The organism is Acinetobacter sp. 1000160 (assembly GCF_000588715.1).
Classification (GTDB): domain Bacteria; phylum Pseudomonadota; class Gammaproteobacteria; order Pseudomonadales; family Moraxellaceae; genus Acinetobacter; species Acinetobacter courvalinii.
In genome coordinates, this window is the sequence record NZ_JFWP02000006.1 from 115,344 (window position 1) to 172,652 (window position 57,309).

Below are 57,309 nucleotides of genomic sequence, written 5' to 3' on the forward strand. Positions count from 1 at the left end.
ACCCCAAATGCAGGACGAATGGTCATTACACCGGTAGAATGGGATTTAAAACTCGGTTCACTGTGGTTATCCTATTAACCGTCCATCATGTATGTCGAATCTGTTAGGTACTTATGAAAATAGCGATTGCTGGAACTGGGTATGTCGGGTTGTCAAATGCAATGCTATTTGCACAACACCATGAAACCGTTGCCCTTGATATCCTACAAAGTAAAGTAGATTTACTGAACAACAAGGTGTCACCGATTCAAGATCATGATATTTCCCTGTTCTTAAAAGAAAAACAACTGAATTTTACAGCGACTACAGATCAGCAGCAGGCTTTTCAAGCTGCTGATTTTATTATTATTGCCACGCCCACCGATTACGACCCACAGACCAATTACTTTAATACCCAAAGTGTTGAGAGTGTAATTCAGGATGTACTGACCATTAACCCAAACGCGACCATGATCGTCAAGTCAACGGTTCCTGTGGGTTTCACCGAGCAAATCAAACAAAAATACCAGACCGAAAATATTATTTTCTCACCTGAATTTTTGCGTGAAGGCAAAGCCTTACACGATAATCTCTATCCATCCCGCATCATTGTGGGAGAGCAGTCTGAACGTGCCCAGCACTTTGCAGATTTGCTGGTAGAGGGTGCACTCAAGCAGGATATTCCAGTATTGCTGACCCATTCAACTGAAGCTGAAGCGATTAAGCTGTTTGCCAATACCTATCTGGCGATGCGGGTGGCCTTCTTCAATGAACTGGATACTTATGCACAAAGCTTCGGACTGGACAGCAAGCAAGTGATTGAAGGCGTCTGTCTTGATCCGCGTATTGGCAGTCATTATAACAATCCCTCGTTTGGCTACGGCGGTTATTGCCTGCCAAAAGATACCAAACAGTTATTGGCCAACTATAACAATGTACCAAGCAACCTGATCAAGGCGATTGTTGATGCCAACCGTACCCGTAAAGACTTTATTGCCGATTCGATTATCGCAAGAAACCCGAGTACGGTCGGTATTTATCGTCTGGTGATGAAAAGCGGTTCGGACAATTACCGTGCCTCGGCGATTCAAGGGGTGATGAAACGCCTGAAAGCCAAAGGCATTGAAATCATCATTTATGAACCCACCTTTCATGAAGATAGCTTCTTTAAATCGAAAGTTACCCAGGATCTAAACGAATTCAAGCAATCATGTGATGTGATTATTGCCAATCGCCTGTCGAATGACTTACTAGATGTACAAGATAAAGTTTATACCCGAGATATTTTTGGAGGCGATGAATGAAAGTTCTAGTCACAGGCGCTGCTGGATTCATCGGCTTTAGTGTTGCACAAAAACTGCTTGAACGCGGTGATGATGTGGTCGGTTTTGATAATTTTAATGATTATTATGATCCATCCCTGAAAGAGGCACGTGCCCAGCAATTACAGTTACTGGCTGAACGCAACGATACAGGCAGTTTTACCCTGATCAGGGAAAACCTTGCCAATAAAGCAGCGGTAGATCAGTGTTTTACAGAACATGCTTTTGACCGTGTGATTCATTTGGCGGCACAGGCCGGTGTGCGTTATTCGCTGGAAAATCCGCATAGCTATGTGGAAAGCAACCTGATTGCCTTTACCAATATCTTGGAAGCATGCCGCTACGCAGCAACGCCTCACCTGACCTATGCCAGTACCAGCAGTGTCTATGGCGCCAACACCACCATGCCCTTTAGCGAACAGCACGGCGTTGACCATCCGCTACAATTTTATGCAGCAACCAAGCGTGCCAATGAGCTGATGGCACATAGCTACAGCCATTTATTTAAACTCCCGACCACAGGCCTACGTTTCTTTACCGTCTATGGACCGTGGACACGCCCAGATATGGCTTTATTCAAGTTCACCAAGCATATTTTTGAAGGCAAACCGATTCCAGTGTTTAATCATGGCAACCATACCCGTGATTTCACCTATATCGATGATATTGTGGAAGGCATTATCCGCACCAGCGACAAGATCGCGACACCTGATGAAAACTGGGACAGCAACCATCCGAACCCTGCGACCAGCAATGCCCCGTTTAGAATCTTTAATATTGGCAACAATCGTACCGTGAAGCTGATTGAATATATTCAGGCCATTGAACAAGCTGCGGGTAAAGAGGCGATTTTAGAGCTGCTTCCGCTACAGCCTGGTGATGTGCCGGATACCTTTGCCGATAGTTCGGCACTGGAAAACTATGTTAACTACAAGTCAGCCACCTCGGTTGTGGATGGCGTGAAAAACTTTGTGGACTGGTATCGCCAGTATCACAATATCTAAGTCCCTAAATATAAAAAAATCAGGCAGAACGCCTGATTTTTTTATGCTTGTCATCCCTGCTTTAGAAATGACCCGTACTAGACTTATTGCCAAGACTCTTTGATCCAGTCGGATGGCAACACATAGCGATACCATTTACCGCCACCACCGCTGATCGCGTCAGGTGGGTTGATCTCACCATGGAAAATAATAATTTTTGCACCTTTCGGCTTAACTGGCGGCTGGAAGTAAGCAAAAGGAACTTTTCTTAAACAATGGTATTTATAACTCTTGCACCAGTCTTTATCCCAATAGCTGAGCTTGCCTTCTTTATGCATAAACCAAGACAGATATTCCTGCTCGTTACGGAACTTCTCGCGGATTTCATCAAAGTGCTCGCGGAAATATGGCAGGACGTCAGGGAAAGCACCCAGTTTAAAACGATAAACCGAGCTGTTGCCGGTAATCCGCCACGGACGTTTCCAGTCATGAATCACCAGAAACTCACCTTCGGCTTGAAAGAAGCAATCAATATTATCGACAATGACCACATCCAGATCGATAAACAACGCATTACCTTTTAAACCATACAAATCAGGTTCAAAGGTCGAAAGCTTGTTCCAGCCGCGTTCAGGGCTGCCTGCCGGCAGATCCAGCGACGGAATCGGGAAACATTGAATAGCAGGGTCAATGCCTTCGGTACGGTCCGTCAGGCAGACCATTTTAAATGGCAACGTCAGATGACGTTTGACCATGTTATAGAGACGGTTAACGTACTCGGCACCATATTTGGTTCCCCATTTCATACACAAAATGACATTGTCTTCAGGAGTTGCCGAATCTTGTTGAATATCTACCATCTGATAACCTTAATTGCTTGAGATATGCTGTTCCGCTTTATGATAAAACTTAAAAACGTTCAGACATATGCACTGAATATAGTGCCATCTTAGCATACAGCCTAGGCATTTTTTTACTATTAATTCGTCAATAAAAAAGCGAAGCCGAAGCTCCGCCTTTGTACTGCTTTGAACTTATTTGATATAAGTTAACCAGTGGGCATATTTGTCATTACGGCCTTGAACCGCATCAAAGAACGTCTTCTGGATTTCAGTGGTGATCGGACCACGTGAACCACAACCGATTTCACGGTCATCATACTCACGGATTGGCGTCACTTCAGCCGCAGTACCGGTAAAGAATGCTTCATCTGCAATGTAGAATTCATCACGGGTGATACGGCGCTCAACCACTTCATAGCCTAGATCTTTAGCAATGGTAATCACGGTTTGACGGGTAATCCCTTCCAGTGCACCACCCGCTAGGTCAGGGGTATGTAACACACCATCCTTGATCAGGAAGACGTTCTCGCCTGCACCTTGGCAAACAAAGCCTTGTGGATCAAGCAACATGGCTTCATCATAACCCGAGCGTGCCACTTCCTGATGCGCCAGAATCGATACCGTATAGTTACCACATGCTTTTGCCTTACACATGGTCACGTTCGGATGATGGTGCGTGAATGAAGAGGTTTTTACACGAATACCGCGTGCCATGGCTTCTTCACCGAGGTATGCACCCCAGCCCCATGCTGCGACTGCGGCATGAATGGTATTTTCTGTCGCTGCAATGCCAAGCTTTTCAGAACCAATCCAGATCAATGGACGTAAATAGCAAGATGCCAGTTTATTTTCACGCACAACATCGATTTGTGCCTGTTCTAATGTCGCTTGATCAAATGGAACATTCATTTGATAAATTTTTGCTGAATTTAATAAGCGCTTAGTGTGATCTTGCAAACGGAAGATTGCGGTACCATTCGGTGTTTCATAAGCTCTGACGCCTTCGAAGACACCCATGCTGTAGTGTAGTGTATGAGTCAGGACGTGAATTTTTGCATCACGCCAATCAACCAATTTTCCATCTTGCCAAATAAAACCATCACGATCAGCCAAACTCATCGCACATACTCCATTTTCTTTTTTACACAATTATTCACTTTCCAATGCTTGCGCAGTTGGATCAATTAATCTTTGCCATAACTTGCAAACGATCTCCCGGGTATCGCGCCAATCCGCAGCATTGACTTGCATAGATTGATTTGCAAGCGCTAGACGGTGGCTCTCAGTTCGTTCACGGAGATAAGCGTGTATTAATGCTGTGGCATCTTCACTGGATAAGCAGCCTGCTTTAGCAGCATCTTCTAGAATTCTTACATTATCGGAAAAATGGGCGAGATCTGTATTCGTCCCACTCCATGCAAGCACAACATACTGTGCCATAAATTCGATATCAACGATACCACCTGAGTCCTGTTTTAAATGAAAAATACCATGTTTTTTTTGCTCAGTAGATGATCCCAAATGATCTTTCATCTTTTGACGCATTTTTAACACTTCTTCACGTACTTCATTTTCATCACGAACTTGCGTCAGGATTTGGCAGCGAATCTGCTCAAATTGCTGGCATAAACTTTGATCCCCCGCAATCGAACGGGCACGGACTAAAGCCTGATGTTCCCATAACCATGCGTTTTTCTGCTGATACTGTTCATAGGCTTTTAAACTGGTCACCAGCATGCCTGCTTCACCCGAAGGTCGAAGACGCGTATCAATTTCATAAACACGTCCATCCAGGGTTTGCGTGGTCATCAGTGACATAAACTTCTGTGCCACCCGAATCGCAAACTCGGCCCCACTAATGCCCTTACGGCCATCGGTTTCACCTTGCTCTTCAAGCGCATGGATAAACACCAGATCTAGATCTGAGCCATAACCCAGCTCGATGCCGCCTAATTTTCCATACGCGATCACAGCGAAGCCTTTACGATCCAGACTACAACGTTGCCCATCATTCCCCAAAGGATAACCATGCCGTGCTGCGACCGCTTCATAGGCCAAACGTAAGGTTGCCTGTACACTCACTTCGGCAATATCGGTCAGTGCATCCGATACTTTCATCAACGGACTTTCTGCCAGCACATCACTGGCAGCGACGGTCAGGACATTGCTCTTTTTAAATAAGCGCAATACCCGCATCTGGTCTTCAACTTGGTCAATCTCGATGCGCAACAATTGCTGACGTAAAGAGTCTTCGAGGTCTTTGCGTTGTGGCAGACCAAAATCCATCGACAGGAATTCATCGAGTAAGACTGGATACTGCGCCAGTTCTTCACAAATCCATGGGCTGACGGTCGACATTTTTACCAGTCGCTGCAAGGCACCGCGGCTTTCCATTAACATCACCAGATATACGGTACGGCGCAGTACCGACTCGACCAATGGCATCAAGCGCAACAAAGCCACTTGCGGCTGATCCGACTGTAAAATCGCTTCAATCAAATGCGGCCAGAATTTCTTTAACCGTTCCAAAGCACTAGCAGGAATTTTACGTAAGGCTTGCCCATGCCAGAAGTTCTGAATCAGGTTTCTGGCATTGTCATCCAGTACCGCATTGAGTTTTTGTTCAAGCTGGACAAAATCATCCACCGGCTCAGCAAACTCTTTTTCCTGAATTAATTGCTTAAACTGGACTTTGACCTTGTCGCGCTTCTGGTTTAACACTTCAAGGAATGCTGCCCAATCGCTAAAGCCCAAGGTATCCAGCATCCGCTGTCTCAGTTCGGGTTCGGTAGGCAAGGATTGAGTCTGCTGATCATTCAAGGCCTGAATCGCATGTTCCACCCGTCTTAAAAACAGATAGGCATCTTCCAGATCAATCACCGCTTGTTGATCCAGCAACTCCGCTTCACCTAAATGATGTAAATTGATCAAACATTGACGATCTTGCAGTTCACGCTTCGATCCGCCGTAGATGAGCTGGAACACCTGCACAATAAATTCAATTTCACGAATTCCGCCTGCGCCGAGCTTAATATCTTCTTCAATATTACGGCGCATGACTTCACGCTCAATCATCGCCTTCATTTCACGCATGGCAGCGAAAGCGGAATAATCAACATAACGGCGGAATACGAACGGACGCGACATGTCCAATAACTCTGAACCTGCTTTGCCACCCGTAATTACGCGTGCCTTAATCCAGGCATAGCGTTCCCATTCACGCCCATGCTGGCTCAGATATTTTTCCAGCCCGCTATGGCTAATGGCCAAAGCCGAACCATCGCCCCACGGACGCAAGCGCATATCGACGCGGAACACAAAACCGTCAGCAGTGATGTGATCGAGTAGATAAATCAGTTTCTGTCCCCACAAAATACAGAACTGCTGCACATCAATACATTTACGCCCATTGCTTTCGCCCTGTTCATCGAAAGCAAAAATCAGATCAATATCACTGGACAGATTCAGTTCTTGTGCACCCAGCTTGCCCATTCCGATGACAATCAGATCCTGCAACTGGCCTGAATAGCCGATCGGTTCACCATGTTTGGCCAATAAAGACGGTAAGGCAAAAGCTTTGGCAGCACAAATAGAGGCATCGGCAAAATCAGACAGTTCACGGGTTAGCGTGACCACATTGGTCAATTGATTGGCATCCTGCCAGATCCAGCGGAACATCAACTTGGCACGCAGCACACGTAAGGCTTTCATCCAGGCCTGTTCATTGCTGATCTCAGCCACAGCCTGTTGAACTTTTTGATAGATGGTTTCAGTCGATAATGACTCAAGGAATTGATCTTGGTGATAGTCTTGTTCTAATTCTGCTTGGTATAAATTTAAAACCTGTTCAGCATATTGGCTTGCAACCAAGGTTTTTTGTAGCTGTTGCGCATTCATATCAAAAGGCTCGACTGATGTCATCTCATCTTGGTTAGTTATATCAGTTACAAGCTTATCTTTAAAATCACTTTAGACTAATTTTGCTTTGGTTTTCGCTTGAGTTGTACACAAATCAACCTGCTCACGCTCTATCGGGAGCAGTACCGTAAATACCGTGCCTTCCCCTTCATTGGAAGTCACATTGATTTCCCCCAGATTCATTTCCACAAAGCGTTTGCACAGGCTTAAACCCAGTCCGGCACCTTTCTCTCCTGCGGTGCCTTTATAGCTCATGGTAATGCGCGGCTGGAATAAATTCTTGATTTGTTCCGGGGTCATACCCAACCCCGTATCTTTGACATACACCTCAACATAGGTACCTTTATGTTGTGCCTGAATATAGACTTTGCCTGAGCCATCCACATCGGTAAATTTCAGGGCATTGGACACCAGATTCTGAATCACCGAGGTGATCATGTTCATATCGGCATAGACTTTCAGGTTTTCATCGACTTCATTAATCAGTTCAATATTCTTCTTGATCGCCAGTGTTTTCAGAATATCGGTCACAATATTGGTAATCTGGCGCAACTTGAAGTTAATCGGATGATAGACAAAGCGCCCACCCTCTGCCATTGCCCAATTCAGTAAGCTTTCCAATAGGTTATAGGTCGACTGCGAAGTATCATAAAGATAATCGGCAATATTCTGGATGCTCGACTCGTCTAGGGTATCACGTTCTTTGGCCAATATTTCCGCAAAACCGAGCAAACCATGAAATGGTGCACGCAGGTCATGGGAAATAATGGAAAAGAATTTGGTTTTACTAAAATTCAGTGCAGCTTCTTGTTCGTATAATTCTTTGAGTTCATCGTGGTTAAATTTCAGTTCCAGCTGTTGCATGAAGTTAATGCAATGCTCTTGTAGCAATTGTTTTTGTAACTCACTAAAGCCTTGTGCCGCTTCATCAAACAGAATGATATAACCGAGTGAGGTTTGATCCGGATGCCTGAGATGTAAGGCAATCGCTGACTGGACTTTCTTTTTAATCGGATGTAAAAATGCCAATAAGGTCTGATATTGTGGATGATCACAGTCGACCAGATCGCCATTGACGAAAAGTGTATTTAGGCTTTTGCTAATTTTGGAGGTATCTATTGCTTGTAATTTTTCAGGGCAACGATGCCACAGATAAGGTTCCTGATGAAAAGCCAGCAAGGCCGTACTGGCTTGCATGAGTTTTCGATTGAACTGTAAAAATTGCTCAAGCAAGTTCTGCTCTGAGTTTAGCCCCAAAGAAAGAGATATTTTACAAGCGCTTAGCTTCTCGGCTTGCTGTAGTTCTAATAATTGAATCGCCATTCCCGCCTCTCGAATATTTTCGTTATACGGTTCTTTACGTTTTATAGAAAAAATGTGAAAACTATCACTTAGTATTAACAAACTTTAACAGAAAAGGCAATTGTTGATTTAATCAATTCGCAACAAAACGTGAAATTTCATTGAATTTTAACTTAGGCCTAGTCTAACATTAACAATAGATAAACTACCTCTATTACTTATTTTATTATGTCGCTGCAACTTTATTAGTTATTCAAGAGCAAATTCGTCTTATTCAGATATTTATGAATAAAGAGTAAATTCAGATATTTATGAATAAAGAGTAAAAAAAGCTCTCTTAAGAGGACTTATTTCTATTGGTCAGCAAAATAATTGTTTTTGGCTTATCCATTGCTTCATATTTCATATTTGCCTCATTAATTTTTTTAATAAAATTATCTGCTTGCTTGAGTTTATCCTCAAGTATTAAGAATAAAAATCCAAAAAATATAAGAGCTGAAGATATAACCACCATAATTAAGGCAGTTATAAACTGTACATCTTTTAAATTTATTAAAAGCAGGAAAAGCATTGCACCAGAAGTTGTGAAGATAAAATATCCAATTACAAATAGAAATCGTCTCCAAGTTGGTGTTAGAAACAAAAATGGGGTAAAACATAAATCTGACTCTAAGTTAAGTGTGTGACTCTTTTTATAAGTTATAAATTGATAGCCATCATCAAACAAAGTAACCATATGATCAAAATTGACTAAATAATTCTGATGCAACTCTATAAGTTTATTGACCAAGTTATGGTCTACATTTGGGCTTTTAGCAAGATCCTGAGCAGCTCGATCTAATACGAGTTGATTGGTCTGCCCTTTATCAAAATACTTTTCAAAATATTGAATACTCGAAGTTAGTCTGTCAGAGATTTTTTTATGCTTTAGGCTCGTTATCTCATGCCTTTTAAGAAACAATGTAATTATAGCTGCTAGAGCACCTGCTATAGGTGCAACGAGTTTCCAATCAATTTCCATCTGACATTACTCCTTCACAAACAGACTCGGAATAACGGGCATCCCACACCACTGAGCTATGCTGTTATAACTTCTTCCTAAACTTTTAAGCAGATCCAAAGCTTTGCCACCTTTTTCAGCTAAATCATTTGCCTCAGTTCCCACTTCATTTGCTTCTTTTAAAAACTTAGCTAATTTCTTCATACCATTAGAGTCTTTAACATCTTCAGGATTATCTGAGTTTCTATTGTTTTCTAAAGCGTTTTGAATAATTGCAAGTTTATTCTTCAAAGCATCACTATCAGCAAGATCGATCAGCTCCTCTAGATCATCATTAGATTTTAATATCTCCGCTTTATGATTGATCACTGTGGATTGCGAGTTATGTAATTGGTTAATTATCGTAACTGGCGGATGGGAAATAGGAGAGAGTGTTTTATCTACAATGGCTTCCAAACTCAATATACGTCCTTGTTGTAATGCAATAATCTCTTTTTGGGACTCAACTTGGAACTTCACTAAATTCAGTTGATTCTTGAGTTCTAGAGCTTTTAAAGGTGAAATAGCAAATTCATCTGGGCTTGTTTCCCCTTTTAGCACTAACTCGTAGTCGTGTAGAGCTTTTTCAATCGTTTCGATATTTCCATTTTCAGATTGAATGACCATCCGTACATTCAAATCATGCTGTTCAATTCTAACGGTTGCATTTTGTTCAGGATATTTATCTCTTAAGACTGTTCCAAAATAGCTCAGAATACTTAATCCAGCTTGGTAATATTCTGGTTCAAAAGTAATACATCTATCAATTTTAATATTTTTTTCATCTCTACTCGATGCATCGTGAGGAATTTCTTGTATCTTAATATCTAATTGGTCATTACCAATTCCTAAAATCAAAAAAGGATATTGAAACTTAAGTGGAGATACTCTTTCTAATCTTCTCGCAGCTCCTTTTACTCCTCTATATCTATTAATAAGTGTATTAAAATTAGAATATTTGTTTGCAGAGAAATTTAAAGTTAATAAAATGGGTATTGATACATCTGAGTTTTTATGCCCCAATTCAATATCATTATATATCCATGACATTAAATTTGATGACATTGCTATATTCGACGATACTATCCTTACAAAGCAGTTATCTTTAGCTAGACCTAAATTTCTAAGCAAAATTGATTCATTTGATGGATGATTTATAGAGCGTTCATCAATCCACCCTAATTCTGACAATGCTTTTCCAAAAATATCTCTCTCAGATGGAAAATCACGACCTATTTCATGGGATTCAGAAAGATATTTATTTATATTAGACTCAAGAATATTACAAGCTTGAATTATCTCATCTAACAAATTTTTATGATTTTCATTAAAATTTTCCCATGCGCCCAGATAACTTAAAACTTCATTAATATACATTTATTAACTCTTATAAATTTAACATTGTTAATTTGATGTATTTATAACATTTTTATTATTCTAAAAAAATATTGAACGAATGAACTTATGTTTATTCTTTCAAAAGAACACTTAATCTGTTTTTTTGCCCCAAAACTCTCAGCAAAATTTCTTTACCTAAGTCAGCAAAATCGCATGTTGTGCAGGATCCGCTGATCCTAAAGTTTTAATAACAAAAACCCAAAAATATCGTAAAAAAACAAAACGTTAGATATTAAAAAACCCCAAGCCTTTAATACCAGCTTGGGGTCTTTGAATCTTGGTCCCGAGGGTCGGGATCACAGTAATGTAAATGATTCAAAGAGTTATATGCATAAGTGTGGAAATAGTGTGCAAATCTCAGATAAATGAGCGAAATATCAGGAACATAGAAACAATGGTTTAAGGAGGGTTTTAGCCACCTGTTCTTAAACTTTAGGTCATGAAAAATAGAGGTTACAAAAGTTACAGATATTTATTTATATAGTTAAATATATGATTATTATTAATAAAATATATAAAATATAAAAGTTACATATAGGTTACTTTGAAGTTACATGTAACCTCTTTTCGAGGTTACAAGCTGTAACCCCTTATATATATGATTTATATAGATATTCTATCTTTTTAAAAAAATCCGTAACCTCATGTAACCTCTATGAAGTTACAAAATATATTATTAATAATCATATACTTACATCTTGTAACTTCTATCATTTTTAAGTTGTAACCTCTAAACACCTATAGTTTTCAGGTTTAATAAATCTCTTAATTTCCCTATTTTTTATTTAGTGCATTGGATTGCATCAAAGCGCATCTAATATGAAATTAAAAAAGGGCTCTAAACCTTATGAAACATAACGCTTGAACATAATTTCTCTGTGCATCAAAAATGAGACATTTAGCAACTGCGCAGGCGGGAGAGGAGACTGCGTTTGCCCCTCCTGCTCCTGTCTTAGCTTGCTTTGGTCCTAAGGAGATTCCCCCCTTTCACTTCCATGTCCTTCACGAGTTAAATACAAGCGAAAAAAAGCCACGCAATGAATTACGTGGCCTGATAAAACTAAAATAAATATATAATTTGTATACGTTTTTTGCTATAATTCAGGTATCTATAACTTTGATTCAGAAGAAATTAAGTCATATTCTTTAAAACGAATCACCTCTATCCCGAGTTGATCGTTTATTTGTTTTAATAGATTCTGATAATAAACAATTTCATTGTAGTAAAAGACTCGGGCTGCCTTCTCAATATCACCAAATCCACCCGAGTTCTGCGGTACCACCCCCATGAGTTGAGGTGGGATTCGATGCCCTGCCAGCTGGTCATCTCGACTGGCAATCTTGATATTATAAAACTCATCTTTAGCAGCTACTTCAGCCAATGGAATTACATTGAGCCCTTTCTCTTTTCCACCAGGTGTATAAACCAATAAGTTTTTAAAATTGCCGGCACCTTTGGAATTTGCCAGTGAATCTTCAAGGTCATCTACATCCTTTTGATTTTTTAAGGCATCAGTAATATGTAGAATAAAACCAGCATGTGCACCATTCTTGTAATAACGTCGACGGAACAGAGTTGCAGCTTCATTCAACAGAATTGCATTAATACTGCTCAAATAATTCGGCACTCCATAGATTTCTTGAGTGATATCTACATCCGAAACATGAATAATTTCATGCGGCTCAAATTGATGTTGTTTAGCTTGAAATCCATCTAATTGATAAAACGACTTTAGATCTAAACCCTTCCTCATATTGATTGCTGGCCGTGAAGTAATTTTTAATACTCCACGGAAACGGTTGTATTGAATATGAGCATAAGAGTTTGCATAGGTGATGAGATTCAAAGCCAATAAATTGAAATCATGGCGACTTAACAACGGATGAGGAATAAAATCATTAAAAAGAATATTTCTTTTGATGACGATAGCACTAGTATGGTGACTTGTTCCACGGTACAGCTTGGACGTGGCCACAATGTCATAAGGTAGTTCATACCATTCCTGCCATTCTGGACAATAACCATATTCGAATAATGTATGCCCATCCAGTACCGGCTCTGGATCTCCAAAACTTCTTGTTAGTATTTTGGGTGCTGGGGCTGGTGTGGCAATAGTTGTAGATGGATTGTTTACTGGAGCATGGTCCACAGACATTTGCTCCAGACTTGGAAATAGGCTTGAGACAACTTTGTCCAATATTTTCATGAATTAAATACTCTGATACGGCTTTGACGTGCGCCTTGATGTTCTGGATCTGGAATATGAATAATTGGTGCTTTCTCCAATCCATTCATTACTGCCCAGGCTATGTCACCGTGTCCCGTTTCAGCACTTCGACTTGTGACAAGTGTTTTATTACCCCCGCCACCAGTTAATGCCTTTTTGATCGACAAAAATGACTTAGCCACAATTTGCAAACCGGCATCAAAATGCAGTCTGCGTTTTTGGAATAATTCTTTAACCCGGAGGCCCATACGAATTTTTAATTCTGGTGTGTAGTTCAATCGGGTAAGCTGCGGAAAAAATATCTCAACGTGTTCTGCCACGGCCAAGCCATTCCCTGTATTATCAATCCCAATAAAAGTGACGTTGTAACGCCCGCAAACCTTTTTGATATACAAGGCCTGTTCGCTGGCCTTCATACCTTGAAATTGTTTAATTTCTAATATGCGATATGGCTCAAGTGGAGTAGTTGGCGGGGCAATTACTGCGAGGGCTGCATTATCCCCTGTGAATGATGGATCGTAACCGAGCCAAACTTCCCCGGCGTAACGTGGATTTTGATTTGGAAAAAAGTCCTTCCACACCTCCCAGCTGTCGACCATGTTAGGGACGATATCTTTAAGTGGGAAATAAGATCCTGAATCATCAATAAACTCACAATCGAATAGATTGGCAAACTCTTCATCGCCATATTCGGCAAGCAGATCCTCACGATCAAATAGATCACAGCCTTTTTCTTCGGCATCTGTCAGCGTGACAATCTGCCTTGTTTTTCGGTCAGCACATTTGACTGGGGCTTTCAAAGCCGACTTACTGACATCGATCTCAATAGGCAATTTTCGCTTGCTGTCTTTACCAGTCCAGAAAGCATAAGCTTCATGCAAAATACTGGAGGGAGTCGACATATAAATTTGCTTATACATCTTTTGGGATGCCATCGCTGAAGCGACTTTTTTGAACTGTAAAAATTTACGAATCCAAAAGAATTCATCCATGATGACATCACCATGGCGGCCTTGGGCAGTAAGGGCATTGGTCCCTAGGTAATAAACTGTAGCTTGGCCATTCGGGCCATTAATCACAATCGGATCACCAGTCAGATCCAATCCGATCACATCGAGAACAAAAGCCTTGATATACTCAACGAACTGATATGCCTGCGCCTTTGATGCAGACATAAAGATTTTATTCTTGCCAGTTTTGAGTAAATCGATTAGAGCCCAAAGCGCAAAAATATATGTGGCACCAATCTGACGGGACTTTAATAAAATAAAAATACGAGACCAGGAAACGGCATCCATCCATTCCTGTTGATAAACGTATAAAAATTCCTTGAATGCTTCTTCAAGTTTTTCCAGATCCTCGAGCGTAATTTCATTTTTAAGTTTTCGCTTTTTAGGTCCAGCGTTCCTATTCTCAAGATTCGGATTGAGATCCGTTTGTTTACCAGACTCTAAATATCTATTGATCCTCGCCCATCGTTCAAACTCTTTGGAGATCCGTTCCATTTCTTTGTAATTGGCATTACTTTTATTTTCCATAAAAGTTAAGGACATATAACGGATTTTTAGTGCAATTGTGATGTCATCAAATACATCCGATTTTGCCCATTGGTCGCGCTGTTTCCAGCTTTCAACAGTCGAACGATTTTCCCCAGTGTGATTGGCGATTTCTGAGACAGACATACCCATCGAGAAAAGTATTCTTCCCTGCTGTCTTGGGTTCATTAGTTCTAGGAACGTCGGCGCATTTGTATTCATGTGCCTAATGTTGCGTTAAGCAATGAAATTCTTAGAGTGATGCATTCCTGATTAAGCGTTAATCAGGATAGGTCAGATTGCATGCATACCTACGCTCAAAGCAGACTGCAAGCATCTTAAAAATGAATTGCGGAATATTAAATGGAGCTACCAGGAGAAGGACGAGTAATCAAACGTTTTCGTGTTGCTCGTGAAGGGCAAACTGTCGATGGTCGTGAATTAGTACGTCAAGAAATCCAAGAAATGGCCGATACATATAACCCAGAGCATTATGCGGGTCGTATCAATATCGAACATTTTGGCGGTTGGTCCCCTGAGCCCCCTTTTAATGCTTATGGCGATATTTTGAAAGCTGAAGCGGAGGAAATTGATGGAAAACTTCATCTTTATGTAACGATTTCAGCTTTGCCAAATTTTGTGGAAATGAACAAAAAAGGGCAAAAAATTTACCCTTCTATTGAGTTCTACCGCAATTTTGCCGGGACAGGGAAAGCCTATCTTGTTGGTTTAGGTATGACCGACACCCCTGCTTCATTGGGTACACAAGCCATCAAGTTTTCTGCAAACCCTCACTCGCTCAGAACCCAACCTGATTCGGAGATTTATATCACCATGTCTGAAAAAACAAATGAAGGGAAAAGCTTGCTTGATCAGCTCAAAGAAGCATTTACCCCAACGCCAAAGCCTCAAGATTCATCCGCTATTAGTGATGAATTGGCAGGTGCTTTAACTCAAGGCGTAGTCCAGTGTTTGAACGGTATTAAAACTTTAGCTCAAGAAGTGAGTGGACTTAAACAATCGTTAAGTAATCCGCCTGCAGTAGCTCCAGAATCTCAAACACCAGCTGCACCTGCTGTTCAAACTCCAGCTGCAGCTACCCCTGAATTGCAATCAAATCAGCAAACAAGTCCAGCTGCTGTAAGTCCTGAACTGACACCAATTTTGCAGCAACTCTCCCAGGGCCTGAACGATTTAAAAAATCAGTTCAACACACTCAGCACAACCCCGATGAACCCACCTCCAGCACACACTGGTGGCGCAGCAAACACTGTCGATTACTAATAGGAATTAAATTAATATGTCTGTAGTTTTACAACCACAAGCACGTCAGCTATTTGAATCCTATAAAGCTGACATCGCACGCGCCAACGGTGTGGAGAGTGTTCTCCATACATTTGCAGTCAATCCGGTACCACAGCAAAAAATCATCAAGGCTTATCAGGAACAAGCCGACTTTTTAAAATTGATCAACTATTACCAAGTTGATAATGCCCGTGGTGAAAAAATTGGATTAAGTATCGGGACAAGTATTGCTGGTAACACCAACACCAATGTCCAGGAACGTCAACCAACTCCAGTTGGGAATCTGGAACACTTGGATGAATATGACTGTACTCAAACAGATTACGATGTTTCGATGAAATGGGCTTTGCTGAATGCTTGGCGCCATCATCCAAACTTCAAGCAAATGCTGCAGGAACTGATTATTCGTGCCGTTGCATTAGATAAGCTCTGTATCGGCTGGGATGGTTTATACCGTGCTCCGACTTCAGACCGTATTGCCAATCCTCTTTTACAAGATGTGAAGCGTGGCTGGCTGCAAAAAATTCGTGAAATTGCCCCAGAACAACACTATGCCGGTGAAGATGTAAATGTCGGCGGTACTGTCGTCAAAAAAACCCTTATCGGCGCTGGTAATGAATACAAAACTATTGATGGTTTAGTGGAATATGCAGTCGAAGAATTTATTGCTGACCAGCATAAAGATAGTGGACTAATTGCCATTTGTGGCCGTGGAATTTTAAGCGATAAATATTTACCGCTTTTAAACACAATCCAAGACCCTACCCAACAATTGGCTGCCCGAACTATTTATGCGAACAAGCAGCTGGGTACTCTACCTGCGATGCACGTTCCAAAATTTCCGGCTAAAACCATGCTGATCACAACTCCTGACAACCTGTCGATCTACATGCAGAACGGTACCTTTAACCGCTCTATTGCTGATCAACCATCATGGAACCGTGCGGTAGATTATCAATCTGTGAATGAAGACTTTGTAATTGAAGATTATACAAAGGCTGTACTCATCGAAAACATTGAGGTTCAATAATCATGCCAGTGAATTCTATGCGCCAGTATCGTGAGAAGATGCTGGCAGAACGGGCAATTAAAGCCCAACAAAGCCCCGATCCACGAGTCAAACGCACTATTGCGGTTGACTTGGCCTCGGGCCCTGATCAAACCGTCCAGATACCTGCTGAACTGTTAAATCAGGGCAATCAGCCAAATATTGAATTACGAATGTTCAATCATTTGAATACTCTGGCGGGTGTGAAATCAATTCAGGAAAAAATTGCAAAAAAAGCAGAATGGCTTCCTGAATATGCTGGTTTTATTGATGGATGTCTGGCAGTTTCACCTGCCCCACAAAATACAACCTTAGTTCATTTGATGATCTGGGCGTGCGATGTCAACGATTTTGAACTTGCTGTCAAAATTGCTGAATATGTTGTTTTGAATGACATGGTGATGCCTGAAGGTTATTCGCGCTCAACGGCTGAATTTGTCACAGAACAATGCGCTGAAGTCTTTATCGATGATGAAGATCTGGCAATCGCAAATGCGTCCATCATTCAACGCATCATTAGCCTTGGTGATGGTGAACCTATGGTTGATGAAGTACGCGCCAAAATTTATCGTGCCCTCGGTGATGCATTGAACCAGGCACAACCAAATGAAGCTGTAACGGCTTACAAGAATGCACTTCGATACAATCCAAAAGCAGGCTGTAAAAAAACATTAGAGCAGCTTGAAAAACGATTGCGTCAACATGCAACCGGGTCGTCTCCCGACGCCACTGTCGGCTCGCAGGCAGATTCAACAGCAGATACAAATGCTGCTGGATCTGATCCTGCGTCCACCGACTCCAAGCCTCAGGAGTAATCCATGTTACTAAACGCACCTGTCCAGAATGCTGAAGTCGAAAATCCAATACCTGAATATCCGAATATCAGTATTACGGATCTACTTGGGCAAGTGCGTTTGGATCAGTCCAAGGGTGAGCAGCTGCTGTCTGAAAAAATCCTTTTGGCCATGGATATCATTAATGGCGATTTAAAAGGAAACGTAATCGAAACAGAGGAACAGATCCGCAAATATAAACGTGCTGTGAGTTATGAAGCCGCAGCCCTCATTTGTGAAGATAACCTCGATTTTGATACTACGACCACAGGCCAGGTGCGTGGTGAAAACCAACGCGATAAAGCTGACTCACTCCGCCGGATTGTTCAACACACAATAGCCGATTTAACCAATCGTCCACGTAACCGGGTACGACTTGTATGAGAGAAGTCAAAGCGATCCAGGGAGATACCTTGGAGTCAATTGCCTATCGGTATTACGGTACCAAAGCGGTTGAAATGCTACCGGCTTTACTTGAGGCAAATGCGTCAATAAATCAAATCTTTTTGAACGAACTTCAAAAAATACAATTACCAGAATTATCCAAAGCCACAGCTCCACAAATGCTGAAACTTTGGGATTAAGGGGATGGTCATGAATGACCCTATTAGCATCAAAGGCCTACCATGGTTTATAAAAATCGTTGCCGCAATCATTGGGGCTATCTTGGCCCTGACTCTTAGCGGTGATATTGACATCGAGGGGCGATTAACACTATCCAAAGGCTTACTTCTTAAATTCACATTCAGTTTAGCGATAAGCGTCTTTGGAGGTTCGGCCTTTATCGAATACTTTGGCTTAACACATTATTCGCACCCTGCCCAAGGCATCGTAATGTTAACGTTCGCAGTCTTTGGCTTGTTATTCGTGGGAATTTTATATCAATCCTTTAAGTTAATGGATGGTAAAAAACCTAGCGAACTCATCAAAGAAATTAAAGACACTTTCACTGCGATTTTTAAATGAAAGGTGGACTGAATGAGTTTGAAAATTTCCTTGGACCAAATTGAGCAACAGGCGAAAAACCTCCAAATTGAAACTGCGGCATTACGTGCAGTTATTGAGGTGGAATGTAAAAGCTCAGGTTTTAACAAAGATGGTTCCCCCGTTATTTTGTTTGAACGCCACATCATGCGTCGTCGATTAATTGAAAATAAAAAGTCAAAGATCGCTGACGAAATGATGCGAAAACGGCCCGACCTTTGCTCGAAAACTTCGGGGGGTTATGGGTTAGAGTCAGTACAGCACTTAAAGCTTCAGGATGCAGTCAAATTTGACCGTGTAAGTGCATTGGAATCTTGTAGTTGGGGACTTGGCCAGGTCATGGGATATCACTGGTACACGCTTGGTTATGAATCAATACAAGATTTTATAAATGCGATGTACAAGAATGAGGCCCATCAATTGGATGCAATGTGCCGGTATATCAAAGTAAATAATTTAATTAATGCTTTGAAAAACAAAGATTGGAAGGCCTTTGCAAAAGGCTATAACGGGCCAAACTTTAAAGCTAATAGCTATGACATCAAGCTGGCCAATGCATACAAACGTTTTGCAGGTTAATCATGAAAGCCCTCGCCCCCCTAAAAACATTTTTGGCTCAGAAACTTTCTTTACTGACACCAGACAAGTGTCATCTTTTGATCGTTAATGGCAGCCAGAAAGAGGGCTATTTTGATTATACCGCCCGGGTTATGTTGCTTGATTATCGCGGAGATCCGATCGAAGTGATTATGCAGATCAAGAACTGGCTTAAATCTAAAAATTTACATTTAGATGCTGCAGGTAAAGATATCCAGATTTCATTTAGTTCCGAGGTAGTTGATTCTGAAACTTTCGACTTAGAAATTGATTTCCCTCAACGCGATAAAATCGTTTTTGATCAGTCTGGTTATCATATTTGTCCACCTACCGTATGGTGCGACACGCGTGGCGGTTTTTTCCCTGTAGGTGAGCAATGGACGCAACAAACGGATTAAATCATTGGCTGGATCAACTTGCTGTTTTACTTGAACCATCACAGCGCAGAGAACTTACACGCAAACTTTCACAAGGTTTAAGAATTCGTTTTCGTGAACGTATCATGGGGCAACGAAATCCCAATGGGAATAAATTTATTCCACGTAAACGCGACCAAATTGGAAAAATTAAACGCAATGCTGCAATGTTTCAGAAGATTGGCAGGCAATTAAAAACTGAATATTCAGAAAATCATGCAGCTGTTGGTTTCGGTGGCCGTACTGGTTTTGTTGCCTCAGTACACCAGGAGGGAAAAACTATTATGCCGAGCAAGAATGCAAAGCCAACGCGCTACCCGCTCCGTGAATTAGCGGGGTTTAGCAAAGATGATGAACAATGGATTAAGTCAGAAATTTACAATTTTTTTAAAACTAATAGCTTAAAAAAAAATAACTTGTTAAGATCCTCGAGAGAATAATTTTTATTAATTCAATGTATATGAACAACATAGACTCTACACCTGATAAACAATTAACAAGAGTTGAGCAGCAAATTAATTGGTCCATATTCATAGCTGTCGCATTAATAGTTATAGTTCTAATTGCTTACTTTGTAAGTTTTCACAAAGGCTTCTCCACTTCAAATGGAGACTGGGGTACTTTTGGTGACTTTGTAGGGGGCACACTAAATCCCCTATTAGCAGCCCTGGCCTTTTATTGGCTAACTTCTTCTATTCGTCTACAACTACAAGAACTGAGAGATACCAGAAGTGTTTTAAAAGATACTTCAGACCATCAAGCGAAAATTGCACAACTCGAGGAGGAAAATTTAGAGACTCAAAAAGATATCTTAAAACGACAGACTGATAGTCTGTTAAAACAAAAAGAGATAGCTGAACAACAAGAAAAACAAATTGCTATTCAAAACTTTGAAAGTTTATTTTTTCAATTATTAAATACTAAAAATTATGCTTTAAATGACATATATTCACAAGACGAATCACTTAATTCAAATGAACAAAAAGAGATTAAAGGTAAAGATGCAATTAAACGTGATATACAAAGGTTTAAAGCCTTTGAATATGATAAAAACTGGGAAATATATTATAAGAATAATTTATTATTTTTTTGGGGTAGCTATTTCAGAATATGCTATCAAATCGTAAAACTAATAGATGAAAATAATTACTTAAAAAATAATAATTCAAATAATTTAACAAATTTCAATAGCATATCTGAAATTCAAAAAAAATATTTCGACATATTTAGATCTACTTTAACCCAATATGAATTAGAAGCATTCTTTTTCAATTGTTTATGTAGCTATGGAGCTCCGAAATTTAAAAACCTTCTAACTAAATATGGCTTATTTGAACCGCTTTTAATTGATTATGATCGTACTGGAGAATCTTTTCATCGATTGACTAGATATGCTTTTAAATATGATTTTCAAGCTTTTGAAGAGAACTCCACTTGGGAAGATTACTTTAAAGATTTAGAAAAAATTCCTTTGGACTTATGTCCTCAAGTCATCATAGATATACTTAATAATTTATTTAATTTTCGATTTATCAATCGAAGAGCGATTTCTTTTTCATTTAGTGATTCCACCTATGTAAAATCACCTATATCCTATCAACTAACAGATGATTTAAATACTATTCCGTGGAGCGAATTATTACTAAACTCAAATATCAAGAAATTAAAAAGACATAAAGATTCTGTCTTCACAAAAGACCTAAATGTAATAAAGAATTTACGATCAGATATTGATTATTCGAAAAAAACCATTGAAACTATAAACAATTTAAATGAGCCAGAATTCAGCAAAGAAAAACGATACAAAGTAGATAAATTTTCCAACTATTCTACAAGCGTCAGCATCCAAGAGGAGAGTATTGCGAAGAATTTAATTAAATTAGATAACTATAAAAAGCTAATATTTGAAAATAAAACAAAGCTGGATATATTAGTTAAAAATCCTCTAACACCAATTATTTTATTATTGATTAAATATAGTATTCATTATGAAGAATACCAAAAATACATGCTTGCGAAAAAGTCTTTTCCTGAATAGGTTTTAATCAGGATCGACCAAATAGCGAGCCTAAAACAAAAAGCCCATGATTCAACCATCATGGGCTTTTTAGTTTCAATATGAGCAATTTAACAAGACAATTTCAAAACTTGGCAGGTATCGGCACCGTCATCGCCCTCGATCCGCCTGCAGGGAAAATGCGCTTAAAAATTGACGAGAACGAAACCGACTGGATACCCATTCCAACTATGGCCGCGGGAGTAGTCAAAATGTGGCGCTGCCCTTCTATAGGCGAACAATTTTCCGTTACAGCTCAAGGCGGTGAGCTGACCAGTGCCGTCCCTCAAGTCAGTTTATTTTCTGAAGAAACCCCGCCACCAACAGATAACCCGGACGAAGTTTATTTCGAGATTGGTGACTATAGCTTTGTGGTCAATATCACCACTGGAGTGGCCACTTTCACTTTATCCAAATGCGTATTTGATTGTCCTGACACAATTTTTAAAGGAAAGGTTCACGCCGAAGAAAAAATTACTTCTAATGTGGATGTGATTGCAGCAAAAGTGAGCCTCGTACAGCACCCTCATGGCGGTGTCCGTGGCGGAACTGATCAGTCTGGACCAGCACTGGTCACTGGAGAATAACCATGAAAGGCATGTCCAGAATAACCGGAAAAGCCATTACAGATGATGAGGATCAGGAATACGCGCACCTGATGCAGTCCATCCATGACATTTTGAGCACGCTTATTGGCACACGTTTATGTCGCCGAAATTATGGCTCTTTAGTCCCCCATTACATCGATCAGCCCTGTAATGAAATAACGCAGGTTTTACTGATGTCGACCGCGGCCACCTCACTTATCAAGTTTGAACCCCGTATCAAAGTAAGCCAGATCCGTGTGCATCAATCTGCACAAACACCAGGTAAATGGGATTTCTTTATTTTGGGCAAACGCATTATGGCCACAGCTGAAAAACCTTTTAGCGAAAATTTTCTTATTGGAGCAGCTGCATGAGTTCTACCCGTATCGATTTATCAGCCTTACCTTTTCCCAATGTTTTAGAAACGCTGGATTTTGAAGCTGAATTGCAAGCATGCAAAGCTGAGGTTATCGCCCGAGATCCAGAACTAGAAGAAGCTTTAAATTTTGAAAGTGAACCCATGGTGAAGTTGCTACAAGCGTTTGCCTATCGAACACTTTTAAAAACTGGCCAGATCAATGAGAAAGCCAAGGCGCTGATGCTTGCCTATGCTAAAGGTTCTGACCTCGATCATTTAGCGGCAAACCGGGATGTTTACCGTAAAACCATCATTGAGGCCAATCCGAACGCTAATCCTCCGACTGAAGCAGTCATGGAAGAAGATGAGGACTTGCGTCGACGAGTCCAGCTTCAACCTGAATCCATGTCGGCAGGATCTGAAGGTTGCTATCAGTTTTGGGGATTATCGGCTCATGGCCATGTTAAAGATATTTCAGTCACCAGCCCGACGGAGGGCGTTGTGGAAATATGGGTACAAAGTCATGTTGATGAAGTTGCCCCTCAATCTTTACTCGATATCGTGGACCAAACAATTACACCAGGTAAACGCCGACCATTCACAGACAAAGTATATGTAAAAGCCTCAACCCCTTGGGAATGGACATTAAATGCAGACTTGATTCTATTCCCGGGTCCTGATTCTGAAGTCGTGCTTAAAGCAGCTGAAGAAGCTGTCTTGAAATATAGCAAGCTTGTAAATTCGCAAGGTTATGACGTAACACGCAGCGCCCTATTTAAAGCTTTACACCAGGGCGGTGTACAGAACGTGATTCTAAATAGCCCCGCTGCTGACATCGTTATTCCAAAGAGCCGATATGCAAAAAATATAGGTATGAATATTTCAATTACGGAGTTCCGCGATGTATAACCTACTCCCACCGAACGCCACCAAATTAGAAAGAAATCTGGAGCAGCTTGGCAATCGTCTCAGTAATTTACCCGTGCCTTTTATCGAATTGCACCGGGTAGAACTTTGTCCTGAAAAGCACCTCGCCTGGCTTGCATGGGATCACCGTGTTGAATACTGGAGATCAGACTGGAGTGCTGCAGAAAAACGTCAGGCAATTTCAGAAAGTAAAGAATTCAATGCTCAACGTGGGACCCGCTCATCGATTGAAAGTTTGCTCAGTAAGTTTGTGAATAATTTTAAACTGAAGGCTTGGCATGAGTACTCACCTCCGCAGCCTCCTTTCACCTTTGTCGTGATCATTAACGAAATGATCATTTCTATTGAACAACTTTTGCAGATCCAGACAGCTGTCGAAGCCACCAAGTCAGCTCGAGATAACTTTTCAATTGCAGCCAAAGTTTTAAGCAGTGGCCAGATCAAAACAACCGGTGCAAGTCACTCAGGTGAAACCGTTTATTTAAGTACGCTTTAGGATATTTTAATGACCGCAAAATACTATGTAACGCTAACGGATTACGGAGCTACCCGGGTTGCCCAGGCGCACGAATCCACATCAATTTTATTATCGCAATTGGTGATTGGTGACGCGAATAATATTCCTTATGATCCCATCGATAAAAAGAGCCAGACAGCTTTAGTAAATCAACGTGCCACAGTTCCCGTTCAATCTGTTCAAATCAATGGCGCAGTTACCACAGTTACAGCAACCATTGCTGCAAACATTGGCGGCTTCAATATCCATGAAATTGGCTTAAAAGATGATACTGGCAAGCTTGTTTATATCGGTAATTATCATGGGGGATATAAACCGATTATTGCAGAGGGAGCAGGCGGTGAACTTACTATCGTAATTGATATCACTGCAGAATCAGGAAAAGATGCTCTAATCGAAATAGATCCTAATGTTGTGACGGCAAATAAAAAATGGGTAATCGATAATTTTGTCCGCATTTCAACATTTGAAGAAACTTTAAACAATGAAAAAGATGCCCGCATTTACAGTGATAACCTACTAAATGAAAAAATTGATCTAGCAAATTTAGCTCGATTAAATGGAGATAAAGATTTATCCGACCGTATTTATCTCCTTGAAAATGCACCTATAAGCCCATCTCTTGGGGTAAATCAAAATTGGCAGGATGTAACCCATCTTCGAGCTTTAGATACTAATTATTTCAATAACTCCGGTGGACCTAGAGCAATTTCAGTTGTTACACAGGGTCGAGATGCCGAAGTAAACATTACTGTGAATGGGTTACAAGTCTGGAACAGTCAAAATACCTATGATAATTGGGACATTATTATGGGAGGGATGACAATTATTCCTAATGGCCAAAGTTATAAAGTAGAGGCGAACAGAAGCAGAGGCGGGACTTTGATTAAGTGGATGGAGATGGGAATATGAAATATTTTAAACATATCAATGGCGAAGTTTATGCATTCGAACTAGATGGATCACAGGACCATTTCATCACTAACGAAATGCAAAAAATGACAAAATCCGATATAGACCGCCATTTATACCCTGAAAACTATTTGACTGAAGATGAAAAAAAAGCCGCCTATCTCAACAGCTTACGACCTTTAACCCGTCGTCAATTCATGCTCACACTGGTTGAATTTGAACTAGATGATCAGATCAAAACCGCCATAAGTGAAATCGCGGACATCAAACAACGTAAAAAGATCGAAATTGAGTTCAATGATGGCCAAAGTTTTGAACGTATGAGCGAATCCATTTTGTTCATGGCCAATTTACTCCAGTTAGATGAAAACCGGGTAAATGAATTGTGGGAGCATGGTTTAAGCCTATGAAAGAAAATGAATACCTGATCAAAACTGGCAACCCATTTAATCTGCTTTTCATACTCAGAAATGGCAAAACCCGAGAGCCAGTAGAAATCACCGACGAAATGCAATTTACGTCCACCGTTATTAATAATCTGGGGCATGTAATCGCGGAATGTGATGTGGTCATTTGTGATCAGGTGACCAAGAAAGGTGGTGTAATTTTTAAAGTCGACCAAACCGTTACTAAAACTTGGAAAGCTGGAACAGCAGTCGCTGACATCAAACTGTCCATCAATGGCCAAGAACGTAATTCAGGAAATTATTCATTCACGATTCAAAAGAGCATTACCTGATGATTGATCTCGTTTTAGAAATGCACTGGTCCAATAACCCTATTCCAATCGATCAGCTTTTTGCACAACCGGATTATATTTTCGATGTGCCCTTAGGCTTATTTATCTCACTTGAACCCCAAGTTACGGAGGTAAATGGGAAAAAGGGATCAGTGGAATTAAATGCGCAGGATGTGGATGCAGATCCAGCTGGATCTGCGCTCCAGGTTAAAGAACAACTCGAAAATTTGATTGTCCAAGTAGGTGATTCAAAACTTGATAAAGCTGATTATGTACAACATTTTCGCGGCTTATTTAGTAGCTATGCGGCTCTAACTGCTGCCTTACCTGTTGCCATCATTGGCGACTATGCCCATGTCGACGGTGGCGTCAATTTCGGACGTATGGCTGCAATCTGGGATAGCGATGACCATAAATGGATCATTCAGGAGGTCCATGTAGCTTTAAACACGGATGAAATGCCCGAAGGCCAGGAGAATCTTTATTTTAAAGTCAGTCGCGCACAGCAAGCAGCTCTAAATTCTCAATTAGTAGGATTGGATACCAGCTCGGCCGCTGAAATTACAGCTCAAGATATCATCTTGTCATCATTGGGGAAGTTGCAGGCTCAGATCAAAAAGCTCAATGCTGTCTGGATCGATATCACCACAGTTGCTAACGTACACCCCAGTATTACGGGTGTAAATGTACAATTAGCCCGCATCAATGGCCTTCTTTATATTAAAGGATATTTCAATATTTCGGCTGTCTCCTCCTCACCTATTCATGCTTTTACAATTACAAATCCGCTTTATAAATCACATATCATCATTGGATCGTCAGGATTCAATGTACGAAGAATCAATTATATTAAGGCAATGTTTAGTGATGGCCTTTCAATTGATATGTCATTTAATGCAACGGGCAATAGTAGAAATGAAGCGGAAGCACAGACTTCAGTACAAACAATTGTTTTAGGCGCAAATGCAAGCAACAGATTTAACCCTGTTTCGATTCTACCTACTATAATGGGCGAGCTCGTTATCAAATAAACACAATCCCGATTAGCTTTTAATCAGGATTCGAACATTCGCACTCTTTAATTTCACCCTTCAATATCTCCAAAAGCCACTCAACCTTTTGGAGTTTTTTTTATGGCCACACAACACCACGGCATTACCGGTCGTGAAGTTCAGTCCGGAATCATTCCGATGAAGGATGCACAAACCAATATCATCGGATTGATTGCCTTTGCTGATGATGCAGATCCTCTCGTCTTTCCGGAAAATACCCCGGTTCGTGTTTCTTCCATTAATCGAGCTCTCCCTGCAGCTGGCCTAACGGGTAATCTACGCAAAAGCCTCGAAACCATTGCAATGATCACCAACCCAACGCTGATTGTTGTTCGTATTCCAAACCCGTTTGGTGGAGAAATTTTCCAAACAAATGCCGTAGCAGGATATGTATCTGAAACAGGTCAACGCACCGGTATTTTGGCGTTTCTCACGGCTAAATCAATTCTCGGCATTGCTCCAAAAATTCTAATCGCGCCTGATGTTGAAACCCCTGCAGTAGTCGAGTCCCTCGCTTCAGTATGTAAAAAGCTTCGTGCTTATGCGTACGTTACACCACGCGATGCTGTGAGCGCGCAGATGTTAGAAACAGCTGAAGAAGTAGCTTTATATCGGGATCAACTGGCCCACCGGGAAATTGAAATAATCTGGCCAGAATGGACAAGTGGGAATGTATTCCTGGGGGAGATCCTGCCCCCTCCAGTGGCATAAGCTGCGAGGGGGCGACAAATTCATTTAAGTTTGTACTTGCGATCCGTGATGGTACCGAGCCTCCGCCTGATGCTATGTATGTCGTAGTTGATGGCGTCGAAGTCCCGGAGAACTCTGCACCATTACCGTGGTATCAGCATTCTGTTCTTAATGAAAATTATCCTTTTCCGGTGCCTGCAGGCTTCTCGGTAGGTCAAGGCGTGGCTCAAGCCAGAAATTTAGACTCTGTTAGCCACCGACTGGAATTCAAATCCAGAAGTGATGATCTGTTGATCTTCATGTATGACAACCCGACAGTCATTGAGCTCGATAATGCACACAAACATGTGGGTACATGTTTATCTGCAGCCAGTCAAAATGGTCGGGATGATGCCACTTCAACTATTCGTTTATATGATCAGCAGTTCTTGCGTGGCAATGTGCAAGTCGAAATCGGCTCAGTATCGGCCCTTTATGAATGGTCGGGGAATGATGTCGGCTTTCTTGAATGGTTCAATATGCATTTCTTCGATTATGCACAGATCACGGATGCCATTTCTGATGATGCAAATTATGCATTTACCTTTGAATCAAAAGCTCCGACTGACATCTTAGTAAAAATGACAACGATGACTAATGGCACTCTGATTAACCAGGATGTCGAAGTTGAAAATGGAAATAAAAGCTTCAGCCAAATTGGTAAAGTGGCGACCTTCTGGTTGACCCCAAAAGAACAACAGATTTCAATGTTTAACGTTGTTTACGACAATGCCAATGGCGATGTCGTTATTTCTGGAAAGACGCTTTTACCTAACCAGTCTGTTTTTATTAATGTTGTCCTGGTTGATTTTGTCGACGATAAAATCACGATTAGCTCTGATGCCAGCGGAAACTTTAATTTAAGAGTCCAAACCTTTAAGAGCGGCGGGATCTACCATGTATATGCGAATGTTTTAGATAGTAATGAAAATTACTCGGCTCAAGTCGATGTTAAATCGGCGGCAGATTATCTGGTTCCTCCAACATTGTCTGTGACTGGAGTAAAAACCTTCAATGCAAACCCTAATGGCGAAAACTATGTCAAACAGGATATTTATTATGCCAATGGCATGACGTTCAACACCCTCAATATCTTCGATATTGCACAGTTTTGGACGGCATTAGATGGATTCTCGAATGGGGATTTTACTCTCCCGGGTAATTCTGGCGATAAGATCTGCATTGCTGCGCTTAAGGTATTCCCTCAATATAGCGACCCTATCTTAATAGACATTATCGAATATATTGTTCCATAAAATGTCCTGACAAAAAAAACCACCTTCGGGTGGTTTTTTTAAATCCTCAAATCCTGAATAGCTTTTAATCAGGATTACGCAAATAGCGCAGCCTGAACGATCACAGCATGATTGACCCATCACTTATGAAATGGGAAATTTCATGCCACAACCTAACCTTGCAGAACTGTATGGACCAGGCATTTTCACTGCCGTGGTCGCTGCAGCGGCTCTCCGGGCCGAAACCGATGAAAAAGTCGGCTGGCACAAATCACTCTCGAATATCCCGGTGACTGGTCCAACCGGTATCAGCATGCCTTTGACTTGGGACCTTGAGGACCCAGACACAGACGTCGGCTTCTTAAACAGCAAAGACATTACAACCATGATCCAGCATCAAGGTTTCCGATTCTGGGGCAACCGCAATTGTTCTGACGATCCTCGCTTCTCATTTGAGGTCGCAACACGTACAGCGCAATTTATCCTGGATACGATCATCAATGGCTGTTTTCCGTTCGTGGACCAACCGCTGACCCCTTATCTGGCCAAAGACATCATCGATTCGATCAATGCAGAGCTCCAAGAGCACGTAACAGCTCGTCACCTGTTGGGGGCTTCAGTCTGGTATGACCCTGCAGAGAACTCGATTCAAAACTTACAGCAAGGACAATTGTGGATCGACTACGACTACACCCCTGTCCCAACCCTCGAAAACCTTGGCTTAAACCAACGTATTACTGACCGCTATTTAGTGGATTTCAGCAAGTTACTTGGTGGCGGTACTGCAACGCAATAAGGAGTCCCAAATGCTTCCACGTACACTCAAAAACTTTAATGTTTTTGTCGATACTCACTCATGGGCAGGCGTAGCCGAATCAATCACGATTCCTAAGATCACAAAGAAAACAGAAGACTATCGCGGTGCCGGCATGATTGGTGATGTCGCTTTGGCCATGGGTTATGAAAAGCTTGAAGGCTCCGTTAAATATGCTGGTTTTGACGTTAAGCAATATCGCCAGTTAGGTGTCTGCGGTACTTCAGATCTACCCGTCCGCTATGTCGGTGTTTATGAACGCCAGGACAATTGCTCCACTCAAGCAGTAGAAATTTACATGCGTGGCCAAGCAATCGAACTCGATCCTGGTGAATCTAAAAACGGGGAACGTACCGAAAGCGAAACGACCTACAACTATTCATATTATCGAATGGAAGTCGATGGTGTCGTGCAAGTAGAACTTGATTTTATTAATGGCATTGAACGTTTTGGCGATAGCGACGTCGCCCAGGCAATTCGTGAATTACTCGGTTTATAAGCCGGGTAATCCCCCCTCCCCCCCTAAAAAAATCCAAACAGGAAAAAATCATGACTTCAGCAAAGCAAGATCAAACCCAGACTTCTACTCCAGATCAACCAGTACAAACTCCGGTCGATCCAAACGTTCGCATTGTTGAGCTAGAAAATCCAATTATTCGCGGATCTGATTCAATTACCCAGATCACATTGCGTAAACCTAACGTGGGAACGCTACGCAATTTAAGCCTGCAGGATGTTTTGAAATGGAATGTTGAGGCGACCAACACGGTTCTGACTCGTATTTCATACCCAACATTAAGCATTGCTGACCTGAACGGCATGGACATCGCAGATTACACATCCTTGGCCGTGGAATTAACCAATTTTTTGGTGAGTGCAAAGGCGAAATCCCAAGTTGTGTAGATGAAGTTATTGCCAATCTAGCGGTGATATTCGGATGGACACCAAAGGAATGCGAGGATTTCGAAATTGATGAGCTGATGCGCTGGAATGAACGTGCAAAGGCTCGAAGTGAAGTACAAAAGTAAAAAATAGGTAATGGCGAATGAGCAATTTAACTTTAAGTGCAGTTTTGATGATTATTGATGAGGCAACCAAGCCGCTGAAGATGATTCAGAATTACAGTGAATCAAGCTCGGACTCCATTACCGAATTAGATCAGAGCATAAAACAGCTTAACAGCACACTAAATAGAAACGATGGCCAGCGATATAACCAGGCGTTAAAACAAACTGAAAAAAATACCAACGCTGCCCGAACAGCCTCTCGTTTACTTGTCACTGAATATGGCCATATTGATCATGCCCTATCATCATTGCTTCACAAAGCAGATCAATGGAATGCCAAACTGGCTCAAAGCCGCCAGAATATGCGCCAGGAATTTAAAAATATTGCAATTGGTGGAGTTATAGCTGGTGCCGGCTTATACCAATTTTTCCAGCCAGCCATCGACTTTGAAAAGCAGGTCAGTGGCGTTCAGGCCGTTTTAAATCTTGAAAAAACCAGTGAAGCAATGAAACAACTTGAAGCTGACGCCCGTAAATGGGGAGCAGCTTCATCCTTCAGTCCAACAGAAGCAGCACAAGCACAATTTGCCTTAGGTTCTGGCGGCTTCAACGTCGATCAGATCCGCCAGGCTTTAGGCGGTACCCTTCAATTGGCAGAAGCTGGAAAGGTTGAACTGGAGCAAGCTGCACAGATTGCTGTCGGTACCTTGAATGGCTTTGGTTTAGTTGCAAGTGAAATCACTCGGGTGAATGACGTATTTGTTCAAGCCACCAATGCCACGGCCACAAGTGTAGGCGGCCTTGGCGAAACCATGAAATATGTGGCTCCAGTAGCAAAACAATACGGTGCATCCATCGAACAAGTCACGGCCATGACCGGCTTACTTGGAAATAACAATATTCTCGATACCCAAGCCGGCACAGCCTTACGCGGTATCATGCTTCGCCTTGCTGCACCACCCAAAGCGGCACAGGATGCTTTAGATCGCCTGGGCGTTAAAACAGCCGACACAAAAGGCAACTTGCGTGACCTATCCGATGTTATGAATGATCTCCGGGTAAAAACCAGCAAAATGGGATCTGAAGAACGTCTGGCATTGCTGTCTGATATATCGGGAACAGAAGCCGCTTCAGCCATGGCCGTGCTCGTCGACCAAACGGGTATGGTTGATGAAAAAACAAGGAAAGTCGTCAATAAAATTAAACAGCTCACTGAAGAACTAGAAAACTCTCAAGGCGCAGCAGCTGAAGCCGCAAAAATTTTAAAAGACAACCTTGCCGGCGATATCGAAAATATGGGCGGTGAATGGCAGGACCTGAGTATTGCTATTCAAAAAGTGCTTGGGAATGACATGCGAAAATTCATTCAGCAAGTTGCTGAAATTATTGGCCGTATTAAAGATTGGGTCGAAGCAAATCCGGAACTGGTGAAAACACTGGCCAATGTGGCCATTAAGCTGCTCATGCTCAAAGTCGGCCTACTAGGAGCCAAGTACACTGCAAATCTTTTCCTCGGTGGCATTGTCAGTATCATTGCCGGTATCACTAAATTCGCCATTGTGATGTGGGTGGCCCACAAGATCGCCAATAAATTCGGTATCGGTTTACCGTCCCGGTTGACTGTCATTTCTAAATCCATCCAGTTACTCAGCCGGGCATTTACTTTCCTGGCACGTCAGGCGATCCCGCTTGTTATTGCTGGCCTGCGTGCTCTGGCCATAGCAGCATTGACCAACCCCTTAACATTGATCATCGCGGCCATTATTGCTGTTGCCTTCGTAATCTATCGTTATTGGGGACCTATCAAGGCATTTTTTCAAGGTTTCTGGTCAGGGCTTATGATTGGCCTAGCTCCGTTTAAAGATTCAATCAGCAGCTTGTTTACCACCTTAAAAGCGACCCTCGCGCCACTGAAACCGGTATGGGATGCTTTGGTTGCAGTATGGACCATCTTTAAAGGGGTACTTGCTGAAGCCCTCGGGCCATTCCAGGCCACAAACCAGGAACTAGCCAATGCCACATCATACGGCTCAACCCTTGGCCAAGTATTCGGTTCTGTTCTCGGTGTAATTGGTGAACTGATTTTGATCTTCGTAAAATTATCCATGGCTATCCTGGTGAATGTCGGTACAGCGATCGGAGAGTTCTTCGGATGGTTATCCCTTATTCCGGAACGTGCAAGCGCTGCATTCAATGCTTTAAAAACCTATGTGAAAGAAGCCGGCGCCACATTCATTAATTTTCTACTGACACCATTACGCCTGGTGATCGATGCCGTGAATATTTTGATCAGTGGAATGAATAAAATCCCGAGTATCAATATTCCCAAGATCCCGCAGGTCCCGACTTTTGCACCTCCAGCGGCAACCATTCCAACCAAGAAAGTGACCCCTACCGCCCCGATCTCTGTTCCAAATAGAGCGGTTCAAACAACAAATCATTTTATGGGTGCACAGATCACCATCTCTGGAGTCAATGATCCAAAACAAGTGGCGTTACTCGTGGATCAGAAACTTAAACAGCATCAAAGTGCGCTCACAGCTCAACAGCAACGTACTTACAACGATAGGGACTGATTACATGTTGATGTGCTTAGGACAATTTCCCTTTACGACTGATACGCTGACCTTTACCGAGATCCAGCGTCAACGCTCATGGCAATATGCGGACAATGCAGTGGCCAAGGGTCGCAAGAAACGCCAGTTTATTGGTCCTGGCGATGACATTATCACGCTCCCGGGAGTGATTTATCAGGAGTATGGCTTCGGTAATAGATTTTCTATTGATGAGCTGGCATCGATGGCAGATTCTGGCCAAGGCTTTGTTCTGGTCGATGGCAGCGGATATCTATATGGGGTTTATACGATCGACAACATTGACGAAACCAAACAGGTTTTACTATTCAATGGCGTTCCTCGAAAGGTCGATTTCACCATTAAACTCACCCGGGTTGACGATGAACGCATTGAGCAACAAACAGCAGCGGAGTCCTAAATATGCCTAAGATTCCAGTCTGTATTTTAACTGCAGACAACAAACCACTAAACGACCAGATCACCACACGCATTACCAGCGTCACAGTGACCGATAACCGCGCCAATGAAGCTGACCAGCTTGATATCGTTTTAAATGACACTGATGGCGTTCTGGAGCTGCCACGACGCGGGGTAAAAATTAATTGTCAGTTAGGTTTCGAGCAGGAAGGATTACACGATAAAGGCGATTTTATTGTGGATGAAACGGAATGGTCCGGCACGCCGGACACAATCACAATTAAAGCCTCCAGCGCTAACTTTAAGAGCAATATCAAAGAGGCAAAATCTAAATCCTACCACCGCAAAAAATTTGGAGAAATTGCTTCAGAGATCGCCCAGAATCATAAACTGACGCTGGTGATGACAGATGATCTAAAAAATATCGATCTTCGCCATGTAGATCAAACCAATGAATCAGATCTCAATTTATTGAATCGGATCTCAAAACAAAACGGTGCAGAAATGGCAATAAAAAAAGATCGCTTACTCATTTTCAGAGCCGGCACCGCTCAAACTGCCTCAGGTAAAAAACTTTCTACAATCAAAATTACCAGGGCGGATGGAGATCAATTCAGATACTCGGAACAGGACCGGGATTCGGACTATACAGGCGTATCAGCAAGCTATCATGACCAAGGCAAGGCAACCCGTAAACGGGTGACCTCTGGCAAACCTGAAACACGTGGAGGTGGCAACGATCCAGCCACAAAAACCAAGGTACTTAAAGGGACCTTTGCTTCAGCTGAAGAAGCTCAACGCGCAGCGGATGCAAAAATGGCCGAAATCAAACGCCAGAAAGCCAAGTTCAGCATAACCATGGCCAATGGCATTCCGGATATTTCAACCGAGTCATCTGTCCAACTGGAGGGATTTAAACCTCAAGTGGACAAACTAAATTGGATTGTAGAAAAGGCCGTTCATATCTATGCAGATAATGGCCTGATTACCCAGGTGAATCTGGAAGCCACACTATGAAAACAATCTACTTATTAATCTTTATGGTTACGCTATCCGGATGCACTGCACACAATATTCACAATAATATCCAAGTGAGTATTTGCCTGCAGTGTGTACAGTATTAATTATTAATTTTGATCATGCCTTCAGCTGTAAAGTAATTCGGGGTGAGATTGGATCTTTGCATTGTCCAGTCGCCACCCAAGCTCCCTGCCCCTACCGATATCCCCTTGCTGCCATATTTATCCCGGATCTGCGCTTTCATTTGACGTGCATCTTCAGTGTTTTTAATTATTTTCTGATAATGCGTCAGCTCTAAAAAGCATTCATCAATCGAGTAAATTTCCTGGTCTTGTTTATGCACGTACATGCCAAGTATTGTCATGAACCTTTTAGACATTTCGGCATAAACAGCGTAGTTACTGGAGAGAACTACGACATTATTTTGCTCGATGAGATTCTTAATTTTGAATCGCGGTACACCCATCTTGATTCCGAGCATTTTAGCTTCGCTACTTCGCGCCACAGCGCAGCCGTCGTTGTTTGAAAGCACAATGACAGGCTTATTATTTAGATGTGGCTGAAACAGACGTTCACACCTCACATAACAATTGTTGACGTCGACCAAAGCAAACACACGCTTTTTCATCTAAATTTCTTCAAGCAGCGGGTTACTACACCCCAGATGATAAGTTCTTGGCCATCCTTCAAATGAATATCAGGATATTCTGGATTTTCAGCCTTTAACCAGCGTTTATCCCCTTCGATAATTAAACGTTTAAGGATGAAATCATTATCGATAAGAGCCAGCACAATATCTCTATGCTTCGCCTCAAGCGAACGATCGACAATCACTTCGTCATCGATGTCGATGCCAATGTCACGCAATGACAATGAGTTCACTTTAGCGATAAAGGTGGCCGTAGGATTCATAATCAAGTGGTGATTCATCTCAATAGATTTATCGACATAGTCTTGGGCAGGTGAAGGGAAACCTGCTGATAATCGTTCGACAGCAAAATGTATTGCCAAGATTGTTTTAGGATCGATTAAAACCAAAGAACCAGAACAAATATCACCTGAGTATAGGCGCTCAACGGCCTGCCTAAATATAAAATATATAAACTTGAAAACGTTACATTATTCAAGTTAGGATAAAATTACTTGTAATGAATTTAAAATTGATAAAACTCATATAGAGCTAATGCTCAGATTTTTAATAATTTTAAGTCTATGCCTTCTGATAGAAGATCGTTTTTATTAAAAAAAAAATCCACTGCATGGGTACTGTGGAAAACATAAGTAGATTTTGAAAACGCAACTCATACTCATTCAAGAAATTCAGATTTAAGAACACAACTGGATCTAGATTTCAAAATATGAGAAAATATATTAGTCATTGATTTTTATTAAAAAATTAGAGTTACATCAAATTTAAGTAAGGACGAAATATGGATTTCAACTATACACATGAAGAAATAATAAATTTATTTAAAAATTATCTTTATGATATGGAGGTTGAAAATAAGGAAACTTATTATGAACTTCGTTTTAGATTTTCTCGCATAGTTAAAGATGAATTAATAACTAAAACTTTAACAAAGGAAAAAATTGACTCTTTAATTATGAAATTAAAATCATTGAAAAATGAATATGATGCAATTTTATATAATGAAAAATATTTTGAAAGCTTAATTGTCGAGGAGCGTAATTTTTTAAAGCCTCCCATTCTATCATATCGGAATAATACCATTGAAATATATGATCATGAAAACAAAATAAATTACTGTTTATCCTCTATAAAAAATGAGTATTTAATTTGGATTTTAATAAACACTAAAGAAACTCATATTATGAGACGAATCCCAATAGATCTCATTAGAAGAAAAGTAGAAAACCTACCTGAAGGATCTGATGTTTTAGACGTTTTATCAATTTTAATCAACTTATATTCTCTAAAAATAAGTTCAGAAAATTCTCTCCCACTAGCTAAATTTATAAATTACTCAAATTCCTTTATTTTTAATTTAGCGTTTAATTTTGATTCAACATTCATTGTATTAAGAAATTTAGAAGAGATAACAAATAAAACGAGGATGAAAAATATACGTAATACAAACATAACCGAACTAGATCCTCCTCGAAGGGTTTACAATGAAGATTTAACTAGACATTATTTACTAGCAATCTCTAATGAAAGCCTAAATATTCAATTTCTATCTTACTATCATATAATGGAACATTATTTTGAAGATGTATTCAACAATGAACTAATCGATCAAATTAAAACAAAAATATCTGGACCAAATTTCTCATACAAAAGAAAGCAAGATATACAAGATTTAGTTAAACAAATCAAAACGAAATTACAAATAAGGAATAGCACTACTACAATTAATGAAGGTGAAGCTCTAAAGCTAGTTATTAAAAATTTTGTTGACTTTGAAAACTTAAAGTATGAAATCAATACATATGATGAAAATCTTATTGATTACTATAAAAATAATAAAGTTGAATTTTCAAATGGCTCTACTTTTGACTTATCCAGTGAGAGTGATTCAGATAGATTAGTGAAAGATTTAGCTAATAGGATTTATTCAACAAGATGTGCTTTGGTTCATAGTAAAGATGGTAATAAAGAAAAATATATTCCTTTTAAAGATGAAAAAAAATTAATGAAAGAAATACCTCTTCTTAGATTCATTGCAGAAATGGTTATCTTACACAATTCGAAAGAGTTATAATTATTTTTTATAAAAAGCTCGGTATAAAAACTGGGCTTATTATTACCTTACTTTTTTCTCCATCAGAGTTCTTAATAGCTGGATTAGTACTTTTAATAAATTTAGCTATTACCTTCACAAGATTGGTACTTCAGCTTATTAGTTCTTGAAATAGATTACCAATTTTTTCATTGTAGTTATTATCTAATTCTTTTCTAAAATACTGTATAGCTAGTTCCTTTCTTAACACTTAGGTAGTTCCCTTATTTACCAATGAAGTATAATCTGGAAAAGCTTTTGAGCAATTGTTTAAAAAATCTATACATTTAATTATTTTGTCATTGATAACAATTATATACTGATCTTAACTCATACATTCATCTTTTCCCGCCCCCATACATCACCCAAATTAGACCTAATGTATAAGGTGAAAACAATGAACAGAATTGTATTAAAATTCACCAACCTTACTTCTTCTAACCTATAAAAATAATAAAAACCACTCAATCGAGTGGTTTTTTTTAAAATAACTTCTTCTCAGTTGGTGGCATTTGAGACTCAGTTGTATGTTCTGTTGCTCGTGCTTTAGGTTCTGTTATTGCTGTACTTGGTTTTAGCAAATCCGTACTTGGTTTAACCACTTTAACCATCTCTACACTCGCTCGTATCAGCTCTGTACCTACTTTGATTTGATCGTTAATAAGATCACCTGCCTTGTCATTTTGAGTTTGATCTACAGCTTTTCCAAAATACTTAGTTGTAAGATCCTTAATGACAATATGCTGTTCTGATTCTGGTAATCCTCGAATAAATAAAGGAAGTGCCATCAATTCAAGGGATGTTTGATGGGATTGATCATATTGCTTTTTTGCATGACTTGCCTTTCTCAAAAAATAAGTACACAGAGTTATACCTACTGAAATAAACAAAACTTTCCTGACAATAAAATCTACAATAGTTTTTTCAGTAAACGGAAAAGCAAACGTGGAAAAAATTGCAATTGTTATAATTGTGAAAAAAGATATATAAAAATACCTTTCGTATTTTTCTGATTCTAATTTAAAAATACTACTGGCAGAGGAATATACTTCCTCTGTTTTTTGCCCTTCTAGCGCAAGCTTCGCGGCTTCAACCTGTTTGACACTTTCTCTTGCTTTAAATAATTCCTCTTGTAACTCCTTTAAATATTGATCCTTAGTGCGTTCATCAAGGGCAATATTTTGCAATCGATTATAAAAATTCCGAAGTGAATTCAATTTCTCTATTATTTTTCTTACTTCTCCCGTTGATGTAAAAGTAAAATTTTCAGGCATATAACTACTGATACTATTAATCAGATCAATAATATTTTGACCATTAATGGTCATACGAATGTATTTCGGATTTTCATCAAAAAATTCTAAAAAATCGCTACCCAAAAAGTCTAAAAAATCTTTAAACTCACTACGTAATTCTGTTGAATTAAACGGAAGTGATTCCAAAAATTTAGAATTGTGATTAAGTAACCTTACCACTCTTCTTTGCAATTCCCCGATAGTTTCTTGGAAGTCAGCAAATATCAATTCATATTCAAATTTATCGATATCTTCTTTTAACATACCTCACCCCATATCAAAAATTGACCCCATGCATTAGCTCACTATGCCCCAATCCATTGGCTCAATGTGAACCATCGCATTGTATCAAAATGGAATCTTCTTTCCTTATATAAATAAAATAAGCACTAAAATTAAAAAAAATGGATTAAACACATACCATTTTTCAGTGTTCTGAATAGTCCCAAATCGAAAAATTATCCCTTAAAAGTTAAAAGAGATATTGCTTTAAAAAAAAGATATCGTTATATTTCAAAAATCACAGCAAAATCTGTGAGCAGGCGTGGAAACCTGTCTTATCATCCAAGAGCGCAGAACTAAGTCGCTATATGCGGCCTTTTTTTTGCCCACTGCATAGTCATGCTTTCGTTATGGCAGTCTATTCAGGGCAGTCGCAAGACTGGCCGCACTCTTGGGCGGTATTTCCACCCCTGCTTAGGCTGCCACCATTCCGTGGAAAGAATGGTGGTGAGTTGTAAAACTTACCAAGAGAAAACGGCTATGAACACACGTTCTTATAGTGCATACGCACGCCCGCCTGCCACACCTATCGAACACACCCCTATCCATGATTTGCCTGCATATCTGGCAACAAAAAAGAAAGCTGCAAGGCTCAAAAAATTCCACGACTCACTCGCATATTTAGCCATCCTGATCATTGCCTACATCCTGTTAAAAATCGTAGGTGCATAATGGCCAGAATCTTGATTAATACCGAACTGGGCACCGAACGGTTATGCTCTAGTTGTGGCGAGTACTACCCATTCGATGGTGAGTTCTTCAATAAAAATGGGTTTAGACAAGGGGTCCAGCAATGGACCTCAAAATGCAAAGCTTGCTATGCCGAACTATATCGGGGGGCCGTTGCATGAAACTACTCCTACAACAAAACGAATATCCCCTCATTGCCTCGCCAGAAATGGCGAAGGTACTGGGGATTACCGCTGCCACCTTCCTCCAGAAATTGTATTTCTTTCTGAATGAAACAAGAAAACGCAAAACCAAAAAAAATTTAACAACGTATAAAGGCCGTAAATGGTGGTTTCATACTTTTGAAGAATGGAAAGAAACCCTAGGCATGTTCAGCGTTTCAACGATAAAAAGGGCCGTAGCGAAGCTACGTGCCCTTGGCTTGATTCAGGTAGCAAAGCTATCGGATGTAAAGTCAGATCGGGTGAACTACTACACCATCGACTATAAGAAATTAAAGTCGCTTTTCTGCATCGATATTCCTGTAAACGATACGCCTGCACCGAAGCCAGCAGCTGCTCCGCACCAGGATAAAATTGTTGGTACTCAAGAGCCACAAAACCCACCTGCAATGGTTGAACAATTAAAAGCCATGCCAGACAAGCAAAGGCGACTCTATAACCAGTTACGCACCTTAAAGCTGGACATTTCCCCTACCGAGCCATTACTAGAAATATGGGTCCACCATGCCCCTATGATCACGGCCTATGTTGCTTCAGCTTCTTCACGCCTTGAAATAACAAAATGGCATTGGCACACCCCTGCACAAATTCTCCCACGCCATTTAATAGATTGAGGAATAACGATGAAAATAGAAAAAATTATTGTCCGAGTTCAAAATCCGAAAACAAAAAAACGCCAGCTTTTTATTAGTGCAAAAAAGCTGCATAGGCTATTAGACAGTGACGTTTCATATAAAACATTTCTGGAAACAAATGTATTATGGTCACGACTTAGAGAAAATATCGACTACCACTTCAATAAACAAGTTGATACATATAATTTAAGTATTTGTACCGTTCAAGCCATTTTAATTATGGAAAATACAGAACAAAGTTGGAAGCTTTTCAATGAACTTTCAGACCTGATAAATAACGGATTTAACCTTTCATATGGGGTATGACATGGATATACAAACAAGGTTAACATTATTAGATCAGCATTTAAGTTTACTTGTTGAAGCAACAGAATGCTGCGAATCATTAACTGGCGAGTCTGTCGCTGCGACATTATTTATTATTCAAGAGCAAGTTCGACTTGTTCAAAAATCTATGAATCAAGAGTAAAAAAAAGCCCTCTCATGAGGGCTAATCATCATATAAATCATCTGTATTTGAATCAAAACTCTCAATTAAAGGCTTGTATTTTTCAGCATCACCATCTCGAGGTAAATGCAAAAAAGTAATGGGAATATGTCTAACTTTATAGTTATATTCCGTTCCTGAATGTGGCTGAAGGCTGTAGGTGCAACTCGATTTCATTTTACATGGTGTAAGTGAAACTAATTTAGCACCAAGTTTTTTGGACAAATATTCTTGCCAATTTTTCATAACTTTTGGTTCAGTATGATTTGCATTGTTTGGCTTTATAAATATCAGCATTGCTCCTGCTGTAGCTCCAATCTGGCCTTTACTATATCTTTCAGTTAATTGCGTATAGCCGCCATATAAATATGTATTTCCATATTTATTAGGACCACCCCAAATTTTAGCTTCAGCAATCCATGTAAAACTACCTAATGTAATTGAAATATCGGCATTTCCATTATTATCACTATCTTTCTGTGCAGTAGGCCAGAATCTTTTTAATCCTAACCAAATGTTGTGGGAAATCTGAACCTCAGTCATTCCCCAATAATATTCAACAGCAGTTAACATATCATTAGTAATTTCATCTATTTCATTGTAGATAAGTTCAACAAAATCCTCATAAGTACCATCCGTAGCAACAAGGTCTTGGTACATTCTTTTTTGCATTTGTTGGGAGGCCTGTGCCATTAAAGCAAAATTCACAATATTGACTCCCAAATTTTGATAAAATTCAGAGTCGGTACAAAATAAGGAAATACAACCTGATGATATTGTTCAAAGCTTAATCTGCATCCTTCTTGAGGGTGATAATATTCATTATTCTTCATTGCTAAAAAGACTTCACCTCTAGGGACCTCTTCCCAATAGCCAGTTACAACATCTCGATAGTGAAAATATTGGATCAATACCTTTACTTCTTGGCTACTCAGTAAATACACAGCATCAATAAATTGCGAATGCTCAGCATCTTTTGCTTTTGATACATTAAATAAATAGCTAAAGTGCATATCAGTTTCAGAATTTAAATCATCACATTGAGCTATTTCAATAATCAAATTTTTACAAAGAGCAAATACAAGCTCATGATCTGATCGACCATCAACTAATTTTTCAATAGTTGGCTCAAAATACTCAAAAACCTTATAAGCTCTTTGTAAATAATTATTCATTTATTTATTCACTTTATGTAAGTGTGTCATAATTTTATCAATACAATATTGTAGACCTTTATATGAATCTAGATGGTCTAAAATTGCATAATTTACCGGATTATGAGTTGAATCTCTAAACTCTGCTTCAGTAAGCCCTAAACTAATAATAGGTTTTTCCTCATCTGATACATTATATTCACGATCAATACCAAAAAAGTCCAGAATCTGACTTTTTGATCCCTCTTGGAAAAACTTATCGTCACGCATGTCATTCAACTTTTTCCCACTACGACCAAGATAAGTATAACCTCCTTTACCTGTAGAAAAGTCATGATTCACGACACGACCTGTCGCTGAACTTTCAACTTCCATTTCTGGAATGATTTTTCTTAGGTTAAGGCTATTTAATTGATCTAGCATGCCGTATCTCTTAATTATTGTTTTGTAGTCTTCTATTTTTATATTAGATAAAGCCCTATCAAAAACATTAATTAAATCAATACCTATGACAATTATTTCATGTTTATGATCAATCTTAATAAAATCAAATGCATTAAGATCAAAACGTAGTTTTTTGGAAATACCAACCACTACTGCATCAGGAAATTCTAAGGAAAACTCATCAACACTACGGACCGTTTCTGGAACAGTTCTATAGTAATGACGTTCACTTTTGAAATAGTAAATTGTTCCGCTGTCTAATTCTTCTGCTTTAGCTAACACAGCATCATTAGTAGTTGCAGGGCTGTGATTAAACTCACTTTCAAAAAGATTAAATTTCAAAGCTTCATTTTTTAATTTATCTTCAATATCTTCTATAATTTTTGAGTCTACCTTATATAGTAAAATCTTTTTATTGAAGAAAGCTACATGCTTATCTAGAATTTTTTTAAGTTCACAATTTACTTCATTTAAGTCTTTTAAAACATCTCCTTTATCTAACCCCCTTACTGCGTTTATTAAACCGTGGCGACCTCTTCCTGTAATATGAAATGGACGAAAAACATCTGCTATTTTGTTTGCCGGGAACTTTCTTTTATTTAGCTGATCTAACTTATTAATAACTTCAATTTTTAGATTTTCAATTTTTGGATCTTTTGCCACAAAACTAAACCTTATAGTAACTTAACAATAATATATTTATATCATTGTTTAATTTATAGCACCATTATATTTGATCATATTTTGACAAACAGATTAGAGTAAATGATTAATGTCATTTACTCTCTTAATTATTTATTTGAAAAACTCTCAGCAAAATTTCTTACCAATGTAAGCAAGGTCACATGCTGTGCGGGGTCAACTTGATCCCAAAGTTTTAATAGCTCTTTTGCATCGTCTGAAAGTAGATTAGGACGTGCACGCTCTCCAGTAAGAAGAAACCAAACATCGACCCCTTCATGATGTAAAGCTTCCAAATCCTCTTGGTTCATGACCCTTTCGCCCTTTTCATAGCGCAAAACAGCCATCGTTTTCTTATTAAACAAAGCAGAAAAGTCTTTTTGAGAAAGCCCTAATCTTGATCGCTCAATCCGAATGCGTTTACCTCTTTGATTGATATTTTCATCACCCATTTGGGATATACCTATTATTTAAATATCCCAAATGGGATATTATTTGTTTAAACATATACCATCTTAACAAAGTTCTTTCTTCACTACAGTCTAAAACTGTCACTAAAAAGGAAACCTGCAATGGTTACTCAAGAGTCTCAAAAAGAAATCCAAATCAGTTTTCGTACCTCACCAGAAAATCGTCGCTTAGCTCGCATCGAAGCAGCCAAATGCAATATGTCACTCAATGAGTGGATCAAATTTCTGGTCGAATCAAAACTGCCGAACTCTACTCCTTCAAACTCAAAATAATCATAAGAGATGACTTTTTGGCTCATCACAGATTCCCTAGCCAATCACGTAAATGTTTAGTAAAGAAATGAAACGGACTGTAAAACGGCAAAAAAATAACAAGTGAGTGTCGTCGGGAGCAACAGATCACTTGGTCCAGTAACAACGGGGTAAAACATGAGTAAATCTATAGGATTCTACTGTCCGCATTGTGACCGTAGGATGCATGTGACGAGCCGTAAAAAGCCGTCACCTCTTTTTCATAACATCATTGTCAGCTGCATGAATCCCGACTGCCTTGCCAGCTTTGCAGCGGATCTCGAAATTACGCGCACTATCCACAACAGCCTCACGCCTAAGCCAGATCTATCCCTCACAAAACAGACATGGGAAAACGAAATCGAAATGCAGCTCAACAGTTTAGAGCTTCAACCAGAGATTGACCAATTTCAAAAGTGCTTTGTAGAAGGGGCCATAAATGCCCTTTTCTGGACAAGAAAAATTGACCTTGCCCAAGCACAGACATATCGCAATCGCCTCCTACAAATGAAATTGATCTGAGTAATAAATGGATATTTTGCAACGTCGAATAGACGAAAGACTAAACCAGCTTTTCAAGTTTAAAAAAGCTGGCGACTGGTACCGTAGTGGTATATGCCCTAAATGTAACCAGAAAGAGCTCTATACCCACGCAATTACTCCGAAGGTGGTGAAGTGTGGTCGTATAAACAAATGTAACTATGAAGAACACGTGAGGGATATCTGCGACGATTTATTTAAAGACTGGTCAGAGGATTTTCCAAAGACCGAACAAAACCCAAATGCCTCTGCAGACGCCTATATGGTTCATGCCCGAGGTTTTGATATTTCCTCAATTAAATACCGGTACAAACAAGAACTCTATCGTGACTACAAAAACCAAAAGCTTGTAACGGCCACGGTACGCTTTGAGCTTGCACCGGGTATTTTTTGGGAAAGGTTTATCGATCGCCCGGAGAGATTCGGGCGTATGAAAGCCAATTTCATTGGTGAGTGGAAAGGGCTGTCATGGTCAGTTCACGAACTGGATGACCTCTGCAATGCGAGTAGCATCTGGCTGACTGAGGGAATCTTTAACAGCATTGCATTGTCACAGTCGGATCTGATCAGTATCAGTACCATGAACAGTGGTAACTATCCGAACAATATCCTCCAACGGATCGCTACGCGCTGCAAGGAACTAGAAAAGGACCGCCCTCGCCTTGTTTGGGCTTTAGATAATGACAAAGCCGGTAAAAAATATTTAACCAAACAAATTGATCAATCGATTCAGGACGGCTGGCAATGTACAGCTGCTTTGCCTCCAGTTGGGAAAGACTGGAACGATCTATTTCAAAGTAATCAACTCACCAAAAAACACCAGGATAAATATATCCATTGGGGCAAGCTTCAGATTGCCAAAACTGCTGAAGAAGCAGGCCTGTTAATTTATAACTTCTATCACTTGGCCAAATTCTATTTTAATCATGGTTATCGCACGTACTGGTGGGAGCTGGACCATAAAAAATTTAATGCAGTCATGGAAGCCACTGAACAGGCACAAGGCTCAATTCTTTCTGAAGAAGAAAAAAAGATCCAGGCACTAAAAAATAGTTCTTCAGTAGTCGAGATCTGCAACGCCCAGCTGGAGCCTCTGTATTTCCAACGAAATGAAATTACCGACGAAAGTTGGTATTACTTCCATATCCAGTCACCTTGGGGAGAGGTTAAAGCAACGTTCACGCCCGAGCACATTTCATCACGTAGCAAGTTTAAACCCCGAGTGATGGGTGTTTTATCTGGTGCTATGTGGACTGGATCAGATCAACAGTTAGAAACATTTATTAAACGCAAAACGGAAAGCCTGCGTGAAGTAAAGACGATCGACTTTATTGGCTACAGCAAAGAACATGACGTTTATATCTTCGACCAGTTTGCTGTGCATAAAGGCCAAGTTATCCCCAAGAACGAGCATGATTACTTCAGAACAAATAAAAAGGAGATCAAGACTTTAGCCTCGACTCCAGTAATTCATCTAAACATCAAGAAAGAATTTCAGCCGACTTGGTGGCGCGATTACTACGATCTCAATGGTGAAGTCGGACTAATCCTTTTAGCGTGGTGGACAGGTTCATATTTCGCTGAACAAATCCGTGCAATGAACTCATCCTACCCATTCTTTGAATTTGTTGGCCAGGCGGGATCTGGTAAATCAACCTTGATCGAAATGCTTTGGAAGTTTAGCGGTCGTGAAGCCTACGAAGGCTTTGACCCGAATAAGTCCACTAGTGTGGCGATTTATCGTAACTTCGCCCAAACCTCAAACATGCCGATCGTGTTAATTGAAGGTGACCGTAATGATCAGCAATCAGCGCAAAAAGCCAAGTTTTCATGGGATGAGCTAAAGGACGCTTTCAACGGTCGCGCAATCCGCTCGAAAGGCCTAAAAACGGCTGGGAATGAAACATACGAGCCACCATTCCGTGCAGCGGTGATGATCAGCCAGAACACGCCGATCCAAGCCTCTGAAGCGATCCTGTCTCGTACCCTGCATATATCGGTCGACATCAAAGGCCACAGCTTAGAGAAAAAGAATATTGCGACCAGATTGTCGCAAATGCCTTTAGATGAAGCATGTACTTACATGACGTACTGCCTGAAGAACGAAAAAAAGATCCTGGATACATATCAAGCCAACCTTAAAAACATTGAGGCTGATTTCCACGCTAAAGGGATTACCCATGTGCGTATTGCGCTCTGTCATGCCCAAGTATCAGCCATGATCGATGCATTAGCCGAGCATGTACTTAAAAAAGAGATCAGCGCAACCGAGATCCAGAACGCTAAAACCATGCTGGAGAACATGGCCTGTAAACGTGTCGATGAAATTGGCATGGATCACATATATGTACAACAGTTTTGGGATGCATACGAATACCTCAACAGTATTCGGAATTCACATTTTCACCTTAATCATTACGACCCAACGGAGGCCAATATCGCAATTAATTTAAACGAAGTCTACAAAGTCGCTGCACGTAATTTCCAGGCATTGCCTGACGTAAACGAAATGCGCAGCCTCCTACGCACAAGCAAACGTTACAAGTTTGTGGAAGCAAATAAACCTGTCAGATCCAATAAATTCCCCGCGGATGATGCCAAAAATCTTGGTGATTACACCAATGATAATCCCCTTAATAGCGAGCGAATTATCAAATGCTGGATCTTTACCAACCCGAATCAAGTCAGACAACCTAGAACTAAGTAATTTTATTTTTAGATTCACATACAGAAGCGGCCACTCCTGTATGTGACACACAATTACTCCGGAGCGAAATTATGCAAAATGATTTTAACGCAGAAAGCACACAAAAAACTTATATCTATGCCTATTCATTAATCACTGAACAAGGAAAGAAATCTGGAAGAGTTGAAGCAGCCGACCATCGTCAGGCACAAAACCAAGCAATCCGAGCTGTAGGCTGTGAAGTTTATCGAGGAAATATCAAATTGCTGGAAAATCAGGAATTAGCCAGACGTAAGGATTTTGTGGCATTGAACTTAGAAAATGAGGGCAAGAAAGATGCATAAATATAACTGCCAATGTGGGGGCCTTATTCTTCCAGACTATGACGCATTAGCAATCGGCCACCAGGTAAATTTTTCTATTCAAGAACGTAAAAACGGATATGGCCATAAAATTATTGTGGACCATAAACATTACACTGGAGAGATCGTTGCGATCGATCAGGACCGAATCACAGTTAAAACCCGGGTACGAACTTTTGACTTGTATCGATACGACTTGACCCCTGCAAATGCTCCAAGGATTGCTGATTATTTAAGGGTAGGTAAATGCTTATGCAACACAAGCAATCTGAAAAGGTCAGCATGACAAACGCCACAATTATCCTGAGCAGTTCCTCATTTATGGGGGCTGTTTATTTTCTAACACAAGTTATGGGGTCATAAAATGGATGCATGTAATTTCGATATCATCACTTTTGGGAAGTTTAAAGGTCGAAGTGTTAAAAGCTTGGCCACTGAGGATCTACTACATTTAGATATAACAGAACAAGGACAGCGTATCCGTGATGCTGTACTGGCTGAACTTGAATTTCGTGCTCAGTTAGAACAAGACAATGATATGGATGAGTTACCCTTTTAAGGATCTGAACAATGGAACTGAATGCAGAAAAATTACTGGAAAAAGTATTCCTTAAAATGATGAAGGCAATCGAATCAAAGCCAATCATTCCAATTGAGTACCAAGTATGGGATTTAGAAGATATTGGCCATTATTTAGATTACTCGCCGGACTATGTAAAACGCCATATTATTACGCAGCCACACTTTCCACCCAGCCGCGATCTACCAACAAAGGAAGGTCACACAGTGCAACGCTGGAGAGCCAAAGATGTGATCGATTACACTATGGCCTTCGATAAAGCTTTCGTGAAGTACTCATAAATAAAAAAGCCACCTTAAGGTGGTTTTTTTTATTAGGCTATCTTTTGAAATTCACAGGACTGATTTAACTCGTCCACAATTTCATTATTCGTAGGGTTGTAATATACCAAGGCGAATTTTGGGTCCTTCCAGCCGAATATCTTGCACAACGTCAAAGCATTTTTGATTCGCTTGGCCATCAAAGATGCTGCCTCATGTCTGGAGTCATGGAAAGTCAGATCCGCATTTTCTAAACCGGCTAATTTCCGTGCCTTCCGGAACAAAGTATCACGTGATGAATCAGAAACAGTAAATACTTTAGGACATGCCTTGCGGTCGATCCGAAGCGCTAATGACCAAAGATGGACAGCAAAATTATCCAGCGGAACAATTCGAGACGTTCCATTTTTTGTATCAGGCAATACAACCTGATTTTTTGCCAATTGCACTTCGTGCGGCAGCCGGTTAACGATTTCCCCCGATCGCATTCCAGTGGCCATAGCAATAAGCCAGATTAACGCCACTTCCTGCATTTTTGTTTCCGGTACCGTACCAGGCACATATTTTAATGCAGCTAATATTTTCTCAACTTCTTCGAGTTCTACACGACGTTCCCTGTTCTTTGGCTTTGCGGGCAGCTTCACGTCAGCAACAGGATTATGCTTAATCCATTTCTTTTCGACACACCAGGAGAAAAAAGACGACAACGTAGAGAAATCCCGACGTACTGAGCTCGCTTTCAATGGATTGATAGAGCGATTCATACATTGATCACGATAGTTGGCCAGATACTCAGATTCATATTTGACCAGTGGCCAGTCGACCTTAGGTAAATACTCCTGAAAATATTTAATCCGTTGCTGTTCTTTTTTTGCAGTCTTTTTAAATTGTGACACTTCAGCCGAGTACCTGGATAAAGCTTCATGAACGGTTAAAACAATTTTTTTCTTTAAAGCTTCTTCAGTGGAGTGATTGAGCAAAATATCTCGCTCACGTTGTGCTGCCCACTTCATTACATCAAGCTTAGATTTCTTAACTTTACTGCAACGCACATCTAATACACGCAAATCAGCTCGCCATGAGCCATTCGCCTGCTGATAAACAGACAAACTCATTTTATGCACCAAGTTCCTAATTTCCAAAAATAAACCACAAAAAAAAGTGTGGAAAATGTGTGGAAATATATACCTGAAAAACCCCGTAAATACCGTAAAAAAACACAAACGCCAGAAACGACAAAGCCCCAAACCTTTGATATATAAGGCTTGGGGCTTTGAATAATCTGTGTAAGCTTTCGCTTGGTCCCGAGGGTCGGACTCGAACCGACACGTCATCTCTGACAGCGGATTTTGAGTCCGCCGCGTCTACCAATTTCACCACCTCGGGAAGAGTGCGATGCTTTGTGTTGCGTATAATAACCTGTTTGATTTTATTGTCAAACACTAACTTACGCTTATTGCTCACTTTTAAATCACTCAGATATTTTTCTCTCAATAAACACGCGAACTCAGCGAGAAAACGCAAAAAAGACTATACTACGCCCAATTTTTGCAATGTTTTAGATGTATGCAACTCTCCGACTTTTCGTTTGATCTCCCCGATGAACTTATTGCTCGCTATCCCTTAGACAGTCGTAGCGCATCTCGCCTGCTGCGTATCGATGCGCAAGGTCAATATCACGACCATGCCTTTACCGATATTCTCGACCTGCTCGAAGACGGTGATTTACTGGTACTGAATGACACCAAAGTCATGAAAGCACGCTTAAAAGGCAAACGTGCTACAGGGGGCGCAATCGAAGTACTGGTCGAGCGCATGCTGGATACCCACACTGCGCATTGCCATATCAAATCAAGTAACTCACCTAAAGCAGGCGCAGAACTGTATATCGGTGAAGATGCGGTTCCTGTCACCGTACAAGGCCGCCATGAAAACCTGTTTGTGGTGAAGTTTTCACAACCGATCTTGTCGGTACTGGATCAATATGGCCAGCTCCCGATTCCGCCTTATTTCAATCGTGAAGCCGAAGAGATTGATACTGAACGTTATCAAACTGTGTTCCATGATCCTGAAAAAATTGCCAGTGTCGCTGCGCCCACAGCCAGTCTGCATTTCGATCAAGACCTGTTAGAAAAGTTGGCTGCTAAAGGTGTACAAAAAACCTTTGTGACCTTGCATGTCGGTGCAGGAACGTTTATGCCTGTGCGTACTACAGACATTACCAATCACATCATGCATAGTGAATGGTGTGATGTGCCGCAAGCCACCATTGACCTGATTCTGGCAACCAAGGCACGCGGTAATAAGGTGATTGCGGTAGGCACTACGGCGACCCGTGCGCTGGAAAGTGCAGCACAGGCCAACCAAGGCCAAATTGCAGCGTGGACCGGTGATACCCAGATCTTTATCTATCCGGGTTATCAGTTCTGTATCGTGGATCGTTTGATTACCAACTTCCATTTACCTGAATCGACTTTATTGATGCTGGTTTCAGCCTTGTCGAATCGTGACAATATCTTGGCCGCTTATAAACATGCGGTGCAACAACGTTATCGTTTCTTTAGTTATGGCGATGCGATGCTGATTGATCAACTCGACGCTTAAAACAATCAATAGGCTAAATTCAGGTTTAGCCTATTTTTCAGAATAATGATTTAAAAAAACCATGCCATTTATTTCTCAAAAAATTCAAAAAATCTTTCAAAATCAATTTATGCATAACCAGGTGACCTTAGAAAATATTAAGGCCATTCGCCAGTTGCTTGAGGAACACCCCTCACCCGGCACGCTTATTCATCGCTTAAAACACTGGCAAGGCGAGCAAAATCTGTATATCAAGAATTACCTGAACTGGGCGCTGACCACACTGAGCCTGATTTTTTTATTGGCTGGCCTTTTATTCTCAGGCTACTACCTGATTGTTTCTGTGGTTCTGTTTGCTCTTGGCCTGCGTTATCGCATTCCGACCATTGAACTGGAAAACTTAAAACAGGAACTCAGGCTTTACCTGCTGGAACAGACCTATCAGGTTCGGTTTGATCATGAAAATACACCATTAACCCATGTATTACAGGATCATCCCTTATTTCAACTCGGTGATAAAGACAATACCGTTACAACCTTGCTTACTGGGCAAATGCTCATTAAACAGAAAACCTATGATTATTCAGTGATTAAATATCATTACACTTATTTAACCAAAACAACCGATGATCAGGGAAGAGAGGTTTGGGAAACGACTCATTGTGATTTGTGGGGTGTGCTGATGGAGAATTTTCCCTATAAAGGCGTGAGTATTTCAGCCGCACATAAAAGCCGTTGTCATCTTGGCATTGAATGGCAGTCCAGTGATATCCGTTTTAACCAGAAATATCAGCAAAGCGGTATCAGTGAATTTGAGTTTGTGAAATTCTTAACACCAGAACGCTTACTGGCACTTGAGCAGATGATGCAGGCTTTTCATGGCGATTTTTATGTCGATCCGCACACTGGCCTGATGTGCTGGTTATTTAATGAGTCGCCTTTGGCCGAAAATAATTATTTGTTTCAGGCCATGAGCATCAATGAACTGGCTGAAAAGCTGGAACAGTTGCAAATGCCAAAACTTCAACGTTTACAAGATGCTTTCTATAGTCTGCTCAAGACCCTCTAATTGCATTTATAACGGTTAAAATAACCCGCAAGGTACTTCTTAGTTTCTGAAATTTAACGCATAATTCAGTTTATACCCAGCAATTATAATGACATAAAAACGCCATGCCGATCGATACCGTACAACAAGCCCTCCATATCCGGCGTAAAAAAAATGCGCAGGTATTTCGTAATATCGCCCGTTTGTGGGAGGCTGGACAAAAATCACATAGCGATCAGGACTTGTTAGATGCGCTGCATCCGTGGCGTGAAGATCATAATCTGTGTTTTTTTAATGCCCTTCCGTACTTACTGGCTATCATCAGCATCGGCACGCTGGTGTTTGGCTATTTTCTGCATCCGCATATTCAATATATCTGGAGCCTGCTCGGGGCATTTCTGACTGGTTTTCTGGCGTATCTCCTGTATGAACCGCGAGAACCTCTCAACCGTGTAATCAATTATCTTGAACAACGCATCACGGTATTACGTTATGGCCTACAGTTTCAGCAATTGCCTGCTTATTTACCGATTCAGGCACAACCGCTACTGGTGATGAGTAAATTAAAACAACATTTCCCCTTATTTAATCGTGGCAGCGAATCCAACGAAATCACGCACTATGCATCCACGACATGGAACGATGGCACAACCACGCATCAGGTGTTGCTTTTTCAATATCATTACGTCAATGAAATGCCAATCCTGCAAGATCAGGGTAACGATAAGAAAATCGTCAAAGAGATCCATAAAGATTTATGGGGCGCCTTTATTTTTCAAATGCCTGCTTTGGGGATTGCAGTCAGTGATCAGCGTTCCCGTTTTTTTGAGCCCTATAGCAGTGCTTGGCAAAGCAGCGATATCCTGATTAATCAGGAACTGAATATTTTTGGTCTGGATCAACATCAGTTGGCCAAGCAGGTCAGTCCGAGTTTAACTTTAAAATTACATGATTTTTTTCAACATTTTAACGGTGATTTAATTTATCATCATCAAGAGCAAATCCTGTGTTATGTAGGCGAACAAAATCTTTTCCAGACCGCCAGTAAACGCAGTGAAATACATGATATTCCGGCATTACGCGGACACTTGCGGACCATGACCATGCCGCAGTATCAGAAGTTTCAACAACTCATGCTGAATTTAATTAGCTAATCATCTCGCAATAACAATAAGGGGCAAGCGATGACAGGTTTACTCATTTTCTTGGGGATTTTTGTGGTGCTGATTGTCTGGGGCGTGTCGATCCGCAACAACATCGTACGCTATTTTAATGCCACCAAACGGGCATGGTCAGAAGTGGCCAATTTTGAACGTCAAAAAGTAAAAACACTAGAAGCCTTGGAAGCCACGCTGGATCAATATACCCAGTTCGAGAAATCCACTTTGGAAAAAGTCACTGAATTGCGTCAGCAGATCCTCAATCTGAATGTCAATGACACGGATATTTCACAGTTACAACAGATTGAGAAAATGAGCAAAGAGCTGATCCGTAGCTTGAATGTGGTGGTTGAGAATTATCCTGAACTGAAAGCAGATGCGCTGTATAGCAAGATGATGGATGATATTCAGGAACAAAACGAGAATGTCGGTGCTGCGATTACCATTTTTAATCGTAACGTGGAATTGTTTAATAACCAGATCGAAGTATTTCCCAATAACCTGATCAATACCCTGACCTTATCCAAGAAAAGCATTCGTCCGTTTAAGGATAATCTGGCCACTGACAATTTTGACTATAAACCGAATTTTTAGTGCATTTGAATTTCCCATAAAAAATATTCCTTTATCCCCCTCTTTTCAAAGAGGGGTTAGGAGAGATTATTATTTTTTGGCTATGGCTACATTTAGTAGTAGAACTGGACGCCATAATCAAGGAAAATAGCCGCTTTTGATCAGCGAACTGTTTTTTCGCCTTGATGGATAGTGTATGAAATTTGAAAAATTAGGCCAGTCGGGGCGCGCCCGTCGTGGTCGACTCACCTTAGAACATGGTGTGGTTGAAACACCTGTATTTATGCCGGTCGGTACTTACGGCACGGTCAAAGGCATGTTGCCGCGCGATATTGAAGACATTCAGGCACAAATTATTCTGGGTAATACCTTCCATCTTTACTTACGTCCTGGTCTGGAAGTGATTAAAGAGCACGGCGGTCTGCATGAGTTTATCAAATGGGATAAACCAATTTTGACGGATTCGGGCGGTTTCCAGGTCTTTAGTCTGGGTGCAATGCGTAAGATCAAGGAAGAAGGCGTCACCTTCCGTTCGCCGATCGATGGTTCAAAAGTGTTCCTGTCTCCTGAAATTTCGATGGAAATTCAACAGGTACTCAACTCAGACATCGTGATGATTTTTGATGAGTGTACCCCTTACCCTGCGACCCATGAAGAAGCGCAAAAATCATTGCAGCTTTCTTTACGCTGGGCAAAACGTTGTAAAACCCACCACCATGATGAGCTCAAGAATAAAAATGCTTTATTCGGCATCATTCAGGGGGGCATGTATGAAGACCTGCGTGATGAGTCACTAAAAGGCTTGTTAGAAGTCGGTTTTGACGGTTATGCAATTGGTGGCTTGTCGGTCGGTGAACCGAAAGAAGAAATGATCAAGGTGCTTGATTATTTACCGAATAAAATGCCACAGGACAAACCACGTTACCTGATGGGTGTGGGTAAACCGGAAGATATCGTGGAAGCGGTGCGCCGTGGTGTCGATATGTTTGACTGCGTGATGCCAACCCGTAATGCTCGTAATGGTCATTATTTTGTGACCGATGGTCTGGTCAGAATCCGTAACAGCAAATATCGTCATGACAAAGGGCCATTAGACCCACATTGCGATTGCTACACTTGTAAAAACTTTACCCGTGCCTATTTATATCATTTAGAGAAGTGCGGTGAGATGTTGGCTTCAATGCTCGGCACCATCCATAACTTGCGTTACTACCAACGCCTGACCCAAGGTATGCGTGATGCGCTGGATAACGGCACATTTGATGAATACGTTCAGGACTTTTATGCACGTCGTGGATTAGATGTTCCGCCTTGCCCAGAAGACTAATGTCAGGTAAATGCATCAAGATTTGCGCCTGATCGCAAGACAAGGTACATTGCAAAACGAATTGGAATTTATTGTTAATTTTTTGGCTTTTTAATTTTAGGAAAACGAAATGAGTCTTTTCATCTCTACTGCTCATGCTGCACCGGGTGCAACACAAGGTCCAAGTCTTATGGCTAACTTGTTGATGATCGCGGTATTTATCGCAATCTTCTATTTCTTGATCTGGAGACCTCAGGCAAAACGTGCCAAAGAACACCGTTCTTTGATCGAAAGTCTGGGTGTCGGCAGCGAGATCGTGTTTGCTGGTGGTTTAATGGGGAAAATTATCAAACTCGAAGGTGACTTTGCAGTCGTTGAACTCACTCGTGGTGTTGAGGTAAAAATCCAGCGTGCGAGTGTCATTTCAGTATTACCTGAAGGCACATTAAATAACCTTTAATCATAAAATAGTCGTGCCTCAGCACGACTTTTTCATTTAAGAAGAAAGCGAATGCGTTACCCTGCATGGAAATATTTACTGATCCTGGTTGTCCTTGTGATCAGTACGTTATATGCACTTCCAAGTCTGTATCCAGATGAGCCTGCCGTCCAGATTTCTGGCGCAAAAGCCGGCACCAAGATTGATCAGACCATCGTGCAAAAAGCTGAGCAGATTTTAAAAACTGCCGATATTAGCAGTCACGACAATAGCTTCACCAACAATGCGGCATTATTACGTTTAAGCTCTTCTGAGGCACAGTTAAAAGCCAAAGAAGTGCTTCGTCGTGATCTTGGTGATGACTATGTCGTTGCACTCAACCTTGCGCCAACTACACCGGAGTGGTTGCAAAAGATTGGGGCTAAACCGATGAAACTCGGTCTGGACTTACGTGGCGGTGTACACTTCTTGCTCGAAGTCGACATGGATAAAGCGATTAGTCAGCGTATGGAAACATCTGCGACTGATTTGCGTCGTCAATTCCGTGATAACAAAATCAAATTCAATAACCTGGCGTTAAATAACAACACCATTACAGTGCAATTTGCAAACAATGCAGACCGCGATGCAGCGACTGATTTCTTGCGTCGTAATGGTAACGAGTTTACTCAACAGGCAGTTGCGACCTCATCTGGTGCGACTTTAAGACTGAATTATACCGATGCCCGTCGTCAGGAAATTCAGTCTTATGCAGTGAACCAAAACTTAACCACCCTACGTAACCGTATCAACGAACTGGGTGTGGCAGAAGCTTTGGTACAAACACAAGGCAGCAACCGTATTGTAGTCGAATTACCGGGTGTACAGGATACGGCTGAGGCAAAACGTGTCTTGGGTCGTACAGCCAACCTGGAATTCCGTCTGGTTGCAGATAGCAATGATCAATATATCGATCCGTATACCGGTAAATATAACGGTCAGCCGCTTCCTCCTGGCACTGAGGTATTCGCTTACCAATCACTGGATAGCGGTCGTCAGTTGCTGTTGCAACGTAACCGTATCTTGACCGGTGAGCGTGTTCAGAATGCAAGCTCTGGCTTTAGCCAGGATTCTGGTGGTGCTGAAGTTAACATTACTTTGGACTCTGCCGGCGGTAAGCTCATGTCAGATGCAACGCGTGGTGCAGTTGGCAAACGGATGGCAGTTCTGTTTATCGAAAATAAACAGAAGATCTCTTATGTCGCAGATCCGAATACAGGCGTTCAGACTGAAGTTCGTACCCCATATACCGAATCTGTGGTGATCAATGCGGCAACCATTCAGGCTGTGCTGGGTTCACAATTCCGGATTACCGGTCTGGATTCACCACAAGAAGCAGCCGAGCTTGCCTTGATGCTGCGTGCAGGTGCACTTGCTGCGCCGATGTACTTCGTTGAAGAACGTGTGGTTGGTCCTAGCCTCGGTCAGGAAAACATTGATAAGGGTGTACTCTCAACTCAGATCGGCTTCTTGCTGGTTGCCATCTGGATGGTCGTGTTCTTCCGTTTATTCGGTCTGATCGCAAACTTTGCCCTGGTCTTTAACTTGGCCATGATTTTGACCGTGATGTCATGGATTGGTGCTTCCCTCACCCTGCCAGGTATTGCCGGTATCGTGATTACCATTGGTATGGCGGTCGATTCCAACGTCCTGATCTGTGAACGAAT

Annotated in this window: 63 protein-coding genes, 1 tRNA gene and 1 pseudogene (2 of these 65 running past the window's edge); 48 read left to right on the plus strand and 17 right to left on the minus strand. The window is 40.8% G+C overall.

The genetic code is table 11. The features are described from left to right. The 3 genes in view from J699_RS05655 to J699_RS05645 are tightly spaced (at most 35 nt apart) and all read left to right on the plus strand, a layout consistent with a single transcriptional unit that may run on beyond the window. Positions 1-78 carry the 3' portion of an ATP-grasp fold amidoligase family protein gene (locus tag J699_RS05655; protein ID WP_032870115.1) on the plus strand. 807 nt of this gene lie to the left of the window's left edge, so only the last 78 of its 885 coding nucleotides appear in the window; its start codon lies beyond the left edge, outside the window; the stop codon is at positions 76-78. Between the two features lie 35 nt (positions 79-113). Then, positions 114-1,283, plus strand: coding sequence for a nucleotide sugar dehydrogenase (locus tag J699_RS05650; RefSeq protein WP_032870117.1), 1,170 nt, complete (start codon positions 114-116; stop codon positions 1,281-1,283). Further along, positions 1,280-2,305, plus strand: coding sequence for an NAD-dependent epimerase (locus tag J699_RS05645; RefSeq protein WP_032870120.1), 1,026 nt, complete (start codon positions 1,280-1,282; stop codon positions 2,303-2,305). Before J699_RS05650 ends, J699_RS05645 begins: the two co-directional genes overlap by 4 nt. An 83-nt stretch (positions 2,306-2,388) precedes the next feature. Here J699_RS05645 and J699_RS05640 read toward each other — a convergent pair whose 3' ends face one another. The 8 genes from J699_RS05640 to J699_RS05605 form a co-directional block, all read right to left on the minus strand. Beyond that, positions 2,389-3,144, minus strand: coding sequence for a hypothetical protein (locus J699_RS05640; RefSeq protein ID WP_005226841.1), 756 nt, complete (start codon positions 3,142-3,144; stop codon positions 2,389-2,391). Between the two features lie 174 nt (positions 3,145-3,318). After that, positions 3,319-4,245, minus strand: coding sequence for a branched-chain amino acid transaminase (locus J699_RS05635; RefSeq protein ID WP_005226840.1), 927 nt, complete (start codon positions 4,243-4,245; stop codon positions 3,319-3,321). Positions 4,246-4,275: 30 nt separating this feature from the next. After that, the gene (gene glnE / locus J699_RS05630) at positions 4,276-7,047 is read right to left on the minus strand and encodes a bifunctional [glutamate--ammonia ligase]-adenylyl-L-tyrosine phosphorylase/[glutamate--ammonia-ligase] adenylyltransferase (protein WP_079281820.1); all 2,772 of its coding nucleotides are present in this window, start codon (positions 7,045-7,047) and stop codon (positions 4,276-4,278) included. Between the two features lie 48 nt (positions 7,048-7,095). Next, positions 7,096-8,367, minus strand: coding sequence for a sensor histidine kinase (locus tag J699_RS05625; protein ID WP_005226836.1), 1,272 nt, complete (start codon positions 8,365-8,367; stop codon positions 7,096-7,098). Positions 8,368-8,683: 316 nt separating this feature from the next. Then, positions 8,684-9,367 carry a hypothetical protein gene (locus tag J699_RS05620; RefSeq protein WP_032870124.1) on the minus strand — a complete coding sequence of 228 codons (684 nt, stop codon included), beginning with the start codon at positions 9,365-9,367 and terminating at the stop codon, positions 8,684-8,686. A 6-nt stretch (positions 9,368-9,373) separates the two neighbouring features. Then, the gene (locus J699_RS05615) at positions 9,374-10,762 is read right to left on the minus strand and encodes a hypothetical protein (RefSeq protein WP_032870126.1); all 1,389 of its coding nucleotides are present in this window, start codon (positions 10,760-10,762) and stop codon (positions 9,374-9,376) included. A 1,130-nt stretch (positions 10,763-11,892) separates the two neighbouring features. Next, positions 11,893-12,939 carry a phage portal protein gene (locus tag J699_RS05610; protein WP_406935431.1) on the minus strand — a complete coding sequence of 349 codons (1,047 nt, stop codon included), beginning with the start codon at positions 12,937-12,939 and terminating at the stop codon, positions 11,893-11,895. Between the two features lie 47 nt (positions 12,940-12,986). After that, positions 12,987-14,768, minus strand: a complete 1,782-nt coding sequence (locus J699_RS05605; RefSeq protein ID WP_032882872.1) for a terminase large subunit domain-containing protein — start codon at positions 14,766-14,768, stop codon at positions 12,987-12,989. Between the two features lie 141 nt (positions 14,769-14,909). On the opposite strand from J699_RS05605, the gene J699_RS05600 reads away from it, so the two are divergent. The 27 genes from J699_RS05600 to J699_RS05490 all read left to right on the plus strand — a co-directional run bounded on the left by J699_RS05600 (position 14,910) and on the right by J699_RS05490 (position 34,672). Continuing rightward, positions 14,910-15,830, plus strand: a complete 921-nt coding sequence (locus J699_RS05600) for a GPO family capsid scaffolding protein (protein WP_032882873.1) — start codon at positions 14,910-14,912, stop codon at positions 15,828-15,830. Between the two features lie 16 nt (positions 15,831-15,846). Next, on the plus strand, positions 15,847-16,881 hold the full coding sequence (locus J699_RS05595; RefSeq protein WP_032882874.1) for a phage major capsid protein, P2 family: 1,035 nt from the start codon (positions 15,847-15,849) through the stop codon (positions 16,879-16,881). 2 nt (positions 16,882-16,883) lie between these two features. Continuing rightward, the gene (gene gpM / locus J699_RS05590; RefSeq protein ID WP_032882875.1) at positions 16,884-17,714 is read left to right on the plus strand and encodes a phage terminase small subunit; all 831 of its coding nucleotides are present in this window, start codon (positions 16,884-16,886) and stop codon (positions 17,712-17,714) included. A gap of 3 nt (positions 17,715-17,717) precedes the next feature. After that, the gene (locus tag J699_RS05585) at positions 17,718-18,116 is read left to right on the plus strand and encodes a head completion/stabilization protein (protein ID WP_005289091.1); all 399 of its coding nucleotides are present in this window, start codon (positions 17,718-17,720) and stop codon (positions 18,114-18,116) included. Beyond that, complete coding sequence (locus J699_RS05580) at positions 18,113-18,316, plus strand: tail protein X (RefSeq protein ID WP_032882876.1); 204 nt, start codon at positions 18,113-18,115, stop codon at positions 18,314-18,316. Before J699_RS05585 ends, J699_RS05580 begins: the two co-directional genes overlap by 4 nt. Before the next feature lie 10 nt (positions 18,317-18,326). Further along, a complete protein-coding gene (locus J699_RS0218785) occupies positions 18,327-18,698 on the plus strand; it encodes a hypothetical protein (protein WP_032882877.1) in 372 nt (123 codons plus the stop codon). Positions 18,699-18,710: 12 nt separating this feature from the next. After that, positions 18,711-19,295 (plus strand): N-acetylmuramidase family protein, encoded by a 585-nt coding sequence (locus J699_RS05575; protein WP_032882878.1) that lies wholly within the window; start codon positions 18,711-18,713, stop codon positions 19,293-19,295. 2 nt (positions 19,296-19,297) lie between these two features. Then, entirely contained in the window at positions 19,298-19,711 is a 414-nt protein-coding gene (locus tag J699_RS05570) for a phage tail protein (protein ID WP_032882879.1), read from the plus strand. Beyond that, positions 19,690-20,169: a phage virion morphogenesis protein gene (locus J699_RS05565; RefSeq protein WP_050441696.1), complete on the plus strand. Its 480-nt coding sequence runs from the start codon at positions 19,690-19,692 to the stop codon at positions 20,167-20,169. The genes J699_RS05570 and J699_RS05565 overlap by 22 nt, the downstream gene beginning before the upstream one ends. A 20-nt stretch (positions 20,170-20,189) precedes the next feature. Then, positions 20,190-21,767, plus strand: a complete 1,578-nt coding sequence (locus J699_RS18990) for a putative phage abortive infection protein (protein WP_131224144.1) — start codon at positions 20,190-20,192, stop codon at positions 21,765-21,767. 80 nt (positions 21,768-21,847) lie between these two features. Next, entirely contained in the window at positions 21,848-22,372 is a 525-nt protein-coding gene (locus J699_RS05560; protein ID WP_032882880.1) for a phage baseplate assembly protein V, read from the plus strand. 2 nt (positions 22,373-22,374) lie between these two features. Further along, positions 22,375-22,746 carry a GPW/gp25 family protein gene (locus J699_RS05555; protein WP_050441699.1) on the plus strand — a complete coding sequence of 124 codons (372 nt, stop codon included), beginning with the start codon at positions 22,375-22,377 and terminating at the stop codon, positions 22,744-22,746. After that, entirely contained in the window at positions 22,743-23,639 is an 897-nt protein-coding gene (locus tag J699_RS05550) for a baseplate assembly protein (RefSeq protein ID WP_032882881.1), read from the plus strand. Before J699_RS05555 ends, J699_RS05550 begins: the two co-directional genes overlap by 4 nt. Then, the gene (locus J699_RS05545) at positions 23,632-24,153 is read left to right on the plus strand and encodes a phage tail protein I (RefSeq protein WP_032882882.1); all 522 of its coding nucleotides are present in this window, start codon (positions 23,632-23,634) and stop codon (positions 24,151-24,153) included. The genes J699_RS05550 and J699_RS05545 overlap by 8 nt, the downstream gene beginning before the upstream one ends. A 9-nt stretch (positions 24,154-24,162) precedes the next feature. Then, the gene (locus J699_RS05540; RefSeq protein ID WP_032882883.1) at positions 24,163-25,086 is read left to right on the plus strand and encodes a phage tail protein; all 924 of its coding nucleotides are present in this window, start codon (positions 24,163-24,165) and stop codon (positions 25,084-25,086) included. Beyond that, positions 25,083-25,496, plus strand: coding sequence for a hypothetical protein (locus J699_RS05535; protein ID WP_032882884.1), 414 nt, complete (start codon positions 25,083-25,085; stop codon positions 25,494-25,496). The genes J699_RS05540 and J699_RS05535 overlap by 4 nt, the downstream gene beginning before the upstream one ends. Then, complete coding sequence (locus J699_RS05530) at positions 25,493-25,825, plus strand: hypothetical protein (RefSeq protein ID WP_032882885.1); 333 nt, start codon at positions 25,493-25,495, stop codon at positions 25,823-25,825. Before J699_RS05535 ends, J699_RS05530 begins: the two co-directional genes overlap by 4 nt. Further along, on the plus strand, positions 25,825-26,856 hold the full coding sequence (locus tag J699_RS18995; RefSeq protein WP_050441700.1) for a hypothetical protein: 1,032 nt from the start codon (positions 25,825-25,827) through the stop codon (positions 26,854-26,856). The genes J699_RS05530 and J699_RS18995 overlap by 1 nt, the downstream gene beginning before the upstream one ends. Positions 26,857-26,958: 102 nt before the next feature. Beyond that, entirely contained in the window at positions 26,959-27,588 is a 630-nt protein-coding gene (locus tag J699_RS05525; protein WP_032882886.1) for a hypothetical protein, read from the plus strand. Beyond that, on the plus strand, positions 27,534-28,862 hold the full coding sequence (locus J699_RS05520) for a hypothetical protein (RefSeq protein ID WP_032882887.1): 1,329 nt from the start codon (positions 27,534-27,536) through the stop codon (positions 28,860-28,862). Before J699_RS05525 ends, J699_RS05520 begins: the two co-directional genes overlap by 55 nt. Positions 28,863-29,004: 142 nt before the next feature. After that, positions 29,005-29,637 (plus strand): phage tail sheath subtilisin-like domain-containing protein, encoded by a 633-nt coding sequence (locus tag J699_RS05515; RefSeq protein ID WP_032882889.1) that lies wholly within the window; start codon positions 29,005-29,007, stop codon positions 29,635-29,637. A gap of 10 nt (positions 29,638-29,647) precedes the next feature. After that, a complete protein-coding gene (locus tag J699_RS05510) occupies positions 29,648-30,154 on the plus strand; it encodes a phage major tail tube protein (RefSeq protein ID WP_032882890.1) in 507 nt (168 codons plus the stop codon). Between the two features lie 50 nt (positions 30,155-30,204). Next, positions 30,205-30,558 carry a phage tail assembly protein gene (locus J699_RS05505; protein WP_032882891.1) on the plus strand — a complete coding sequence of 118 codons (354 nt, stop codon included), beginning with the start codon at positions 30,205-30,207 and terminating at the stop codon, positions 30,556-30,558. A gap of 8 nt (positions 30,559-30,566) precedes the next feature. After that, positions 30,567-30,683 carry a GpE family phage tail protein gene (locus J699_RS19225; RefSeq protein WP_104021905.1) on the plus strand — a complete coding sequence of 39 codons (117 nt, stop codon included), beginning with the start codon at positions 30,567-30,569 and terminating at the stop codon, positions 30,681-30,683. 17 nt (positions 30,684-30,700) lie between these two features. Next, on the plus strand, positions 30,701-33,238 hold the full coding sequence (locus tag J699_RS05500; protein ID WP_032882892.1) for a phage tail tape measure protein: 2,538 nt from the start codon (positions 30,701-30,703) through the stop codon (positions 33,236-33,238). Positions 33,239-33,242: 4 nt separating this feature from the next. Beyond that, entirely contained in the window at positions 33,243-33,656 is a 414-nt protein-coding gene (locus J699_RS05495) for a phage tail protein (RefSeq protein ID WP_032882893.1), read from the plus strand. Between the two features lie 2 nt (positions 33,657-33,658). After that, positions 33,659-34,672 (plus strand): contractile injection system protein, VgrG/Pvc8 family, encoded by a 1,014-nt coding sequence (locus J699_RS05490; RefSeq protein ID WP_032882894.1) that lies wholly within the window; start codon positions 33,659-33,661, stop codon positions 34,670-34,672. A gap of 190 nt (positions 34,673-34,862) precedes the next feature. Here J699_RS05490 and J699_RS0218800 read toward each other — a convergent pair. Together J699_RS0218800 and J699_RS05485 are read right to left on the minus strand one after the other, a co-directional pair. After that, positions 34,863-35,303: pseudogene (locus J699_RS0218800) on the minus strand (DNA polymerase V subunit UmuC); the annotation flags it as partial. After that, complete coding sequence (locus J699_RS05485; RefSeq protein WP_079376493.1) at positions 35,300-35,776, minus strand: LexA family protein; 477 nt, start codon at positions 35,774-35,776, stop codon at positions 35,300-35,302. The pseudogene J699_RS0218800 and the gene J699_RS05485, both read right to left, overlap by 4 nt. 329 nt (positions 35,777-36,105) lie before the next feature. Between J699_RS05485 and J699_RS05480 the strand changes: the two genes are divergently transcribed. After that, positions 36,106-37,398: a hypothetical protein gene (locus J699_RS05480; RefSeq protein ID WP_032882895.1), complete on the plus strand. Its 1,293-nt coding sequence runs from the start codon at positions 36,106-36,108 to the stop codon at positions 37,396-37,398. A gap of 500 nt (positions 37,399-37,898) precedes the next feature. Here the strand turns inward: J699_RS05480 and J699_RS19000 are convergent, their stop codons facing one another. Next, complete coding sequence (locus J699_RS19000; RefSeq protein ID WP_050441701.1) at positions 37,899-38,975, minus strand: hypothetical protein; 1,077 nt, start codon at positions 38,973-38,975, stop codon at positions 37,899-37,901. A gap of 498 nt (positions 38,976-39,473) precedes the next feature. Here J699_RS19000 and J699_RS05475 point away from each other — a divergent pair, with 498 nt between their 5' ends. From J699_RS05475 to J699_RS19650, 4 genes are all read left to right on the plus strand, one after another. After that, on the plus strand, positions 39,474-39,665 hold the full coding sequence (locus tag J699_RS05475) for a hypothetical protein (RefSeq protein ID WP_032882919.1): 192 nt from the start codon (positions 39,474-39,476) through the stop codon (positions 39,663-39,665). Positions 39,666-39,840: 175 nt separating this feature from the next. Continuing rightward, positions 39,841-40,518, plus strand: coding sequence for a hypothetical protein (locus J699_RS05470; RefSeq protein ID WP_032882920.1), 678 nt, complete (start codon positions 39,841-39,843; stop codon positions 40,516-40,518). Positions 40,519-40,527: 9 nt separating this feature from the next. Next, complete coding sequence (locus tag J699_RS0218810) at positions 40,528-40,845, plus strand: hypothetical protein (protein ID WP_032882896.1); 318 nt, start codon at positions 40,528-40,530, stop codon at positions 40,843-40,845. 1 nt (position 40,846) lies between these two features. Continuing rightward, positions 40,847-41,008, plus strand: coding sequence for a hypothetical protein (locus J699_RS19650; RefSeq protein ID WP_165569311.1), 162 nt, complete (start codon positions 40,847-40,849; stop codon positions 41,006-41,008). A gap of 21 nt (positions 41,009-41,029) precedes the next feature. On the opposite strand, the gene J699_RS05465 is transcribed toward J699_RS19650, so the two are convergent. From J699_RS05465 to J699_RS05450, 4 genes are all read right to left on the minus strand, one after another. Then, positions 41,030-41,734 carry a hypothetical protein gene (locus tag J699_RS05465; RefSeq protein WP_032882897.1) on the minus strand — a complete coding sequence of 235 codons (705 nt, stop codon included), beginning with the start codon at positions 41,732-41,734 and terminating at the stop codon, positions 41,030-41,032. Continuing rightward, positions 41,731-42,201 carry a hypothetical protein gene (locus J699_RS05460; RefSeq protein ID WP_032882898.1) on the minus strand — a complete coding sequence of 157 codons (471 nt, stop codon included), beginning with the start codon at positions 42,199-42,201 and terminating at the stop codon, positions 41,731-41,733. Before J699_RS05460 ends, J699_RS05465 begins: the two co-directional genes overlap by 4 nt. Further along, complete coding sequence (locus J699_RS05455) at positions 42,202-43,287, minus strand: hypothetical protein (RefSeq protein ID WP_032882899.1); 1,086 nt, start codon at positions 43,285-43,287, stop codon at positions 42,202-42,204. Between the two features lie 128 nt (positions 43,288-43,415). After that, on the minus strand, positions 43,416-43,757 hold the full coding sequence (locus J699_RS05450; protein WP_032882900.1) for a helix-turn-helix domain-containing protein: 342 nt from the start codon (positions 43,755-43,757) through the stop codon (positions 43,416-43,418). A 120-nt stretch (positions 43,758-43,877) separates the two neighbouring features. Here J699_RS05450 and J699_RS19655 point away from each other — a divergent pair, with 120 nt between their 5' ends. From J699_RS19655 to J699_RS05430, 6 genes are all read left to right on the plus strand, one after another. After that, positions 43,878-44,048 (plus strand): toxin-antitoxin system HicB family antitoxin, encoded by a 171-nt coding sequence (locus tag J699_RS19655; protein WP_165569312.1) that lies wholly within the window; start codon positions 43,878-43,880, stop codon positions 44,046-44,048. 156 nt (positions 44,049-44,204) lie between these two features. Then, positions 44,205-44,588, plus strand: coding sequence for an ogr/Delta-like zinc finger family protein (locus J699_RS0218815; RefSeq protein ID WP_032882901.1), 384 nt, complete (start codon positions 44,205-44,207; stop codon positions 44,586-44,588). Between the two features lie 7 nt (positions 44,589-44,595). Further along, on the plus strand, positions 44,596-47,313 hold the full coding sequence (locus J699_RS05445; protein WP_032882902.1) for a toprim domain-containing protein: 2,718 nt from the start codon (positions 44,596-44,598) through the stop codon (positions 47,311-47,313). Positions 47,314-47,384: 71 nt separating this feature from the next. After that, complete coding sequence (locus J699_RS05440; protein ID WP_032882903.1) at positions 47,385-47,636, plus strand: hypothetical protein; 252 nt, start codon at positions 47,385-47,387, stop codon at positions 47,634-47,636. A 382-nt stretch (positions 47,637-48,018) separates the two neighbouring features. Beyond that, positions 48,019-48,213, plus strand: coding sequence for a hypothetical protein (locus J699_RS05435; RefSeq protein ID WP_032882906.1), 195 nt, complete (start codon positions 48,019-48,021; stop codon positions 48,211-48,213). Between the two features lie 11 nt (positions 48,214-48,224). Continuing rightward, positions 48,225-48,515, plus strand: a complete 291-nt coding sequence (locus J699_RS05430) for a hypothetical protein (protein ID WP_032882907.1) — start codon at positions 48,225-48,227, stop codon at positions 48,513-48,515. Positions 48,516-48,547: 32 nt separating this feature from the next. On the opposite strand, the gene J699_RS05425 is transcribed toward J699_RS05430, so the two are convergent. Both J699_RS05425 and J699_RS05420 read right to left on the minus strand, forming a co-directional pair. Continuing rightward, the gene (locus tag J699_RS05425; protein WP_032882921.1) at positions 48,548-49,609 is read right to left on the minus strand and encodes a tyrosine-type recombinase/integrase; all 1,062 of its coding nucleotides are present in this window, start codon (positions 49,607-49,609) and stop codon (positions 48,548-48,550) included. A 184-nt stretch (positions 49,610-49,793) separates the two neighbouring features. Further along, positions 49,794-49,880: transfer RNA gene (locus J699_RS05420), tRNA-Leu, on the minus strand. A 180-nt stretch (positions 49,881-50,060) separates the two neighbouring features. On the opposite strand from J699_RS05420, the gene queA reads away from it, so the two are divergent. From queA to secD, 7 genes are all read left to right on the plus strand, one after another. Continuing rightward, positions 50,061-51,098, plus strand: a complete 1,038-nt coding sequence (gene queA, locus J699_RS05415) for a tRNA preQ1(34) S-adenosylmethionine ribosyltransferase-isomerase QueA (protein WP_032870128.1) — start codon at positions 50,061-50,063, stop codon at positions 51,096-51,098. 61 nt (positions 51,099-51,159) lie between these two features. Beyond that, entirely contained in the window at positions 51,160-52,146 is a 987-nt protein-coding gene (locus tag J699_RS05410; protein ID WP_032870130.1) for a hypothetical protein, read from the plus strand. 104 nt (positions 52,147-52,250) lie between these two features. Then, positions 52,251-53,279, plus strand: a complete 1,029-nt coding sequence (locus J699_RS05405) for a membrane protein (RefSeq protein ID WP_032870132.1) — start codon at positions 52,251-52,253, stop codon at positions 53,277-53,279. A 30-nt stretch (positions 53,280-53,309) separates the two neighbouring features. Further along, positions 53,310-53,879: a LemA family protein gene (locus tag J699_RS05400; protein WP_032870134.1), complete on the plus strand. Its 570-nt coding sequence runs from the start codon at positions 53,310-53,312 to the stop codon at positions 53,877-53,879. Between the two features lie 175 nt (positions 53,880-54,054). After that, a complete protein-coding gene (tgt, locus tag J699_RS05395) occupies positions 54,055-55,185 on the plus strand; it encodes a tRNA guanosine(34) transglycosylase Tgt (RefSeq protein ID WP_005289237.1) in 1,131 nt (376 codons plus the stop codon). Between the two features lie 109 nt (positions 55,186-55,294). Then, the gene (yajC, locus tag J699_RS05390; RefSeq protein WP_005226801.1) at positions 55,295-55,624 is read left to right on the plus strand and encodes a preprotein translocase subunit YajC; all 330 of its coding nucleotides are present in this window, start codon (positions 55,295-55,297) and stop codon (positions 55,622-55,624) included. Between the two features lie 51 nt (positions 55,625-55,675). Continuing rightward, positions 55,676-57,309 carry the 5' portion of a protein translocase subunit SecD gene (gene secD, locus J699_RS05385; RefSeq protein WP_005226800.1) on the plus strand. Its footprint extends 268 nt past the window's final position, so only the first 1,634 of its 1,902 coding nucleotides appear in the window; it begins with the start codon at positions 55,676-55,678; its stop codon lies beyond the right edge, outside the window.

What these genes read in the sequence shown, in the direction of transcription:
- J699_RS05650 (WP_032870117.1), top strand. Translation starts at nt 114, where the DNA reads ATGAAAATAGCGATTGCTGGAACTGGGTATGTCGGGTTGTCAAATGCA.
- J699_RS05645 (WP_032870120.1), top strand. Translation starts at nt 1,280, where the DNA reads ATGAAAGTTCTAGTCACAGGCGCTGCTGGATTCATCGGCTTTAGTGTT.
- J699_RS05640 (WP_005226841.1), bottom strand. Translation starts at nt 3,144, where the DNA reads ATGGTAGATATTCAACAAGATTCGGCAACTCCTGAAGACAATGTCATT.
- J699_RS05635 (WP_005226840.1), bottom strand. Translation starts at nt 4,245, where the DNA reads ATGAGTTTGGCTGATCGTGATGGTTTTATTTGGCAAGATGGAAAATTG.
- glnE (WP_079281820.1), bottom strand. Translation starts at nt 7,047, where the DNA reads ATGACATCAGTCGAGCCTTTTGATATGAATGCGCAACAGCTACAAAAA.
- J699_RS05625 (WP_005226836.1), bottom strand. Translation starts at nt 8,367, where the DNA reads ATGGCGATTCAATTATTAGAACTACAGCAAGCCGAGAAGCTAAGCGCT.
- J699_RS05620 (WP_032870124.1), bottom strand. Translation starts at nt 9,367, where the DNA reads ATGGAAATTGATTGGAAACTCGTTGCACCTATAGCAGGTGCTCTAGCA.
- J699_RS05615 (WP_032870126.1), bottom strand. Translation starts at nt 10,762, where the DNA reads ATGTATATTAATGAAGTTTTAAGTTATCTGGGCGCATGGGAAAATTTT.
- J699_RS05610 (WP_406935431.1), bottom strand. Translation starts at nt 12,939, where the DNA reads ATGTCTGTGGACCATGCTCCAGTAAACAATCCATCTACAACTATTGCC.
- J699_RS05605 (WP_032882872.1), bottom strand. Translation starts at nt 14,768, where the DNA reads ATGAATACAAATGCGCCGACGTTCCTAGAACTAATGAACCCAAGACAG.
- J699_RS05600 (WP_032882873.1), top strand. Translation starts at nt 14,910, where the DNA reads ATGGAGCTACCAGGAGAAGGACGAGTAATCAAACGTTTTCGTGTTGCT.
- J699_RS05595 (WP_032882874.1), top strand. Translation starts at nt 15,847, where the DNA reads ATGTCTGTAGTTTTACAACCACAAGCACGTCAGCTATTTGAATCCTAT.
- gpM (WP_032882875.1), top strand. Translation starts at nt 16,884, where the DNA reads ATGCCAGTGAATTCTATGCGCCAGTATCGTGAGAAGATGCTGGCAGAA.
- J699_RS05585 (WP_005289091.1), top strand. Translation starts at nt 17,718, where the DNA reads ATGTTACTAAACGCACCTGTCCAGAATGCTGAAGTCGAAAATCCAATA.
- J699_RS05580 (WP_032882876.1), top strand. Translation starts at nt 18,113, where the DNA reads ATGAGAGAAGTCAAAGCGATCCAGGGAGATACCTTGGAGTCAATTGCC.
- J699_RS0218785 (WP_032882877.1), top strand. Translation starts at nt 18,327, where the DNA reads ATGAATGACCCTATTAGCATCAAAGGCCTACCATGGTTTATAAAAATC.
- J699_RS05575 (WP_032882878.1), top strand. Translation starts at nt 18,711, where the DNA reads ATGAGTTTGAAAATTTCCTTGGACCAAATTGAGCAACAGGCGAAAAAC.
- J699_RS05570 (WP_032882879.1), top strand. Translation starts at nt 19,298, where the DNA reads ATGAAAGCCCTCGCCCCCCTAAAAACATTTTTGGCTCAGAAACTTTCT.
- J699_RS05565 (WP_050441696.1), top strand. Translation starts at nt 19,690, where the DNA reads ATGGACGCAACAAACGGATTAAATCATTGGCTGGATCAACTTGCTGTT.
- J699_RS18990 (WP_131224144.1), top strand. Translation starts at nt 20,190, where the DNA reads ATGAACAACATAGACTCTACACCTGATAAACAATTAACAAGAGTTGAG.
- J699_RS05560 (WP_032882880.1), top strand. Translation starts at nt 21,848, where the DNA reads ATGAGCAATTTAACAAGACAATTTCAAAACTTGGCAGGTATCGGCACC.
- J699_RS05555 (WP_050441699.1), top strand. Translation starts at nt 22,375, where the DNA reads ATGAAAGGCATGTCCAGAATAACCGGAAAAGCCATTACAGATGATGAG.
- J699_RS05550 (WP_032882881.1), top strand. Translation starts at nt 22,743, where the DNA reads ATGAGTTCTACCCGTATCGATTTATCAGCCTTACCTTTTCCCAATGTT.
- J699_RS05545 (WP_032882882.1), top strand. Translation starts at nt 23,632, where the DNA reads ATGTATAACCTACTCCCACCGAACGCCACCAAATTAGAAAGAAATCTG.
- J699_RS05540 (WP_032882883.1), top strand. Translation starts at nt 24,163, where the DNA reads ATGACCGCAAAATACTATGTAACGCTAACGGATTACGGAGCTACCCGG.
- J699_RS05535 (WP_032882884.1), top strand. Translation starts at nt 25,083, where the DNA reads ATGAAATATTTTAAACATATCAATGGCGAAGTTTATGCATTCGAACTA.
- J699_RS05530 (WP_032882885.1), top strand. Translation starts at nt 25,493, where the DNA reads ATGAAAGAAAATGAATACCTGATCAAAACTGGCAACCCATTTAATCTG.
- J699_RS18995 (WP_050441700.1), top strand. Translation starts at nt 25,825, where the DNA reads ATGATTGATCTCGTTTTAGAAATGCACTGGTCCAATAACCCTATTCCA.
- J699_RS05525 (WP_032882886.1), top strand. Translation starts at nt 26,959, where the DNA reads ATGGCCACACAACACCACGGCATTACCGGTCGTGAAGTTCAGTCCGGA.
- J699_RS05520 (WP_032882887.1), top strand. Translation starts at nt 27,534, where the DNA reads ATGGACAAGTGGGAATGTATTCCTGGGGGAGATCCTGCCCCCTCCAGT.
- J699_RS05515 (WP_032882889.1), top strand. Translation starts at nt 29,005, where the DNA reads ATGCCACAACCTAACCTTGCAGAACTGTATGGACCAGGCATTTTCACT.
- J699_RS05510 (WP_032882890.1), top strand. Translation starts at nt 29,648, where the DNA reads ATGCTTCCACGTACACTCAAAAACTTTAATGTTTTTGTCGATACTCAC.
- J699_RS05505 (WP_032882891.1), top strand. Translation starts at nt 30,205, where the DNA reads ATGACTTCAGCAAAGCAAGATCAAACCCAGACTTCTACTCCAGATCAA.
- J699_RS05500 (WP_032882892.1), top strand. Translation starts at nt 30,701, where the DNA reads ATGAGCAATTTAACTTTAAGTGCAGTTTTGATGATTATTGATGAGGCA.
- J699_RS05495 (WP_032882893.1), top strand. Translation starts at nt 33,243, where the DNA reads ATGTTGATGTGCTTAGGACAATTTCCCTTTACGACTGATACGCTGACC.
- J699_RS05490 (WP_032882894.1), top strand. Translation starts at nt 33,659, where the DNA reads ATGCCTAAGATTCCAGTCTGTATTTTAACTGCAGACAACAAACCACTA.
- J699_RS05480 (WP_032882895.1), top strand. Translation starts at nt 36,106, where the DNA reads ATGGATTTCAACTATACACATGAAGAAATAATAAATTTATTTAAAAAT.
- J699_RS19000 (WP_050441701.1), bottom strand. Translation starts at nt 38,975, where the DNA reads ATGTTAAAAGAAGATATCGATAAATTTGAATATGAATTGATATTTGCT.
- J699_RS05475 (WP_032882919.1), top strand. Translation starts at nt 39,474, where the DNA reads ATGAACACACGTTCTTATAGTGCATACGCACGCCCGCCTGCCACACCT.
- J699_RS05470 (WP_032882920.1), top strand. Translation starts at nt 39,841, where the DNA reads ATGAAACTACTCCTACAACAAAACGAATATCCCCTCATTGCCTCGCCA.
- J699_RS0218810 (WP_032882896.1), top strand. Translation starts at nt 40,528, where the DNA reads ATGAAAATAGAAAAAATTATTGTCCGAGTTCAAAATCCGAAAACAAAA.
- J699_RS19650 (WP_165569311.1), top strand. Translation starts at nt 40,847, where the DNA reads ATGGATATACAAACAAGGTTAACATTATTAGATCAGCATTTAAGTTTA.
- J699_RS05460 (WP_032882898.1), bottom strand. Translation starts at nt 42,201, where the DNA reads ATGAATAATTATTTACAAAGAGCTTATAAGGTTTTTGAGTATTTTGAG.
- J699_RS05450 (WP_032882900.1), bottom strand. Translation starts at nt 43,757, where the DNA reads ATGGGTGATGAAAATATCAATCAAAGAGGTAAACGCATTCGGATTGAG.
- J699_RS19655 (WP_165569312.1), top strand. Translation starts at nt 43,878, where the DNA reads ATGGTTACTCAAGAGTCTCAAAAAGAAATCCAAATCAGTTTTCGTACC.
- J699_RS0218815 (WP_032882901.1), top strand. Translation starts at nt 44,205, where the DNA reads ATGAGTAAATCTATAGGATTCTACTGTCCGCATTGTGACCGTAGGATG.
- J699_RS05445 (WP_032882902.1), top strand. Translation starts at nt 44,596, where the DNA reads ATGGATATTTTGCAACGTCGAATAGACGAAAGACTAAACCAGCTTTTC.
- J699_RS05440 (WP_032882903.1), top strand. Translation starts at nt 47,385, where the DNA reads ATGCAAAATGATTTTAACGCAGAAAGCACACAAAAAACTTATATCTAT.
- J699_RS05435 (WP_032882906.1), top strand. Translation starts at nt 48,019, where the DNA reads ATGGATGCATGTAATTTCGATATCATCACTTTTGGGAAGTTTAAAGGT.
- J699_RS05430 (WP_032882907.1), top strand. Translation starts at nt 48,225, where the DNA reads ATGGAACTGAATGCAGAAAAATTACTGGAAAAAGTATTCCTTAAAATG.
- J699_RS05425 (WP_032882921.1), bottom strand. Translation starts at nt 49,609, where the DNA reads ATGAGTTTGTCTGTTTATCAGCAGGCGAATGGCTCATGGCGAGCTGAT.
- queA (WP_032870128.1), top strand. Translation starts at nt 50,061, where the DNA reads ATGCAACTCTCCGACTTTTCGTTTGATCTCCCCGATGAACTTATTGCT.
- J699_RS05410 (WP_032870130.1), top strand. Translation starts at nt 51,160, where the DNA reads ATGCCATTTATTTCTCAAAAAATTCAAAAAATCTTTCAAAATCAATTT.
- J699_RS05405 (WP_032870132.1), top strand. Translation starts at nt 52,251, where the DNA reads ATGCCGATCGATACCGTACAACAAGCCCTCCATATCCGGCGTAAAAAA.
- J699_RS05400 (WP_032870134.1), top strand. Translation starts at nt 53,310, where the DNA reads ATGACAGGTTTACTCATTTTCTTGGGGATTTTTGTGGTGCTGATTGTC.
- tgt (WP_005289237.1), top strand. Translation starts at nt 54,055, where the DNA reads ATGAAATTTGAAAAATTAGGCCAGTCGGGGCGCGCCCGTCGTGGTCGA.
- yajC (WP_005226801.1), top strand. Translation starts at nt 55,295, where the DNA reads ATGAGTCTTTTCATCTCTACTGCTCATGCTGCACCGGGTGCAACACAA.